This window comes from Paraburkholderia aspalathi (assembly GCF_900116445.1).
Lineage (GTDB): Bacteria > Pseudomonadota > Gammaproteobacteria > Burkholderiales > Burkholderiaceae > Paraburkholderia > Paraburkholderia aspalathi.
On record NZ_FPBH01000024.1, the window covers coordinates 56,879 to 114,093 of the forward strand.

Genomic DNA, 57,215 nt, shown 5'->3' on the forward strand with positions numbered 1-57,215 from the left:
CTTTTCAGGTCGTCGCGGCCAGCGTCGTTATTGGCTTGACCCTGCTTCGACCGGTCTGACTCATCCGTCATTCGCTACTCCGTGGATACCGTACTGTTCTCGCCTTGCAGCGCGGCACGCAGCGTATGCCACGCCAGCGTCGCGCATTTCACCCGCACGGGAAATTCACGCACGCCGCCCAGCGCCGCGAGCTTGCCCAGATCCGGCGCCAGCACCGATACCGGACCGGACGCCGTCACCATCTCGTGAAAACGTCCGAACAGCGTCTGCACTTCAGCTTCCGTTTTGCCTTTCAGTGCTTCAGTCATCAGCGAGGCCGATGCGATGGCAATCGCACATCCCGAGCCCTCAAAGCTCACCTCCCTGACGATACCGTCCTCGATCCTCAGGTACAGCGTCACCTTGTCGCCGCACAGCGGGTTGTAACCCTCGGCCTTGCGGTTCGCGCCAGATAGCGCACCGTGATTGCGCGGTCGCCTGTAGTGATCGAAAATGACTTCCTGGTACAGTTCACGCAGATCATTCATTGCCCGAACACCTCCTTCACACTGGCGAGGCCCGCCGTCAACGCGTCGACTTCGTCACGCGTGTTATAGAGCGCGAATGATGCGCGCACGGTAGCCGGAACACCGTAGCGCTCCATGACCGGCATCGCACAGTGATGACCCGCACGCACGGCAATGCCGTGACGGTCGAGAATCGTGCCGACGTCGTGGGCATGCACGCCATCAATGACGAACGACAGGATGCTCGTCTTGTCGTGAGCAGTGCCGATCAGGCGCACCTCGGGCATTTTCTGCAATGCATCCGTCGCATAGGCAAGCAGGTCGGCCTCGTGCCCGGCGATGATTTCCATGCCGATGCCACCGACATAATCGAGCGCCGCACCCAGCGCGATCGCGCCGGCAATATTGGGCGTACCCGCCTCGAACTTCCACGGAATCGCGTTGTATTCCGTTTTCTCGAAGGTCACCGTACGGATCATGTCGCCGCCACCCTGCCACGGCGGCATTGCTTCGAGTAACGCGGCTTTCGCGTACAGCACACCGATACCCGTCGGGCCGTAAATCTTGTGTCCGGAAAACGCATAGAAGTCGCAGTCAAGCGCGCGCACGTCGATGGGCAGATGCGAGATAGCCTGCGCGCCGTCCAGCAGCACGGGCACGCCCCGCGCGTGCGCTGCCGCAACGATGCGCGCGACCGGATTGATGCTGCCGAGCGCATTGGCCACATGCGTGATCGCGACGAGCCGCGTGCGCCTGCCCAGCAGGCGCTCGTACGCGTCGACTTCCAATGCGCCCGTATCGTCGATCGGCACGACCTTCAGCACCGCGCCGGTCTGCTCGCAGACCAGTTGCCAGGGCACGATGTTCGAGTGATGCTCCATCGCGCTGATCAGGATTTCGTCGCCAGGCTCGAGTCGCGGTCGCGCATGGCTTTGGGCAACGAGATTGATCGCTTCGGTCGTACCCCGTACGAACACGATTTCCTCGGGACGCTGCGCGTTGATGAAGCGCGAAATTTTCGCGCGTGCTGTTTCGTACGCGTCGGTCGCGCGCTGCGACAGCAGATGCACGCCGCGGTGCACATTGGCATTGTCATGCCGGTAGTAGGCGTTTTCCGCATCGATCACCGAAGCTGGCTTCTGCGTCGTGGCGCCGTTGTCGAGATAAACCAGCGGGCAGCCATGCACGCGCTCGCCCAGAATCGGGAAATCGGCTCGCCAGCAGGCGACACGATGAGGAACCGGTGCTGGCACGGATTCAATCGGCTTCATAGCAATTCCCTGATGCGCTCCCCTTCCCCCGTACGGCTAAGCAACAGACTTTCGAGCCGGCCGCGCAGCGAATCGACGCGCACACGTTCGACAATGTCACGCGCAAACGCGTAGGTCAGCAGTGCCCGCGCCATGTGTTCCTCGACGCCGCGCGCGCGCAGATAGAACAGTTGATCGTCGTCCAGTTGACCGACTGTCGCGCCGTGGGTGCATTTCACATCGTCGGCGTAGATCTCGAGTTGGGGCTTCGTGTCGATTTCCGCGTCGCGCGACAACAGCAGGTTGTGATTCGACTGATACGTGTCCGTCTGCTGCGCGTCGGGATGCACGATGACGCGCCCGTTGAACACGCCTCGGGCCGCGCCGTCGAGCACGCCGCGATAGTATTCGCGACTCGTGCCCTGTGCCTGCGTGTGATCGATGCGCGTGTGGTGATCGACGTGCTGTCGCCCGCCAACGAAATAGAGACCGGTCAACGTGGCCTGCGCGTTCGCAGCGTTCAGACTCGTGCCGATACCGGTCCGCGACAGCGCGCCGCCAAACGCAAATGCATGCGATACAAAACAGCTCGCGCGCTCCTGAACAGCGGCGAGCGACGCGATATGAAACGCCTTCGCGCTTTCCTGTTGCAACCGGTAATGCTGCACGTTGGCCTGTTCATCCTCGACGATATGGGTAACCGTATTGGTCCAGTACCTGTCGTCACCCAACCCGACGAACTGCTCGACGATCGCACAGCCCGATCGTGCGCCGGCGAGCACGGCATTGAAAGGCTGCACGGCGAGACCGGGCTCATCGTTCAGGAACAGCATGTGCAATGGCTGATCGATGACCGCGCCTGGTGGCAGCATCACGACGAATCCATCCGTCAGGAACGCCGTGTTTAGCGCGGCAAAACCGTCGGCATGCGTCCGGGAGGCGATCAGCGCTTCCAGGCGTTGCGGCATCTCTCTCAACGCCCGCGTGAGCGAGCCCACGAACACGCCCTGCGGCAAACCGTTCAGCCTTGACAGCCGCGACACATGGCGGCCATTGACGAATACCAGCCGATGACCGGTAGTGTCCAGCGCGAGTTCATCGACGATGCGGCGTACACCGCTCTCATCGAAGCGACTGGCGAGGTCCGTATGTTGGGGCGCGAAATGCCAGGAGCACTTGCCGATCGCCGACACGTTCGTGTATTTCCAGTCCTCCTGACGCGTGGTTGGCAAACCAAGCACACCGAACTGGTCGATCGCATTCCGGCGCGCGGCACGCAGCCACGGCAACTCGGCGCCGGGCAAGATCGACGAGAACTGCCTGAAGGCATGATGGAAGTGGTCAAGCGATTCGTCTTTCATGGATGTCCCACACTTGCCGCACCCGCTCCCGCCGGCCGTCCGGCTTCATCCTCGAGCCAGCCATAGCCCTTGCGCTCCAGTTCCTGGGCCAGTTCATGCGGTCCCGACCTGACGATCCGGCCGTTCACCAACACGTGCACGCGATCCGGTACGACGTAATCCAGCAACCGCTGATAATGCGTGACCAGCACGATCGCCCGTTCGGGACTGCGCATGCTGTTGATGCCTCCGGCGACAATCTGCAAGGCATCGATATCGAGTCCGGAATCCGTTTCATCGAGAATGGCGAGCCGGGGCTCGAGCACCGCCAACTGCAGGATCTCGTTGCGTTTCTTTTCTCCGCCGGAAAAACCTTCGTTCACCGCACGGTACAGAAGCGCCTCGTCCATTTGCATCAACGCCATGCTGTCCTTGATCCGCTGCAGAAATTCCATCGCATCGAGTTCCGGCTCGCCACGGTGCCGGCGCTGTGCGTTCAATGCCGCCTTCAGCAGATAGACATTGCTCACCCCGGGTATCTCAATCGGATACTGGAACGCGAGAAACAATCCTTCGTGCGCGCGCTCTTCAGGCGCAAGCGCGAGCAGATCGCGACCGAGAAACGAGACCTCGCCCGCGGTGACCTTGAAATCCTCGCGGCCAGCCAGCAGGTGGGCGAGCGTGCTCTTGCCCGAGCCGTTCGGCCCCATGATCGCGTGTACTTCGCCCGCTTTCACGCTCAGATCGACGCCGCGCAGAATCGGCTTTCCGTCGACTTCGACCTGCAGATTGCTGATGTCGAGCATGGTTCGTCTACCTCACGAATTGCCTTGGATAAATGAGTCAGGATTACCCCACGCTGCCTTCCAGGCTGACGCCGAGCAGTTTCTGCGCCTCGACCGCGAATTCCATCGGCAATTCCTTGAAGATTTCCTTGCAGAAACCGTTGACGATCATCGACACGGCGTCCTCCGCGGACAATCCACGCTGCCGGCAATAGAACAGCTGGTCCTCGCCAATGCGCGACGTCGACGCTTCGTGTTCAACCTTCGCAGTCGGGTTCTTGACCTCGATATACGGGAACGTATGCGCACTGCAACGGTCACCGAGCAACAGCGAATCGCATTGCGTGAAATTGCGCGCACCTTCCGCTGCACGGCCGATCTTCACGAGCCCACGATACGCATTCTTTCCGCGGCCGGCCGAAATGCCCTTCGACAGAATCGTGCTGCGCGTATTGCGCCCGAGGTGAACCATCTTCGTGCCGGTGTCCGCCTGTTGATAATGATTTGTCAGCGCGACCGAATGGAATTCACCCACCGCGTTATCGCCTTGCAGGATCACGCTCGGGTACTTCCATGTGATCGCCGAACCGGTTTCGACCTGCGTCCACGAAATCTTCGAATTCGCCTCGCGGCAATCGCCGCGCTTGGTCACGAAGTTGTAGATGCCGCCCTTGCCCGATGCGTCGCCCGGGTACCAGTTCTGTACGGTCGAATAGCGGATCTGCGCCCCCTCTAGCGCGATCAGCTCGACCACTGCAGCATGCAGCTGATTTTCGTCGCGCATCGGTGCGGTGCAGCCTTCCAGATAGCTCACGTACGAATCTTTATCCGCAATGATCAGCGTGCGTTCGAACTGTCCGGTGTTCTGCGCATTCATGCGGAAATAGGTCGACAGTTCCATCGGGCATCGTACGCCCGGCGGGATATAGCAGAATGAGCCATCGCTGAACACGGCGGAATTCAGCGTGGCGAAAAAATTGTCGGTGTACGGCACGACCGAGCCGAGATACTTCCGCACCAGGTCAGGATGGTGCTGCATGGCCTCCGAAACTGAGCAGAACACGATGCCGAGTTCCGCCAGTTTTTCGCGGAAGGTCGTGATCACGGACACGCTGTCGAACACGGCATCCACCGCGACGCCTGCCAGCAGTTCGCGCTCCTTCAGTGGCACGCCCAGTTTTTCGTAAGTGCGCAGCAATTCGGGATCGACGTCGTCGAGGCTCCTCGGACGATCTTTCTCCGCCCGAGGCGCACAGTAGTAGACGATGTCCTGATAGTTGATTCTCGGATGTTCGACAGTCGACCATTGCGGCTCTGTCATCGTCAACCAATGGCGATACGCGGCCAGCCGCCATTCGAGCATGAATGCGGGTTCGCCTTTCTTGGCGGAGATGAGCCGGATCACGTCCTCACTCAGCCCTCTGGGCAACGCGTCGGTGTCCAGCTCGGTCACGAAACCATGGCGGTATTCGCGACCGATCAGTTCGTCAAAATCGGTTGTGGGAGCGCTCATGCCTGGCCTCCTCAATTGGGCTAACGCGCCGGATACGTTTCCAGTGTAGACCGGTGTGTAAAACCCTGACGAAGGGCAGGTTTTGGCCATGCACACGACGACTTTTCGCTGGTGTCGTGGTGTCGGCCCGTGCCCTGCCTGCCGCAAAACAAACCGTGGCGTGTCCGGTCCAACAAATAAACGTTACGATAAAAGGGACCCGGGTTTCCCGAGGGGCTCAACCGTTGTTCGCCCGGTTGTTCGCGGGAATCCGATGATTTGCGGCGGCGATACAGATTCAGGGTCTGGAGGCGAGGTTGTCATGCAGTCAGGCATCAGGTTTGAAGTTAACGTCTGCGGTGGGGATTTCGCGCATGTGCAGGCAAGCTTTCAGGAGTGGCGCCGGCAGCCGGATTTTGACGGCCGGGGCCGCTGGATGTTCGAAGGAAAATCCGGGGTGAGAAGACTGGATCCAGCTGTCTTTGATAACACGAAGGCCGCTCGTCTGGCACTCGAGCGGCAGTGCGGGCCCCAGGACCCGTACGCCCTTGCCGCACACGTCAGCAAACCGGGGCGCACGCTATGGATCGTGATGGCCGCTTACGGAGCATAGCCGGGCCGCACTGCCATGCGGGAGGTGCGGGGCCGGATAGGACTGTGCCTCGCGTGCTCCTGGACCCGCCTGCTCGTGGCAGGCGTGGGCGCTGCTTGTGTTCCCAATGAGCAAATCCGGCGAAGGAGGCGATGATGCAACACGGAAATGCAGTCGAATACAGCGGATGGGTCATCCATCCGGTCGTGACTGAATCGAAGGGTGACCGGTTCGCGGCTGCCGCGACAATTGTCGATCGGGATGGAGAAGAACGCACCGTGGGGGTTGACGGCGATTTCGCGCGGTCGCAGGAAGCAATGGATCGGGCGGTCGAACTGGCAATCGCGTGGATTCATCGACGCCGCGTCGTTTCCGATCACTACGTGCGTAGCAGCCAGGCGACGGAAATTGACACGGGCGGGTGAACAGCATTCCGGTCTCGATGAATCTGCCCTCGAATCGGCCCTCTACTGATTGGCGCCTGAGGCAGTGCTTAGGCTGCCCGACGCCGGTCCGATCCCTGCAGTAGGGCCAACCGTCGCATTACTCGCGCCTGTGGGGCTTGCGCCAGCGGTTCCATTATCGTTCTGTCTGCAGCCGGTGGCACCGACAGCGAGCAGCGCAACTGACGCAATGACCGAGATACTGCGGACGATCCATTTCATCACTTACCTCCTCCGGTTTTCGTACGGTCTCTGTTCGTATCTGGACGGCGCAACCCGTGTACCCAAAGTCTGCCTGGCCCCGTCGGCCACGTGCGCTGCTACGGTTTTTTCGGGCGAGTCTCGACGGGGCGGCCATAACCGCTTATGCGTGCGGCGCGACTTTCGTGATTGCTGCCGATGCTCTCCGGTCCCTGGAATAGGTAATGCAACTCCGGTAGACGACAAGCTAGCGCGGCTGACACCCGCAGGGCGATCCGCGTCGATACTTGGAGGTCCCATGTCATCTGACCCGCCAATCCCTGATCAGCCTGTTATCCCCGACGCGCCCAATCCCGGCGCACCTGACGACGCTCCCGACGTCGGCACGCCCGAACCCGAACCGGATCAGATGCCCGGCTCGCCCAGCGATCTGGCACGGATGACGGGCTGACCGTTGTCGCGATGCATCACTTTGTCGCCAATGTATAACTTGCATTGCTTTGTAAAGATTAATTACGCGATTACCGGCCTTCACTCCACCGACCGCCAAAGGAAGCGTCATGGCTCTTTTTCAGAGGAAATCCGTAGCCGCGTTGCAGAGCGAAGCCGCGCGTACCGAAGAGGAACTCCAGCAACACGGCGAGCATGCGCTCAAACGCACACTCTCCGGCCTCGATCTGACGCTGCTTGGCATCGGCTGTATCATCGGTGCCGGAATCTTCGTTCTCACCGGACATGCAGCCGCAGCCAATGCCGGGCCCGCAGTTGTCATCTCCTTCGTCCTGGGTGCAATTGTGTGCGCGCTGGCAGGTCTCTGCTACGCCGAGATGGCGTCGACCGTACCCGTAGCCGGCAGTGCTTACACGTACGCCTACGCGACAATGGGCGAACTGATCGCGTGGATCATTGGCTGGGACCTGATTCTCGAATACTGCATCGGTGCCACCACCGTCGCGATCGGCTGGTCCGGCTACGTCGTCAGTCTCCTGCGCAGTTTTGGCATGACCATTCCGGACCAGTTCGCGCGAGCCCCGCTCGCCTTCGCCCCGGGGACAGGCTGGAGCCATACCGGCGCGATCCTGAATCTGCCGGCCATATTCATCGTCGCGCTCATCACGATCCTGCTCATTACCGGCATCCGCGAATCGGCACGTGTCAATAGCATCATCGTTGTGCTCAAGGTGCTGATCGTGATTGCTTTCATCGCTGCCGGTGTCAGCCATGTGAACACCACCCATTGGGCGACAGGCACAAATCCGCAGGGCGCGTTCATTCCGCCCAATACAGGCGAAACCGGCTCGTTCGGCATGAGTGGCGTGTTGCGCGGCGCGGCGGTCGTGTTCTTCGCCTATATCGGATTCGACTCCGTATCGTGTGTCGCGCAGGAGACCGTGAACCCGCGGCGCAACGTGCCAGTTGGCCTCTTCAGCTCGCTCGGCATCTGCGCGCTGCTGTATGTGCTCACCGGGATCGTGCCGTATGACCGGCTCAACGTCGCGGACCCGATTGCAGTTGGCGTGGATTCGATCGGTCTGACGTGGCTGTCGCCAATCATCAAGCTGGGCGCGATTTTCGGACTGACGTCGGTGATTCTCGTACTGCTGCTCAGCCAGTCGCGGATCTTCTACACGATGGCGAAAGACGGTCTGCTGCCGCCAGTCGCATCAAAAATCCATCCGCGCTTTCGCACCCCATGGATCACGACCGCGATCATGGGCATCGTGGTCATGGTGCTGGCGGGCCTGCTGCCGATAGGCCTCGTGGGCGAACCGGTCAGCATTGGCACACTGTTCGCCTTCGCGATCGTCTGCATCGGGGTGCTGATGCTCCGGCGAACGCAGCCCGATCTCGAACGCGCATTCAGAACGCCCGCAGTCTACGCCGTTGCGCCGCTGGGCGCGCTCGCGGCGGTGGGGCTGATGCTCGGGTTGCCGGGCGACACCTGGCTGCGCCTCGTCATCTGGATGGCAATCGGCATCGTCATCTATTTTTCCTACGGCATTTGCCATAGCACCCTGCGCGGCGAATCAGCGCGGATGTCCCGGGCATTGCCGCGCACGCGAACAAGCATGGGTCTGGACAGGCGCACCGTACCGCCCTCTTCAGGGCCAGTTGCGAGTTGAATCCGGAGTTGAATCATGACCCTGAATGTCGCGCAGAAGCTGATCAGGTCTCACCTGGTTCACGGTGACATGAAACCGGGCGAGGAGATTGGCATTTCGATTGATCAGACGCTGACCCAGGATGCCACCGGTACGCTGATGATGCTGGAGCTGGAGGCCATGGGACTCGATCGGGCAAGGACAGAGGTGAACGTGCAGTACATCGACCACAATCTGATTCAGGAGGACTACAGAAATCCCGATGATCACCTCTTTCTGCGCAGTGCGGCCCAGCGCTTCGGCCTGTGGTATTCGCGACCTGGCAACGGGGTGAGCCATCCGTGTCATCAGGAGAACTTTGGCAAGCCGGGCAAGACGCTGCTCGGCTCCGACAGTCACACGCCCGCCGGCGGCGCCATGGGTATGCTGGCGATTGGTGCGGGTGGTCTCGAGGTGGCTCTGGCCATTGCGGGCGAACCGTTCTTCACGCGCATGCCGCAGATCTGGGGCGTAAAGCTCACCGGCCATCTGCCTGACTGGGTCAGCGCCAAGGACGTGATCCTCGAGATGTTGCGCCGCCACGGCGTGGACGGTGGTGTTGGCCGGATCATCGAATACTATGGTCCCGGGCTGGATACGCTCAGTGCAATGGACCGGCATGTGATCGCCAACATGGGAGGCGAACTCGGTGCGACCACCACGGTGTTTCCGTCGGACCAGGAGGTTCGGCGCTTCCTGCGCGCGTGGAACCGGGAAGCAGACTGGGCTGAACTGGTCGCGGATACCGGCGCGGCCTACGACGTGCAGGACGAGATCGATCTCGCCGGCCTTGAACCGCTGATCGCCATGCCGTGCAGCCCGGACAATGTACGCCCGGTACGGGAAGTCACGGGCGAGACGATCTACCAAGCCTACCTTGGTTCGTCGGCCAACCCCGGTTACCGCGACTTCGCCGTTACGGCAATGATGGTTCGCAGCCGGCCTGTGCACGAGCGGGTATCGTTCGACGTCAATCCCACCTCCCGTGCGCAACTCGAAACGCTCGTGCGCGACGGGCACATTGCGAGCCTTCTTCATGCCGGCGCACGACTGCATCAGGCCGGCTGCAACGGGTGTATCGGCATGGGCCAGGCCCCGGCCACGAACGGACTGTCACTGCGCACCGTGCCGCGTAATTTCCCCGGACGCTCCGGCAACCGCGAGGACAGGGTGTGTCTGGTCAGTCCCGAGACGGCAACCGCTTCCGCAATCACCGGTGTCATCACCGATCCACGTACGCTCGGCATGCCCTTCCCGCACATCGCGGACCCCGACGACCCGATTGTCCGCCAGGACATGTTCGTGCCGCCATTGCCGCCCGAAATGGCATCTGGCGTGGCCCTTGAAAAAGGGCCGAATATCGCATCGTTACCCGCTCTCGAGCCGCTGCCGGACGTGATCGAAGCGCCGGTCCTGCTCAAGGTCGGAGACAACGTGTCGACTGACGAAATCATGCCGGCCGGCGCGCGCGTACGGCCGTTTCGCAGCAACATTCCAGAAATTGCCGGATTTGCCTTTGAACGGATCGATCCGACCTACGCCGCCCGCGCGAAGCAGGTGGCTGGCCACATCGTTGTCGGCGGGTCCAATTACGGGCAGGGATCGAGCCGTGAACATGCTGCACTGGCGCCCCGCTTTCTCGAATTGCGTGCCGTCGTAGTGAAGAGCCTGGCCCGCATCCACGCGCAGAATCTGGTCAATTTCGGTGTGCTGCCCCTTGTCTTCAGTCATCCCGAGGATTATGACGATATCCGCGCAGCGGACATCCTGCGGCTGGACAATGCTCACCAGGCGCTCGCCGAAGGTGACCACCTGACGATCGTGAACGTGACCCGGGGCAGGACGCTTGAAGTGCATCACTTCATGTCGCCGCGACAGATTGAATACGTATTGCGCGGTGGACTGGTGAACTGGATGATAGAACGACTGTCCCGCTCTGCCGGGCCCCAGGACGCATGATGGCCTCACCCACTCCGGAGTTCAGAATGTGTGCACTACCGAACGACACGCAGATCCAGCTCCCGGCGGATGATCCCGCCGTACAGGCCGTGTCGGCACGGTACGGCGCTTCTGACGCTGGACCTTACCGCCTCAAGGTGCGGGCGGCGTCGCGCGGTCTGAGAGTCGTCGCGGTCTGGCAGGTCCTCGGCTGCGAGGCGCGACACGTCACCCACATTCGCATCCGCCTCGATCACCGTCACGGCTTCGAGGAGATGACCCTTTGGTACGCGGCGGCGTCCGCCGACGTACTCGCGCAAACCGTGACCCGGCTGATCGCATTGCCATGGGTTCTGGATGCGTGCTTTTATCCGTGACAGCAACTTCGTGAAAGGCGTAAAAGGAAAACTGTGGTCGCGCCAAGCAGGTCATCATGGTAGCGAATGCAATACTCGATATTCGCGGCGTGTCACGAAAAAGGAGTCTCCCATGCAAACCTCCCGTCGTCGTTTCATGCTACTCACCGCGTCGCTCGCCTCGGCTGCGATGCTTCACAACGAGTCACACGCAGATGCCCCCGTGCTCTCCGAAAGCGATCCCACCGCCCTGGGCCTCGGTTACAAAACGGATGCCGCCCGCGTCGACAAGGCGAAATTTCCGAAATACCAGGCGGGTCAGGCGTGCGCCAACTGTCAGCTTTTCCAGGGCAAGCCGGGTGATGCCATGGGTCCCTGCACGACCTATGGCGGCAAGCTCGTCAACGCAAAGGGGTGGTGTGGCGCATATGTGAAAAAAGCCTGAGTCGGTATCGTTCGTCACGCAATGCAGCCTGATAGACCATCTGCGCATAACTGTGGCTATTGATTGCCCGCTGAGCCAGGTACGGTCCTGTTGCGCCAACGCAATGGAATCTTACCCGGCCAAGGCGAATCGGGCATTCCAGAAGGAAGCCGGCGCGCTGTCGTTGTGCGCCGGTCGAAAGTCCAGCCGGACACCCGGTCGGCACCTCGAGCAAGTCAAGACACGGTCCGATCGATGCAGTAATTGCCGGAACGATGCCCGTCGAAACCACCTGGAACAACGTCGGTCACTATACGCATCACAACGGCCGAACGTGACCTCAAGGCTGGACGTCACGTCGACGCGACAGGAACTGTTCTTCCGGCGAGACGCGCAACGCCCGCGTAGACGCGAGTGCTATTACTCAATCGCAGCACCATCAGATCAGTACGCCCAGATCGCGGCAAAAACCGCATTGATACGTCGCGCAAATGAACCATCCAGACGAGGACATTGACATGCTCTAACTTCCAACCCGCGATCCTCGTATTCCACGATGCGCCTTCGCCCGCTCGCAATCGCGTGGCGCAGCACATCGTACCGGATCACAGGTCAGCAACCACTCCACCGTAGTTTGCCATCGACTTAAGGTCGTCCCCTGAGTCTCTGACTCGCGCTAAACGTAACAATGCGTCGCGCCGCAACGAGGACCATTTCACCCGTTTTCGGGTTGCGCCCGGGACGTTGTCGTTTGTCGCGTAACTGAAATTTGCCGAAACCGGACAACCGTACGTTTTCGCCGCTTTCCAGCGCGCCGCACATCACCTCGAAAAAGGCTTCGACCAGTTCCTTCGCTTCCCGGGCGCTGAACCCCACACGGTCATGTACCAGTTGGGCAAGTTCGTTTTTCGTGACTGCCGGTTCGCCGGTAAGTGCAGAACCATGTGACGTCGGGATCTCGCGCATGACAGGTCGATACAGAAGCTGATCGCTTTAACTCAGGGATCGTCATCAATGACTGGAATCGATTTTATCTCATCCGGCGCGGGCAGTTGCACACGATCGACCGCGACGCGGGACGAAGCCGGACAGTCTGCGCTTACGTAGGAGCGCCCGATCAGAGACCCTGCCATCGCGGCAGGCATAAGCGGGTTGCACGCGGTCATAGCCATCAAGTTACCCCCTGGGACGCGAAAAAGGGTCCGCTTAAGTGCCAGTGAAGGTTCTTGGCTCTGGTAAATGGCGAATGTATCCGCCGGGGATCAATCGGCATTGCGCATGCGAAATGAGACTGGCCTATGGACGATACAAAGGTAAAAACTGCGGCTGAACGTTATGAAGCCTTTCGGATGATCGATGAAGGATGCTCACTTGCCATGACGCGTGCGTCGACAGGATCGACGCTGTCTCGGCCATCGGCGTAGTAAACGAGCTGCACGCTGTTCGCTACGCATTGCAGCGCCGCCACGCTGCCGCTACGACCACACATGACGAGGCGGCCAGGACCAGAATGAACTGGTCAGTTACGCCGTCTTGTAAGCAGCTCTGCCACACCGGCACGGGTGGCAATTTCCCAGATATATCCCCGCGAATAATCGACACCAACCCGCCGATGAAGCACGGTGCGCAAACGGCCGTTCGTCCAGTGATCAGCGTCTACGCCGTGCACTCGCGGCGACTCCTTAACTGTTGCGGCAATCCACGCTAGCGTTTCATCATTGATCGTCAGGCGCTTCTTCTCCGTGCGCTGCTTCGGTGGTCGCATCCTGTGTTCCAGTCCGAGCTTCCCGACGAGCGTTCTCACATGTCCGCTGGAGTGGTAGATGCCGACTCTCTCCTTGATCAGCTTTTGAACATCCCCGTTTCTCCAGAGTTCGGTTTCATAGCCGTGAGCCATGGGGCTGTCCTCCAAAGCCGCCCGTAACCACCTAAGGGCTTCCGGGCCAAGTGTGGCTTTGCGCCCGGATGATTTGAGCTGTTCAACAGCGTCAATCCCATCAGCAATTACCATTGATCTGTATTTTGTAATGGTGCGCACGCTGATGTTGAGCGCTTTCGAGACGCACTCGACACTGCCCCCGGCCAGCAGCATTTTCGCAGCAATCTTCCGGCGTGCGGTATAGACGTCGCCATGTGATTTCTGAGCCGTAGCAGGCGACGCCTTTTCCGAAATTGAATAGGTGAGTCGGTATGCAAGGCCATAACTCCGAGCAAGGTAGCCAACGTGGGAGGCTGAAAACTGGACTCCGAAACGCCGCGCGATCAATTCGCGCAGTTGGCCTATAGTCCAGGTCGGCCCTGGGTAGCCGTGAAGTCCAGGTGAGTGCTTGATCGCGCTAACGAGCCAGCTTTGCGAAGCATCATCCAGTCGCGGGACATTCCCGTGAATACGAAGATGCGCGAGGGCTTCAGGTCCTCCCCTTTCAACCAGGTCCTTGTACTTGCTCACGGTCGGAAGACTCAGTCCAGCCTTTCTGGACACCTCGCTAACGCCCTCACCATTCAACAGCAGTCTGGTGGCAAGAGCCCTACGTTGTGCAAGAGGTATATCGTCTTTCTGTTTGCCCATCGTCGCGCGCGCAAATGGATTGGTTGTAATGTCGCATTGCGGTCTCCATATTTATACACGATTCGAGTCGAATTCGGGGCGGCCACGCTAAGGCGGCTCGCAACCAGATATGAGCGCTTGCTCATTAAAAGTTTGGCATTGGGCCAACTGAGCGGCGCGATCGCCACCTCACCGGGCTTTTCGAAAGTAGCTCGTGCAATCGATCCCACACGCCTGCCTCTTGCTAGTCGCGTAAGCGGCGCCAACGGATCTGATACGAGGCGAACCCACAGATCGAGGGCGAGCCGCCCGAAGAGCGTAAGTCGGCGCCCGATCTTCGGACCGAAGCGGTCATATCGATGCGCGCCGCGCGGACGTGCGTTGTTGACTGCCCGCAAGAAACGTGGTGGTATCATCGATAGTACTCCGGTTTGCCCGACCATCATCTTTTAGTACAAAACAACCCGGACATGCGCGCGTCTGACAGCGACGTGAATGCGGTTCTGCACACAGATTCAACCACTACAAAATACGTATCGTTCGCTACGTTTTTTCACGTTAATAAGTGTGCATATGCACAGAATACGCACTTGAACGACCTGACTGCTCATTGAGCGCGCGCAGCCGTGAAACAACCCAACGGAAACGCGCGAAATTGGCCGCAAAGCCTTACCGCCATTGCTTCTTCGGTTACTGAAGTAGAACAACCCTCTGTTTCACGGGCATGCCGGCCCGGAAGTACCAGGGCATGTGACATTTCAGACATTCGCTTCATCACGCGCAGAAGCAAAAGTTATTCGGCACAAACAGCAGCCTTGCAGGCCGACCGGGTGCTGCAACTTTTCCTTCAACCGACGCCATTCTCGCGATTAAAACGCTGTGTGCCAATAACAATTAGCAGACAAAGGCAGTGGCGACAGAACGGCCCCGCCGCCCCTGCCCCGCTCGTGTCATCCTGCGGCCCGGCGCGTCTCCGCCCGCGGCCGCGCAAGGATCTGCCGGATCGCCACCAGATGACGGTCGCCGACCTCGATATGTGCGGCGGCACCGGCGACCGCCGCCCGGACCGGCCACGGCGGCCGCAGCCCGAGTTGCCGGCACAGCTGCGAGACGTACGGCTGGCCCGGCCCGATGCCGGCCTCGCGGCCGTCCACTGAAGCAATAGTGATAGTGCCGAACAAACGGAATCTCCCTGCGTCATATCCTGGACGAACTTGCCGTGACCGAGCCCGCCCTGCGCGTTCTCTTCGAGAAGGACGCGCGAGTTCGATGAGGTCGTCCAGATTCGGATCGAGCTTGCGCGGGCGCTCGTCGGGGCCCTGCCCGCTGCCTAGATGGGCAGGGAAATTCCGCGCGTGCGGCCAGCAGTTGCGCCCAGACCCAACTGCCACGATGCGGTCGACGCGTGGGTGGCCACGCATCCGGAAACGCCGGCCGTGCGGGGCTGGCTCGCTTTGGTCACCGACGGGCCGCAGTTGCTCCTCTGCGCGCACTCGGTTGTCCGCCTTGCGGATGGAGGGCTCATCGACGTCACTTTCAGCGAGCACGAACCGGCGCTGCCGTTCGTCCCGCACCCGCGCGCGGCAGCTGGCTTTTATCGTTCCTGTGCGCGGCGCCGTCGGCGTACGAGCTGCGCATCAACATGGGCCTTGGGGAGGCTGCGCCGTGAGCGAGCTCGCCGCTAAACTGCTCCCAATCTTGACGCCCCCCCCACTGCGTTGCAAGGCCTTACGGCCCCGCGCAAGCGGGCCTGCGCGTGGGGGCGACGCGCAGGCCGTTAGTTGCGTTGCTCACGTCAACCCGGTTCGTCCCGAAGCACCTCGATGAGCACGATTGACCGTTTTGAACCGGACCTAGCCCTCACGGCCGCGAGCGCCTAGCCGCAACCACGCTCGCACAGTACCGCATCGAGGCCGAGCGCCTGTTCTGGTATGCACGGAAGGTGAATACACCGATTTCGGCGTGGGGGCTGGATGAGTTTTCCGCATACATCGACTTCCTGCAGGCGCCAGCGCCGTGGTCGATCCGCATGCGCGGGGTGCGGCGCGGCGGACTGGCGGCCGTTGCTCGGGCCACTGACCGAGCGCTCGGGGGCCAGACCCAGAAAATCGTCACGTCGCTATTCGACGGGCTGCGCGACGTCGGCTACCTGCAGCTGAATCCGGCCACCGGGCTGCCGACGGTGGGCTGACGCGAGCCGGAAAAGCAGGGGCGTTTCCTGTCACCGGACGACACGGCGCTCCTGCGTGAGGCGATTGCCGCCCGCCCGGGCGCGGAGTCCGGCCGCGAGGCGCGCCTGGCGAATGCGCGCGACCAGTTCGCGGTGAACCTGTTTGAACGGACCGGCCTGCGCACCACCGAGGTGATGCAGTGCCGGATGGGCCATGTGTGCATCGAACCGGTGCCGCATGCTCTCCGCCGTGAGTTTCCGGACGCACCGCCCTTCCAGTGGCTGCTGCGCGTTGAGCGCGACAGCCACTGGAAGGGCGGCAGGGCCCGCTGGGTGCCGTGTGACGAGATTGCGTTGTCGCGGCAGGCCCACCGAATCGCGTTTGGCCTGCCGCCGGTGCCGCTGCCGGACGAAGACCTGCCGCTGCTGTTGTCGGTGCGACGCTCCCGCTGCAGTGAACGCAAGGGCATCCGCAGCCGCACGGCGATTTGGAAACTGGTCACCGGACTGTGCAGTGAGGCGTTTGCCTACGTCCGCGCCCACGCCCGGCTCGTCGATGCCGACCGGTTTGAACGCGCGTCCACGCACTGGCTGCGTCACACGTACGCCAAAGGGCTCGCTCAGGCGGTCCGCGACGGCCTGGACGCCTCTGCGGCGCTCGAAAACACGGACCATAGCGATCTGCGGACCTTCCGCCAGTACGTCGACGACGAACCGCTGAAGCGCGCGCTGGAGACGCAGCGGGCCCGTTCGCGCGTGACACGGTAACAGTCGGCGTCCCACGACTCCCGGGTGGCGCCGCACAATTAAGGTCTCCTCGTCGCTATGATCGGCGCAGCGAGCATTTTCGATACGGAGGACCTTCACGAAGGCCGCTTGCCGTGCTACGCCGCAACGCGCGGCGTAGCTTCAAGCCCGTCATGAACTGTCATTGACGCGGCGTCCCTCGCCGATCACGATCCGGCGCTCGCCGCAAACGCTAGAGAAATTGTCGCCTGCGCAACTGGCCAGTGCGTTACAAACCGCGGAGGCCTTGCGCCGCTGACGACCGGCCTATTGGACAGCCGCCTGTCCGGCCCGAGCCTGATGACTGAAGTCGTCGGTGCTACGAGAGAGAGGTGATCGGTGTGTGGACCGGTCTGAATTGCTGTCAGGTAGCATCGACGGCGAACTGGAGGAGGGAAGTTCTAGTGCGGCGCTACTTGAGCACGCAGAAATATAGACACGTCGCTATACGGACATGCCTGCTTGATCCACAAAGGTATGGACACAGTTGCAAGAGGAAATACCACGAGCTGAAACAACATCAAGGAGATGGCCGTGCCCACATTCGAACATTGCTGACCACTGTAGTCTGATTCGTCGCGATCGTAGGGGTTGCTGCGGGGGCGGGGCTTTGTCCTTCAAAGGGTACCAGAGCACCGCAAGTGAATGTCGCGGTGGATGCTCGTCAGGCATCTTCTCGAATCCGAAGCCGGTTGCGAGAGCGAGTTTTGCTCAACAATCAGCAACTTTCAGGACGAATGTATGATGAACAGGTACGCTTACTTGCCCGCCGCGGATGAATGCTTGTCGCAAGTTTGGGTCTACCACGAAGGGCTCCTAGGGCCGCACGCTTTTCGCATTCAACTTGATCAGGCTACTGCGCCGGCGCTGATTTGCTGACTCTCGTGCCTAGCTTCTCAATAGCAGCCTAGCTCCTGTATAGCTGTTGCCATTGAAGTGGCGCGTCTAGAGTCTAGACATGCTCAAGCCTCGTCCGCAACCATCGCCGCTTACGGGAACCGTGAATTGCTGAGATGCAGACCGCGCAGCTCGGAACCGACAGCTGTCCTCGTGCGTGTCTAGGCTCTAGACACGCCGAGGGGGCCGCAGCCCTTCATTGATCCTCGCGTAGCCCCATGGTGTCCGCTCACCGCTACCTAATCTCGTGTCTAGAGTCTAGACACGCATGCTCTGGCCCGGACAGCAACGCAGCCGGCGGTGTGTCTAGACTCTAGACACTTTCAGAGCGGCTGGACGAAAAAAAGCCCGCGCAAGGCGGGCTTAGTTAACGTTGAAGCGTTCCTCAGTTTGCTTTCGGCTGAGCGTGGAACATCTGGCTGATAAGCTCCCGAATCTGCGTCTCCTGCGCGTCCGTGAGCACGCCGGCCTTAATTTTCACCGTGATACCGCTGATGTCCTTGGTAATGGAGCCCGCGTGTTCCTTGCCAGAGAAAAACTTGTCGATGCTCCGCTCGCTTGCTGAATTCGTCGTCGTCGTTCGACGAGTTGCCAACGCCTTAATCGCCGCTGCCACCTTCCCCTGGTCCATGTCGCCCTTCACCACGAGCGGCCAGAGTTCCATTGCTGCGTTCACACCGTCTTCGCCGTGTTTCTTGATGGCCGCAACAATCGCTTGGGCAGCAGTCCCGCCAAGCAACCGCGGCTGAATGTCGAGGTCCTTCCTGATGAAGTCCGGTAGATTTTCAAACGAGAGGAACTGGTAGAGCCCGCTGCGGGACATACCCAGTGCCTCGGCCATCCGCTTACGGTCAGGGAACTCCTTCTCCGTCTGCCTCATGGACATGGCAACTTCATAGTCGGACAAGTCGTCACGACTAACATTTTCCACGAGGGCTAGCACAGCCATGTCTTCGTCGGAGCACTCCACAACGACAGCCTTGATGGCTTCGAGTCCCACCATCTTATGTGCGCGCCACCGACGTTCGCCCGCCACAATCTGATAGTTATCGTCGGCGCGGCGGACCACGATGGGCTGCATAAGCCCGACTTCACGAATGGACTCGGCCAGCTCCGACAGCTTCGCCTCGTTGAATACTCTCCGCGGCTGCCAAGGGTTCGGTACGATGTCGGACACAGACAATTGCGACGCGGCGCCAGTGGACTCCAGCTCTTGGACACGTAGTTGCGCTACCGCAAGCGCACCCGCGAGGCCAGGCGCCGTCTGCGTTCGGTTGCTACGCTTGACCTCATCTTCCTTGATAGATGAGGTCGTCCGGATACCGGACGTCTTGGCCAGCAGCTGCTCTCGCATGTTGCTCATTGCGCGTTCCTCCATTTTTCTGCATAGATTTCGTCCACCCAACGGCAGTAATCGACAAGGGGCTGTCGTACACGCTGCAACGACTTAGCTGCACTATGGGTACTGCTTACGTCGAATACCGTTGAAAATGCCAACGCTCCTGTGCTCATCACCGAACTGGCCGGCACTTCAATCGAATGCAGCCAGCTCTCGTATGCGCTCTGTGCCCATGCACGCACGATAGGTGCGGACGACGTGCGCCCGTAATCGACCCTCGAAAGCATCAGCGAAATAAAGTCGTATTTCTTGTCCTGCTCGTACTTGATGAAACTCTTGGATACATCTGAAAACAGTCGCCAGAACGAAAGCGAGCTGATGAAGTCCAGATTTTCGGGAACCATCGGCATGACCATGGCATCCGCCGCCAGCAGTGCATTCAGGTTGAGGTACGACAACGAAGGCGACGTGTCCATGAGGATGTAGTCGTAGCGCCTGCGTAGTGGCTCGAGACCTTGCCGAAGCACCGTCCAGAACCGGAAGCCGGGCCTCATCTTCTGCATCGCCGGCAAATGGAACTCCGCACCAATCAATTCGGTGTGAGCCGGAATCACGTCAAGCCCATCCCAGTAAGTCGACTGGACCCTTGTTTCTAGGCCACCCTCGACGTCCTGGTCGTAGATATACGGCAACACGGTGTCATCCGGCGTCACATCCTTTTCCGCGTACAAGCCGCATAGTTCGGAAAGCGAGGCCTGAGGGTCAAGGTCGATGACAAGCACCTTGCGCCCGCGCAACGTCAGTCCTTGTGCGAGACACATAGTTGTGGTTGTCTTTGCCGAGCCGCCCTTCAATTGGGCCGTTATGACGATTTTCCCTTCCGGTTCACGTGTTCCCGTAACGAGTGGAGTCTGATAGATGTCGGAGACTTTCTGGACCCAAAGGCGCGCTTCCTCCAGAGTGAATGTGCGGGTCCGCCCGGTACCGGCAGCGGTGCCTGGCGGCAACTCTCCGTCGCTCTTGGTTGCGAGGTATTGGACCTGGGAATGAGAGATGTTGCACATCTCAGCAATTTCCCCTGTTTTGAAAACAGGAGCAGCTTTTCGCGGTCGGGGTGCAAGAATGGTGTTACGCAGCTCATCCGTGAAAATTGAGACCTTTTCAGCGAACTGGCTAATCTGCTCAAGAGGAACCGTTCGGTCTACGGCAGGAAGTTGGCTCGTTTTCACCATTCTGAGGTTTATCCGTAAATTTCGATGAACCTCAGAATACAGGAAACACATGAAAATAGCTCTATAAACGGCTGTTTTTTATGAAGACTTTCTGAAAAACCACGCGTCATTGCGCATTTCTGGTCGACTGGAGTGCGGCCGACAAGCATAGAAGAGACACTTCCTGCTCTTCCAGACCGCTGCCATTCGGCAGAATTGTCGCCGATAGGCACTGTAGTTCGCGCGCCGGTCGCCAGATGGTCGTTCAAGGTGAGGTCGCTTGTGCTAATTCTGAAAACAGTATCGTCGCGCACATCGACCTTTGCACAAAAATACGGCACATGGTGAGGTTCATTGTGCTGCGAACATATCGGCGCGCTTCGAGTTGTCTCACCCAGCACAATTGACCTCACCTTCCTCTCTGATTTTCACGGCCTCGCACGCGCGGAGGTTTTTATACCGGTGTCTGTGCACACGCCTGCACAATGAACCTCACTTTCAATCGGGTGCTTTACGAATCGAAAACGTGTTTCTGTTGAAACGGAGCAGGAGCTGGACCGAAACTGCTGCTCCGCACAATCAACCTCACCATCAGGGCGGCTCGCCAAGTTGCTTCCTGGTAACCGGTTGGTTTGTTTTTTTAAAAATCAAACAATCCAACAAACCAACAGAGGCACGTGACTTTGTTTAATTTCAAAGTCTTAACCTCCAAAAGGTGAGGTCCGTTGTGTCAAAGGTGAGGTCAGATGTGCACCAAGGTGAGTTTCGTTGTGTGGGCAAGGTGAGGCCGGTTCCACACGAAGGTGAGGTCAGATGTGCGGGATTCGCTGGCGCGTACCACGGTGAGGTTGGCTGTGCATAGCGGCGCAGGAGCTAATTCCAATCACACGGGATAAGGGTTTGACGGGAGATACGGGTTCATCGTGGTGAGGTTGATTGTGTGCTGCGGTGAGGTTCATTGTGCACGGCGGAAGAGCGTAGGCCGCAGACAGCCAGTGCGACCGGCTGATGGTGAGGTTGTATGTGTTGACAGCTCACCCACGAATGCTACATTCCCGAAAGCGAAAATGAAGAACGGATGAGAATATGGCGGCGGAGGACAATCCGGAAGAAGGCAAGTCGAAAGCGACACCGCGACAGATGGCGCTCGCGCTGTTCGAGGACATGTTCGACTTGGGTTTGCCCATCAGCGAGGCCAATCGTGAAATCGGATACCAGCGCAACAACTTCTTCACTCAAGTCGTCAACATGGGGTTGCCGGCGCGGCGCTTTCTTGACGCCGCGTATTTCATTGTCGCCCAGGAGCAGGAAGCACGGGACCAGTACGACGTTGAACTGAACTACTTCAAGTGGTTGATGCGCTATGACAGCCGCAATCTCAAGCACTTGCGCACTATCGCGGAAGAAGCTCAGGACGCGAAAATCCAGGTTACCGATACACCAATCGATCGGGACCCCAACGAAAACGATCTGTGGGTATCGGTCCAGTTGATGGGCATGGTCGGCTTCCACAGGGGGCGCATTCGATTCGACGTGCACCCTCGCCTAGTCCCGCAAATCCGGGACCCAAAAAAATCCCACTGGTTGAGCCTGCGTATATCGACGGCTTTTACACGCAGCCTAGCGCGCGCGATCTATGACCAGGTCCTTCCCAGTGTCCCAAATGGCAGAACGGAATGGATACCGCTGGAAGACATGCGAAACTGGCCCGGCAGAATGGGAGCGAACGCCGCCATCTTCAAATACTTCAAGCGTGACTGGCTAGAACCGGCTGTGCGTGAAATCAATGAGGTGTCGGACATCGAGCTGTCCTATGAGACCAGGACCGAGTCCAGCACGTCGAAGAAAATCGACCGCATAAGGTTCCTGCTCAAGCGCAAGGATACGGCCGACGCTGCGCTGGCCAGCTTGGCTGACGCCAGCCACCTGTACAAAATTCTCAAAGAAGAATTCAACCTGTCTACCACGCAGTTCAGCGAGATTTCCGAGAACCGCGAAGTCTGGACCGATGCGCACATCCAGCAGGCTGTCGAATACACGCGATTCAAGCTCAATCGTGGACAGATAAAAAGGAGTCCCGCCGGCTACCTGATGCGAGCCCTACGCGATAACTGGAAGATGTCTGAAGCCGAGCGGAAGATGGTCGAGGTTCAGGCGAAGCTACTTACCGAAGAGACTGAAGCGGATGTCGTAAAAACCGAGATCCAGAGTTCGGTCGCACGCAGCATCGCTTCGCGCGAAGAAGAAGTCCGTGCACGCATGAACGAGGAGTCGCGTAAGGGCCGCGAACACTTCAACGCGGCGGACGCTAAAACCCGCAAAGAACTGGTCCGCGCATGGGTTGCGTCGAGGGAGGGCAAGCTCATGCTGCGTCGTATGAAGCTCGAGGCCGCAACTGTAGCGGAGGAGGACATCGTCGCGAATACGGAACTGGTTTGGTACTTGGGGCAATTCGTATTCGGGCGCATGAATTCGTCTCGCGCATCGGCGTGAGTGTCCGCATGAGCACCTGCGCGTTTCCAAGCAGATCGCTGTCGCTACCTTTTTGAATCACCGGCGGCCCTAGGAATATCTGGAGTCAAAGGATGCGGTCAGGTTTGCGCGGATGCGCCGACGAGCGAAGGGTGGCGTTACCGGCGGCCGCGGTTCGCACGAACGGTCTCATGAACGCTCGACAGGGATAGACGATGAATAAGCAGGAACTGGTTGATACGGTCGCCGCCGCGAAGTGTGGAAGCGCGATGGCTACCGGCGAGGCGATCGACGCGGTGACCACGGCGGTGGCAGGGCGCGAAACCGTGCAACTTATCGGATTCGGTTCATTCTCGAGTGGTGAGCGCCCCCCACGCGTGGGCCGTAGCCCGGCAACCGGCAAAGCAATACAGCTTCCAGCTGCGAAGACGGCCAAGTTCACGGCCGGCAAGGTGTTCAGGGAGGCGGTGAACGCGTCATGACGAAGTCCGACATCGCGGCAGCCGTTTATGCGGGCCTACAACGCGAAATTGCTGACGTGGTGGAGTCCACGCGCGAAGCGACGGCCCGCGATATCAACGCGTTGATGACGGCAACCTATTGGGAAATTGGCCGCCGTCGCACAGGCGTTTCCCTTGCCTTGGTCGGCCTATGTGCGCCTGCTGTCGCTCAGGAATCCCGCGGCCCGCAGCTTCTACGAAGCCGAAGCGCTGCGCTGCGGCTGGTCAGTGCGGCAGCTTGACAGGGAGATCGGCAGTCAGTTCTACGAGCGCGTCGCCCTCTCGCACAACAAGGCGGCGATGCTGCGAAAGGCAGGGCAGCCCGATGCTGACGACGCTCCTACGCCTGAACAGGCCATTCGGGATCCGTTCGTGCTGGAGTTTCTGGACCTGAAGGACGAGCACTCGGAATCCGACCTCGAAGACGGCCTGATCTGTCATCTGACTGACTGTTTGCATCCGGGTTCACATGGCGGTGTAATGACAACGTCATTGCGTTTTGCTATGCTAGGACTTTCGACGGAGGCCTGCCATGACCACTGCCCACCCCGCGGCGCCAAAACGCGAAACGCTGAACATCCGGATCCGCCCCGAGGAGCGCGGCCTGATTGACCGGGCCGCCCGGACGCGCGGCAAGAACCGCACTGATTTCATTCTCGAGGCCGCGCGCGCGGCGGCCGAAGAGACCCTGCTTGACCAAGTGGTGATGACGGCCAGCCCCGAGGCCTATGCGGCGTTTCTGGCGCGGCTCGATTTGCCGCCCCGTCCCAATGAGCGGCTGCGCAAAACGATGCAGACACCGGCACCCTGGGACGCCGCATGACGGTGCGCGCGCCCGAGCCGCTCAACGCTCAGCATAACCTCGAGGCGTTCGCCTCGGGGGGCGACAGTCTCGACCAGTGGCTCAGGCGCCGCGCCCTGAAAAATCAGGCGGGTGGGGCGTCTCGCACCTTCGTTGCCTGTGACGGGCAGAGGGTGCTGGCGTACTACGCGCTCGCGTCGGGTGCCGTGGCCGTGGATGCGGCGCCGGGCCGCTTTCGCCGCAATATGCCTGACCCCATTCCCGTTGTGGTGCTGGGCCGCCTCGCGGTGGACCGGTCGCTGCAGGGCAGGGGAGTCGGCCGGGCCCTGATGCGCGATGCCGGTCAGCGCGTCCTGCAGGCGGCCGATGCCATCGGCATACGTGGTCTGATCGTGCATGCGCTGTCAACGGAAGCACAGACCTTTTACGAACGGATCGGGTTTGAGCCTTCGCCAATCGATCCGATGATGCTGATGGTCACGCTGACCGATCTGCAGGCGGCGCTCTAACGATGGCGAGCAGTTTCCAGCTGCTCACGCAGCCATCACAGCGTACCTTGACGCGTACCGATTTTGCGACCCTGCGCGGGTTCGCTCGCTGCGCACGGCCGCTTGATAACCCTAATCAGGACCGGTTGTGGAAATTTGTGAGGAGGGCACAATGACCAGTGCAGACTTGGGTCAGCAACTGGAAGGCTACGTTGCCAGGCTGGTCGAGACCGGCCGCTACCGCTCGTTGTGCATCGCCCGCCTCAGCCTTCCTCCGCTCCCATACGCCAAGGTCTCCGGATTCCTGGCATACGAGCGCACCTTTTCGTCGGAGCGGTGCCTGGGCGTGTCGTCGATCTCCTCCCAAGGGTATTAGGCGCGATCTTTCGCTGAAAGTACCCGACAGTCCGGCCTGCGCCGGCAATGCCTTGGCTGCAACTACTTTTTCTGCCATTTTGGTATAAAATAGATGCCAAATGGCAGGAGGTGAAACGAATGAACGTCATCGAGAAGGTATCAGCCGATTCATTACTGGGAGGGCGGTCGGTATTTCCGCGTTCTCCCCGATCCGGCCTTGAATGGGTGGAGGTCGTCCGCCACGGCATTTCGTCGCGGGCGCTGGACGCGATGCTCAAATCCATCGGACTTTCGCAAGCTGAACTGGCGCAGGCGCTCGATATCCCGGAGCGTACTTTGGCGCGTCGCAAGCGGGAAGGGGTGTTGAGCCGTGAGGAGTCGGCCAAGCTGCTGCGACTCGCGCGTGTCGCCGCGCGCGCTGCCGAGGTGTTTGATGATCTCGACCTGGCACTCGCCTGGCTTAAGATGCCGGTTGCTGCCCTGGAAGACGCCACGCCGCTGAGTCTTGTCGATACCGACATTGGCACCGATAGCGTGATGGATACGCTAGGACGCATCGAGCATGGCGTGTTTGCGTGATGTTCACGGCATGGCGGGTGGTGACTGAACAATATGCGGATACTGCTTTTTCTGGGGAAGGAGCGCGATTGTACGGTGGCCGGTGGAACCCCAAAGGCGTCGCGATGGTGTATACGGCGCAGACGCAATCGCTCGCGCTGCTCGAGATGTTGGTCCAGGATTCACCGCTGCGCGCCCGCTATGTGATGATTCCGGCCAGTATCCCGGAGAAAATCGTCGAACGTATCGATCCCGCCAGTTTGCCCCGCGACTGGCGGGACATTTCAGCGCGGGCCGAACTGCAGCAACTTGGATCGGCGTGGGAGCGGAAGCGAACCAGCGCCGTGCTGGCTGTTCCCAGTGCGGTCGTTCCTGCAGAATCCAATTATTTGCTCAATCCCAATCATCCGGACTTCGCGCTCGTTCTGGTTGGAGCGCGTGATGAGTGGTTGACCGACCCTCGGTTATTGCGGCGCGCTGCTGCGAAGGGATCGTGACGAGCATTTCGTGTGGCAGTGGCAAGCGGACGATGGCGTGTGATCAACCAACCCGCCGGCCATGCTTCGTGGGGTGCCGCCATTTAAGGTGCCTGTGTGTTGTCAAAACCGGTTACATCATGCGTTCAGGGACGTCGCCAGAAGGAACACCACTGGCGGAACCGGTCCTGCAGGTTCTTGAACTGGCTCGTGCCGATCCTGTCAGTGGGTGGATTATTTTTCGTTACGGTCACGGTCGACGTAACGGTTAAATGCGGCTTCGTCGTCGTAAAGTGACCTCGAAAACGTGTCGTCGGCCCAGTCGATCAGGCGCTCGATCACCGCGCGCCGGGACAGGCCGAAGTGCGCGACCAGCCGCTCCAGCGCGAAAAACTGGGTGCCAGTCATCGTCAGGTTCAGACGCCGCTCGCCAGAATCGGCGGCTTCCTGACGCGGAAGCCGTCCGAGGACTGTCGCCACGTCAGAAGGAGCTTGGGCAGACGGCTTCGCCCGTGACACAGTCTCAAGCTCGCGCCGCGCCTGTACCAGTTCCCCACGCAGCTGCTCGCACTCCCGCACCAGGGCGTCATGGGCGTCGGCAGGCGGAGGGGTATTTTTCGTTACCGTAACGGATTTTGCGCGCGCGCCATGTCGGGCTCGCCACGCTGCCTGACGCTCGGCGTTCGACATCGCATCCGGTTTCCGTGGCCGGCCACGGCCACGCTTTTCCGTGGTGCCGGTTACCTTGTCGTTTGCCGGTGAAGGCATGATCCATCCTGGTGCGGTTGACCACATCTATTTTACGTTATTCATAACGATAAATGCAGTATTTCGTTACGCGTAACGTAAATGTGCACAAGCTGCCTTGCACGGCATTAGGAGAGCGCGTCATTCCGGGGGCTGAAACTTCTATGCCGCCTCCTTTAGCGCCGCAGGTTCTTCCGGTCTCATTCCGGGAAACCAGCGAGCGGACGAAGGTTTTCCGCAGATCGTCGTTCAGGACCTGCACACGGGTTTGCAGCAGCAAATGCGCGCCGCGCTGGGTCCAACGCATCTGCTGCTTTTTCACAAAGCGCTTGCTGACCACATAGTTCACGGTCGACTCGACAAACGTCGTGGAAATCGTCTCATCATGCCGGTAGCGGTCCCCGTAGTTCGGAATGAACGCCTGGTTGGCCCCGATATAGGTGCGGAATTCCCGTGCTGCCTTCTCCAGTTTCTTCCTGTTTGGCGGGTTCTCTTCCAGCATCTCCAGATCGTCGTCCAGGTCATCAATCCGTTGCAGGGCGTGCGGAACATTGCCATGCCAGAGATTCCATTTGACGCTTTCCAGATGTTTCTCCAGATCGACCAGCCCTGTTGCAGTTTCCGAACATTTATCACCGGCCTTCAGTTCCGCCGTCATCCCTTTGATCATCTGCCTCATGACGGTCAAGCGCATGGTGATGTGGAACCAGTCGAGCAGATGCTCGGATTCCGGGCTGAGATAGTGCTGCAGATCACGCACGGTGTCGCCGCCATCCGACAGAAACACGACTTGCTGATTCATTTGAAGACCCTGCGATTTCAGTACCTCGTAAAGCCGGCGCTTGGGCTTGGTGTCGTACTTGTTGACGAATGCAAACACCTTGGCGCCGCCCTCGGTCTGGACACCCTTGCCGGCGATGACCTCGAACCAACCTTCGGTTTTCGACTTCTGGTCCGAGGCATGCACATAGCCGCCGTCCAGGCCGACCGTCAAAGGTGGCCCCGGTGGCGGTTGTTTCGCCCAATCGCCGGGACAACCTTCAATGAACTGGACCTGCTCCTCGCCCAACTCACCTTCGATCCGTTCGGCAACGCGTTGCAGGTGGCGCCGCACGGACGTGGGGCTGATCTCTTCGGCAATCGGCAGGACTTCCGTCAGCAACTCAACGCTCAGCCCATAGGACATCAGCGAAGCGAGCCTGGTCTCCAGATACAGTAGTTCCGGCGCGCAATGCGTGCCCAGCAGCTCTACCAGAGGGCTTGAACTATGGCGGCCGTGGCTTTGGCAGGGGCAGTCGTAAAGACGAGGGCTGACGAGGTTGAATTTCCCGAACAGGGTCCGATAAACGAGGGGATGGTGCCCTTTCCGGGTCCGATGCGCACCGCAGTCCGGACAGGTCTTGAATTGCTCGAGGTATTCCGCGATCTGCTCAGTGACCACGGCCTGCTGCATGCCGTGTAGCAACACTTTCGCCTCCGCGAGTGTCAGACCAAGGTCCTCCGGACGCAGCGTACCGCGCTCCAGCCGCGCGATTTCCTCGACCTTCTCCGGTTCGCCGTTTTCGGCTTCAACGACTACCTGTATTCTCACTTTCATCGCCGGCTCCTGGCAATTGCCACATCCAGGACTCATCGTGGGTCGCGTACTGCTTGAGCCGGCGGTTGACCCCGCGCCGGTCGAACTCATCCAGCGTCAGCCATTCGCGCAACGCTTCGATATCCTCGCGTCGATTCCGGACGGCCTCGATGTCGTTCGCATCCAGGTCGGCCTGGATGTCCTCGAGTAAATCTTCAACGTGCGATGGGACCGCGTCCCGTCGTGCCATGAAGGCCAAAGTGCCACCGCAGCCTTCCGGTGGCGCCCGTCGCTTCACGGATAGGTGCATTTTTCGTCCTGCGCCAGGCTCGCTTCAACGCGCACTTCGTGTTGCCAGCCGTCGCCGAAGTCGTACTCGTAGCGGAAGCGCTCGTTGATACGGAATTTAAAATCGCACAGTCGAACCTGGTCCGGATCAGTCGAGAAGCTCGTGCCGCCGTCGTGGTACACGCCATAGTCCTGGCCATGGATGTGAAACAGATTCAAATGCGCGTCGTTCCAGCCGAAGGCGATCTGCAGCGCGTAATGCAAGTCGGCGATCGTGCTGTCACTGCGTACGAGTAATCGGCGCCAGATCATCGGACTGATCTGGCGAATCCATACGTGGAGCCGGTAAACCGTGGCGCTGGTTGCGTTTGGCATAGTCACCTAAGCTTAGTAAACGACCGTCAGAATCACCTGATTTTGACGATAAAAAACGATGCTCTGCAAGGCTCGCCAGGACTGGGGCCTGGGCACGAGAATCGGAGGGGTTTTTGACCATGCGTGCAGCGGTCTATACCCGCGTGTCCACCCCGGACCAATCCACCGACCGGCAGCGACGGGAATTGCGCAATTACGCGAAAGCCCGCTGCTGGAAGATCGTGCGGGAGATGCAGGAAACCGTCAGCGGCGCGTCACAGAAGCGGTCATGCAACTGGCGCGCACCCGCGCCGTCGATGTGATCCTGGTCCAGGCCCTGGACCGTTGGGGACGCAGCGTGCAGGACCTGATCCTGACAATGGCGGAACTGGAAGCGCTTGGAGTGGCTTTCGTGGTACCTGGTCAGATCGACATGAGCACACCAGTGGGCCGGATGCAGGCGCATTTGCTCTCGGCGGTCGCGGAATTCGAAAGGGAGCTTATTCGGGAGCGTGTCCGCTCTGGCCTGGCCCATGCGCGCGCTAGGGGCAAGCGCCTCGGCCGGCCCAACGCGACACCGCGCCTGGTGAACAAGGGTTTGTCTCTGATCAGGCAGGGAGTGACCTACCTGCAGGCCGCCGAGCAATCGGGGGTGAGCATTTCCACGCTACTGCGCGCCCGCAGGAAAGGCAACGCCGCCTGACAGTCGAAAAGGTCGGTCGGCGACGCCCGCCCCAAGAATGGCGCGCTCTCCTAGCAGGTCATCACGGCCCGACATATCCTTTCCCTCACGTTCCGGCATCGATGCGCGCCTTTGCCTCCGTCGCCATCTGGCGAACCTGCGCGGCCAGCTCGGGCGGTAGCCACACCTCCACCTGTTCCCAATCTGCCGGGATTTCCCGTGCCGCCGCCAACACAGCCTTAACGAGCGCGCCAACCCGCTGCTTGGTCAACCCGCTTTCGTTCGCGGCGTCCACCTGTGAGATACCGTCAACCAGCACGCGCCGCGCGATGTCGACGCTTCCGACCGTCATTCGCTTTAGACGCGGCATAACCGCCTTGAAGTCCTTCGCCGTCATCTTGTCTGCTGCCATGATCGTTCGCATTTGGTGGAGTGTGAAAGTTTGAATTATCCGCCTGCGGTCAATACCGATCAACGGCACGGCGCGCGCTGGTTCCTCAATGGTGCTTGATCTTCTGCACAATGAAGGCGTGGGGGAGGGTGGCAACCCCACGGAACCGCCAGAAACGATGCCCCTTGCGCGCGTACACCGTCGTCACATTGCCCGCGATATATTCGCTGCCCTTGAACGATTCGATATCGTCGCCCAACTGCCACACAAGCGGGTTAGGCATCGCGAGCGCCGCGTAATATTCGGCCTCCGTGATTTCCTCGGGCGTCGAGCCTAGCGCGCGCTCCTGCTGCTGGATGAATGTATCTTCGTCACCCAGCACAACGCCGGGGTAACGCTCGGCAAGCTGTTCCAGCGTCTCGCGCGTCAAGTTCGTCACTACCAGGCCGTTCCCAAGTTCGAGCGCGTAATCAATCGCGGTCGGCGAGCCGGGAATATAGAAAACCTTTTCCATGTTCGTTTGCTCCGTCTGTCCGATAGATCTACCGGGCGGGTTGCCTCACCCGGTAGCCTTCCGTTAGCCGATGATCTTGCGCATTTCGTCGGCCAGAACCCACAACGCGCGATTGAGTTTCACGTTCTGGTCAATGCCGCTTACCTCGCGCGTCGTCGTCGCGCGACCGTTCGCGGCGCGGCCACGAAGCCCGCCCTTGGTCATGTTTTCCTGCACGCGGTTAAAGGTCGTCCAGAGGTCTGAGCCGCCGTCCTCCATGCGGCGCGGGCGCAAAATCTGGCGTTCGGTGACGGGTGCCGGTGCGTCCTCCGTGTCCCACTTCAATTCAAGCGCGGCACGGGCAAACGCGGTTTGTGCGCCTTCGGAAAGCGTGAGGGATTGCATACCCTCGCGTTGCTCGTCGGCTACCTCGAAGTTGTTCAGCAGACGGAATGCGCCGTCGATCACTTCGCCGACTACATCGCCTTTATGCGGCACGCGAACCTCGCCGACGTTCGTACCGCACACCATGCCGTTGCAGCACACGAACCGGAGCACGCCCGCAAGCATCTGAAAGCTCGATGTTCCATCGTGGCTGTTCAAAAGAATGATTTCGTTCGCCACCTTGCCGGTGATCTGGTTGGCGTGGCGTAGCCGGATCAGGTGCTTCGTGTGCTCGCGCTTGCCTTCGTCGCGCACGCGGGTTTGCGCGACCATGAAGGGCTGGAAGCCTTCGCGGCGCAGGCCGTTCAAAACGTCGATAGTCGGAATGTAGGTGTAACGCGCCGAGCGGCTGTCGTGTGCCTGTGCGGCAAAGATCGACGGGGCCACGGCTTGGATTTGGTCATCCGCGAGGGGAACCGGCGAACGGAGAACCGGGGCGGTGCGGCCAAACTTGGAAGCGAGTTGCATGTTTCGTACTCCTGCGTAGTTGAGGTAAAGCCGGGAGCGGTTGCCGCCGCTTGTTTCCCGGCTATCGGTGCGCCGTATTGTTTAGCGCCTCGATGTATGTATTATCGGCGATGGTCCCTTAAAAGTCAATAGCAGTAAATAGAAAGCACAAAAATATTTACTCGGCCACCGGCATCAAGGTTGCTGCTCCGAGTGGTGAGCGTTGGGAGTAGAGCGCCCGAGGGCGCCTGGTGGTTCTGCTCGTCGGGGTCGGTCGGTCGCGGTAAGCCCGGTCTGCTGCACGAACCGGCGCGGTCAAGGGGTCGTGGAATACCGCAGTCCGCGCAGCGGGCGAGGATATGCCGCGAAAGCCCCTTGACCGGGAAAGCCGGGGCGTGTGGCAGATTCAAGGTCGATAGCGACTGACCGACCCCGACGAGCTGCCACGATCACGCGGAACGACCAGCAAGCCCCGCAAGGGGCGCGCAGCACCGGCACGGCGCGGAGTAGGGTTAGGTGTGGCCTTGATGCCGTCGAGCCGGTATAATCGGCTTCTCGTTGGACCCGTCTTACTCCTGCATTGTTTGACGGTAGAGGCCCGAAGCGTTGCCGCGCTTCGGGCCTTTGTTTTTCTGGCTACGGAAAGAGAATCGCGGCAAAGTCCCGCGCACCGTGCAGAACATGAATAATGTCGATCCGCTCGGCGGGCAGGCCGACGACGCGATAGAAAATCTGATAGTTGCCGTGAACCCGGTGCCGCACGCCGCGATCCTCGTAGCGAGGCACAAGCGGAAACGCGGGTGCCATATCTGCCAGACTCAAACACTTGTCGCGCAGCTCACGCACGAAGCTCACGGCGCGGCGGGGATTGTCTTGGGCGATGTAATCGCCGATGGCTTCGAGTTCGGCCTCAGCGGCGGGCAAAATCCGAACGATCATGGCTTGCCGTTCGCCATCGCCAGATACTTCGCTTCGAGACGGTCGAACACTTCCTCGGCGGGCTTGCCCCGGCCTGCATCGGAATCGGCAATGCCGCGCTCGATCACGGTATCCAGCGCGACAAGCTGCGTCTCACGGTCCTGAATGAGCCTCACGCCTTCGCGCAAGACTTCGCTTTTCGAGCCATAGCGGCCCGTCTCGACCAGCTTGGTGATGTACCCCTCAAGTTGCTGCCCAAGGTCTGCGCTAATCATGGCTGTGCCCTCAAAATGTCCTAGTCCGATACTAAGCCACTTATCAACTATTATCAAATATCCTCGACGGGTAGGCTGGCATATACTGTATAAACATACAGGTTTTTCCACGCTATGTCGGCTCACCTGAAAAACGTTGAGGCAATACAAGGCAATACACCCAGGCCTGTGGCGCGCGTCACAGCTTGGGCGTGCGCTCGGCGTCACTGTCGATACCGGCTACCCTGCGCTGCTGCAACAGGACGTGGACGTGATGTCGAACCTGTTTGCATTCTGCGTGGCCGCGACGGGAGACAGCATCAGTCCCGTTGACCGGGCGCACCCGGTCAACGAAGTGGCGAACACGCTGGAACTGAACCTCACGCACTACTGGAAGCCAACGCGTGCAGGGTATTTCGAGCACGTCCCGAAAGATCGTATTGTGACCGTTGTAGGCGAGACAGTTTCGCCGCAGGCCGCAGGCGAACTGCGCGGGATGAGAAAGGGAGATGCCGCTGCTGCCGCCGAGCTTCGCATGACGGACTCGGGCTGGTTGCCGGAAGTGCTGCGCAACCGTGAGTTGCCGAAACACGTCACGTACGGCCATTGGGAGGATGACGGGGAAAGCGACGCCGACAGCAAGCAGGATGAGTGCAACGACGGCGATGCGGAGGAAGCCGAAGCCGCCTGAGCCGTGATGCACTTTGCGTAAGTGCAGGCATGTCACATGCCGCCGTCCGGGCGAAAGTCCGGGCGGTTTTTTGCATTACGAGTACTGCACAGGAAAAAAGAAGCCGGTACGCAGATCGACTTTCCGAGGCTCCTGCCGCGTGCCTTTTGGGACCAGGCAGCTGCACGACGATTATGCCGCGCGCCCGTATCGAGGGTCATGGGGAGAGACCCGACCCGTCGCAGCGCGGCGGGGCGATGCGGTTCAGGGTTTCGTGTGCTGAGGATATTTTTTCTTGAGCGCGTCAATATCTGCATTGCTCACGCGAGGTTCGCCGTACTGTTCGGCGTAGAGGCGGTTCAACTGCATGCTTGAAAGGTGGGGATTTTCGGATTGCAATTGTTCGAAGGTTTTGATGCGAGTCTGGGCCGGTGCATTGGTCGTGGGAGGCGCAGGCTTGTGCGCTTCGAGAGGGGCTGTCGCCAGGGAGGCTGTGACGGGGGGCGGGGCGCCGGGGCGGGCGGCCGCAGCGCCCGATTTGCTTCCCGAACCGGGCGGAGAGGCGATCTTTCGAAGCCTGTACAGGGTTCCGTGAAACGTCCGAAGGGAGATATCGAGTCCCTGTTCGCGCAAGGTATTCAGGATATCAGCGGCGGGAACGCGAGCGGCGAGCGCCGCCTCGATGTCCGGAAGGAGGGTCTTGAGATGCGAAGCCTTGCTGCGTTTCGGGCTTGTGCTGGCAAGGCGGCGCAGCGCGGAAGCAAGCTGTTCGTGATCCATTGGGGAAATGGTGAATAAATGTAGTATGGGCGTAGTATGAATGACGACAGCATGTAGGGGCAAGGTTGTATCGGGTAGTACTCCCATGCAATGCGTGATGTACTGGTGTAGTAGCGCCGTAGAATATGCGTAGGAAATAATGTGTGGCGAGAGCGCGGGGAGGCACGTCGAATATGTTTACGCAACGCTACGCGTTCCGTAAAATATTTCGTGCCAAAGGGGCGAGCCCCTTTGAAACCCCGACGCGATCTACTGCCGCGTCAGCCCGGTCGGTAGCTCCGCCGCCGACATTCAGCACTGCCTGGTATGCGTAATGAATACGGAGGTGCAGTCATGATTCCGCGCAGCGAATGGGTGATCCAGCTTGTAGTGGGGCCGCGTGCCGATGAGCGCGGCAGCGAGCCGCGTTATTTGCCGTGGGCAGGCTATACGCGGCCAATGACGGGTGACCAGGCGATGCGCGCGCTGCGCGAGTGCGAGTTGCGGTGGCCGGAATACGAGTTTCGCGCGCATCCGATCGATGACGACGGCAGGCCGTTCGCAATGGTCCGCGCTGAGATCGACGGTGGTCGCTCGACGGGGCTCTGGTGATGCCAAAGCAAAAAAGCAATGGCGGGGCAGGGCTGGGCAAACCGATCGCGTTCCGTCTGTCGGATGCGGATCGCGAGGCGTACCTTGCCAAGGTGGCGCAAAGCGGGATGACGCAGTCGGAGTTTTTCCGGCATGCAGTGCTGACCAACCGTACGCAGGTGATCGCGCGGCCGGTGGCGAGCGGGGATCGCAAGCGGTTGCTGTACATCTTCAACAAGACCAGCAACAACCTGAATCAGATCGCGCACCGTGCGAATTCAGAGCACGTTCGCGGGAAGCTTTCGGAGGCGACTTACGAGCAACTGCTCACGCAAATGCAACTGATCGGGCAGTACCTCAAGGCAACCCTGAACAAGGTCGACTGATAGCGATGGGAATGGATCCGAAACAGGCAGCCATCATGGCGGTGATCGAACTTGAGACGAAGCTGCACTTCGATGGCGACCACGACGGTGCGCACACGCTGACGCAGACAGACTGCGACAGTGCCCGGGCGTCGGTCTTTGCGGCTGGCCATCTGCTGCCGTCGATCGCGCACAGCACGCTGCTTTTCCACATCGAAAGGGCGGGGCGCTGGCTCGCCGGGCGCGGGACGCAGGGGTAGGACGATGCTCATACGCGTGCGCGGCTATCACGACGGGATCAAGGCGTATCTGGAAAAAGGCCAGAAGCAGGGTCGCGAGATGGAGCGCGACGAGATGGACGAGCGCGTGATCCTCGCCGGGGATCTCGATCTGACGAACGACATCATCCAGTCGATCGACACAGACGCTGAACGCTACCTGCATGTCACGCTGTCGTTCAAGGAAGACGAGGTCGACCGCGAGCTGCTGGGTGAGATCGTGCGCGAGTTCGAGGCGTTTGCGTTTGCCGCGTACCGTCGGGACGAATACAACTTCTACGCCGAAGCGCATGTGCCGCGTATCAAGAGCTATGCGGACCGCAAGACGGGCGAGGCTGTCGAGCGCAAAGTTCACGTGCATGTCGTGATCCCGGAAATGAATCTCGTAACGGGCCGACGGCTTGATCCGTTCGGGAAGGTTGACCATAACGAGCGGTATCTGGAGGCCTTTCAGGAGCACATCAACGCGAAGTACGGACTCGCGAGCCCAAAGGACAACCGGCGTGTACAGTTCACGGACGCGTCCGAAATGATCAGCCGGTACAAGGGCGATGTCTTCGAGGGCGCCAATCGCGAGCTGAAGGCCTCGATTCTTGAGGCAGTGATGACACGTGATGTGACCCGGTATGACGACTTCAGGGCCTTGATCACTGAGTACGGCGCGACACGCACACGCAATACCGGCAGGGAGTCGGAGTACGAGAACGTCAAACCTGCCGGTGCCGCGAAGGGTGTGAACCTGAAGGAGTTCGTGTTCTCGCGCGAGTTCATCGAGCTGGATGCTACGGCCAAGCGTGAGGCGCTCGAATCGAATGTGCATGCGCAGTACGTCGCGCCAGGCGTATCGCGCGATACGCCGCGGATCTATCTCGATTCGCTGGAGACGTGGCACGACACGCGCGCGCGAGAGATCAAGTATCTGAACAGCGGTAGCAGTTTTTACAGGACGTATCAGGCCGCGTCGCCGGCGGAGCAGCGGCGCATTCTCGATCACCGCGAACAGCGGTTCTACGATGCAACAGGAGGGCTCAATGAGCGCACACGAGAGCGAACGGAACAGCGCCACGATCGATCCGGATACTGGCGAGATTGGCAGCGAACTGGAGCCGCCGGAGCGGGAGGGCGGGCGCGAGAGCGCGGCGCCGGGCGGGAGCCGGAAAGGGCAGGGCAGTCGCAGCAATGGTGGAACGAGCTCGAACGCGCGCACCGCGAAATCACCGAGCGATGGCGAACCGGAGCGGATCACGACCTTGACGCTCGCTTCGATCGATCCGGCGCGCCGTCCCAATCCGCCCACCGTGTGCATGGCATGCCCGGCCGCGGTGTGGATGGCGACGCCGCGCGACGTCAAGTGCTTCTGCCGCCTGATGCATTACTGGAGCTGGGAAACGAGCAAGCCGAACGAATTGACGCATTGCGATGGTCTGGCGATCGCGAGCGAGCGGGAAGAGAACAGCTAGAAACATCGCTCCCCCGGCGGCGATCGCGCGAAGGTGCCGACGGCGACGTCGATGTGGGCCGCAGTGACGGCGAGATCGGGGATCACTGGCAATGGCCGGGCGGGCCCGATGTCGTTGACAGGTCCGCCGGCGAGCCTGAATGGAAAGCGATCGTCGATCGCATGTTTGTCGCGTGGGACCAGGCGGACGAGGCAGGGCGGACGCGTCTCACGCGCACCGCGGCCGGGAAGTTCATGCGGGCCGGAGGACCGGTCGGCTCACGCGAGCCTTTTGGTCTGAGCGGCCGCCGCCTGCCTGCAGGGTTTGGACCGGGTGAGGAAATCCGCAGCCTTGCGGATGTGCAATCGTTCGATGCGATCGAATCGCTGCCTTTCGAGGCTCAAGCAGAGATCCGGCCAACTGATACGCCGTTGCCGACGGACGCGGCGGCGGTCGATTTCAATGCCGGTGCGCGCGCGTCGACGGGCCGGGCCGCCGATACCGTTCGCGACCAGTTTGCGCGTGACCTGTCCGAGGCTCGCACGGCGCTACGTGCCCGGGAGCGGGATGAGTTCACCGAGATTCGTGCGACGCTCGACGCAGGCCGGTTGCTGGCCGTGCTCGCGCATACGCACGGACTGTTCGTCGAAAAGTATTCGATCGGTAAAGGCGCGGACGGCGGTGACAGAGTCCAGGCCGGCTCGCGCAATCTGAATGTCTCTGACTTCCTCACCAAAGAGATGAACCTGTCATGGGAGGAGGCGGCGCAGCTGCTGCGCGAGACCTATCGTGCGCAGACAGGACGTGATCCGGAGCATGCACCGAGGCATACGCCTGAACGGGACCTATGGGGCGAGTTCCAGCAATGGCGATCGGCATTCCGGAACGAGCTACATCGCGCGTGGAATGCGCAGGCCGATCATGAGAGTGAGCGGCGAAAGGCGGTCAAATCTGAGTTCTACAGTGCCCGCAGCGCGCTCATTGAACGCCCGCGCATGGACCTGTCAGGCGTGCAGCGCCGCGAGCAGCTGTCCGCAGCACGTGTTGCACGCCTTGAGGCAGAGGCCGCGCTGCGTGTGCAGATCGCGAAAGAGCGGGATGCGCTGAAGGGTGCCGCAAGCCGGCCGTTGACCGAGCAGTATCGTGACTTCCTGCAGGAGCGCGCTCAGAAAGGCGACGAAAGGTCGCTGCGTGAGTTGCGCCGGATGCAGCAGATCCGCCTGCGGACGAAACGTGCAGACGACGAACGCGCGGTCATTTTCAGTACGCCTTCCCGTGCTGTGGAGCGACCGGCAGCGCACGATCGCAACGAGATCATCTACGCCGGCCCGTCGATCACGTACGAGGTGCGGGCCAGTGGTGAGGTCGACTACCGGAAGGACGGCGTGGTGTTCCTCGTCGACGAGGGTCGCACGCTACGGCTGTGGGATAGCGAGCGCGAGGCGGTCGAGATTGCGCTGCGCTTCGCGCAGCAGAAGTTCGGCAGCACGCTGTCACTGTCCGGACCTGATGACTTCCAGGCGGCCGCGGCGCGTGTGGCGGCCGACACACGCATGCGCATCGTGTTTGAGCAGCCGGAACTGGAGAGTATCCGACAGGTCCGTGTAGCAGAACTCGATGCCAAGGCGCTGGAGCGTCGGGCGGCGCAGCGTGAGCGCGAGACATGGGAGCGCGAAGAGTTGCGCGATGCCGTGCGCCATCCGTTGCCACCCACTCCGGAAGGTCCGTCCAATCCAGACCAGGATGCGGCATCGCCTGCTGATCCCGACGCACCCGGCAATGGACCAGATACTGGCCGATGAATCATCAAACTGATTCTCGAGCGGTCCCCGTCGATTGGTCGAATTCGCAAACGGAGGGGCGCTTAGTCCGAGCTATCTACCCCTTCATTTGCGGACACGGACCCCTTGAGGAGCGGATGACGCTCTGATGGCCTCCCGGCGTGACGCCGCGAGGCGGCCCGGTGGCCGGACAGCATGCCAGGCGCAGATACCACAGGCGCGGACCGGGAGCGGGTTGTGCCCGCGGGTGCATCAAGCCTATGCCGCGGACGCGGGTGATCGCAGCTGATCGCAGCACCAGGATGCGACCCGATGCACAGGCCCGGTTTAACGGCGCGTCATGCACCACTCACGCCTGGGAGCTGCGTGCCGTGCCTGTGATCGCGCATCAGTCCGGCTGCGGGCCAATTGGGCAAAGGCGCGCGGATCGGGTAGGGTGGCGTGATTCACAACCACAAGGAGGAAAAAGCAATGAACAAGCAGGAACTGGTAGACGCGGTCGCCGCGAAGACGGGTGACAGCAAGGCGGCAACCGGCGAGGCGATCGATGCGGTGATCGCGGCGATCACCGGCGAAGTGACGAAGGGCGGCACGGTACAACTGGTCGGGTTCGGTTCGTTTTCGACGGGCGCACGCGCCGCGCGGGTCGGTCGCAATCCGTCGACCGGCGCCGAAATCCAGATTCCGGCCGCGAAGACCGTCAAGTTCACGGCGGGCAAGGCGTTCAAGGACGCGGTGAACGGCGTCTGGGACCGGACGCAGGCCATCGGCCGGATTTCCGCCGATGGCGCGGCGGCCGGCAGGGTAACCGCGCTAGGTGATGGCGGCAGCAACGGTACCGCGTGATCGGGCAACGCCTGGACCCCGGCCAGTTGGCCTGGTAGCATCAGTGCGAGATGCCGCGACGTACTGCGGCCCCTGCAATTCGCTGCATGTCTGGATAGATAGCCGTATGGAAAAGAAACAGTCGCGGCCCGGGCGCGAAATCGCGTGCCCAACGATCGGTGCGTTACTGCGCTACCGGACGCGCATCGTGCGCGTCATTGCGGAAGCCCGCGGGCAACGCGCGATGATCGAATCGCTCGATACCACCGGCAGGACCTTTGTGAGCACGGTGAAGTGGGTCAGCCTGCGTGAACTGGGTAATCAGCTTTTCTGAAGCTGGATCGCTTCGCGCGCGATCGCCGGTCATTCCGCGACGCCTGCGGATCAGATATATCGACTCTCCAGCTTCGATATGACGGCCGCCGTCGCCCGAACGTGACGGGTGCGTGCTCATTCCATCGCACTGGATGCGGAAATTTTTTTGCCGCTCGTATACTGCGCTGACATCGGGAAAGGAAAAAGTATGCGGCGCGTGATTGTCCGGCGGTCTCCAGTTCACGGCAAAGGCGTGTTCGCCATGCACGCGCTCGCGGCGGGCGAGCGCGTGCTTGAGTACAAGGGTGAAATCACCTCGTGGCGAAATGCGGTACGCCGTCACCAGCGTGAAGGCATCGAAGGCCACACGTTTCTTTTCGGGCTGTCGGATGGGCGGGTGATCGATGGCAGCCGTGGCGGCAATAGCGCGCGCTGGCTCAATCACGCCTGTGAGCCGAACTGCGAGACCATCGAGGATGAGGGACGGATTTTCATCCACACGCTGCGGCCGATCGAGCCGGACGAAGAACTGTTCATTGAATATCTGCTTGCCACAGAGGATCCGCTGGATGAAGACGTCCGGGCGCAGTACGCGTGCCGGTGCGCCGCGGCGGACTGTCGTCACTCGATGCTGGCCGAAGCGGCGTGAACAGAGGGGTGGGAGAGTCATTTGGCAGCCTCACGATCCCGAAAAGCGCCGTGAGTCCCCGGCGGGAGAATGAGGGATTTGTCCGGATTGGTGTGGACGTGATTTTCCATCGCTATGTGCTGAAGCCAACGTTGCCAAAGAACCATGCATCCGACGCCGCCACTGGCACAGTCACGAAGAAACAGATATCGCTGGAGCTTGATGATGGCTGGTGATGTCCATGCCAGCGTGTATGTCGACAGCTATAGGGGAGCAGACTTATGCAGAAGCGGGAGTTTGTACGAAAGAGATCAGGGGAAGTGAATCTCCCAGAACTGCTGGACCAGCTTGAACTGGCATTGGCGGGGACGCCCGCGCGCAAGTCCGTCTGTCGGGCGCTATCGGATCTGAACCGGCGGCTCGGTTCGGCTAGCGGGAAAACCGCTGCACGGGCGTGTAAATGGTTTTCGCAATGACTTGCCCGTGGCGCGACGGGATGACGAACGGGCATGGTAAGGCGATTGAACATGAGGAACCTGTATCGCCGGGCCTTGCTGGCGGCAATGACTCCGTCAACCTCTCCAAGTGAAGTGCTGACGCTAGAGCACCGTGAACGGCCTCATTTTGCGATCGTAACCCTCTCGTTTGGGGTGACCCATGCCAAATCGTATAGGACTCTAGCCAGCCAGTTTTCAACGGGTGCGCATGGCCCCGGATAGCGGACGGAGGGGCATTTGTGGCGTGTCTACATCGGCAGTGATAATCACAGACTGTTAGTTATCCTCCGTTAATGGAACAATTTTTCTCAGTAGTGGACCGAAGGTCAGCCCCTGAACCAGGATCGAAAAGATCACAACGATATATGTGGTCGTCAGGATCAATTCGCGCTGGTGGCCTTGAGGCAGCAGAAAGGCCAGCGCGATTGAAAGAGCGCCCCTCAGGCCACCCCATGTCAGCAGTGTAATGGTGCCCCTCGGAAATGACACAACGAAGCTCATGATCCTGATCGGGATCAGGACACTGATGCCACGCCCGATCAATACGCAGGCAATACCGACCAGCCCAAGGATGAGATAGGTTCCCGTTTCCTTGATCGCGAGAATTTCAAGGCCGATCAGCAGGAACAGTAAGCTGTTCAGAATCTCGTCGATAAGTTGCCAGAACGTCCCCAGATAGTCCTGCGTCGGTACGGACAACGCTGGCTTCCGTCCGCTATTGCCCAGGAACAGTCCGGCGACGACCACGGCAATTGGTCCTGACATACGAATCGCGTCGGCAAGCGCATATGATCCCATGCAAAGCGCAATGGAAAGCAGAACCTCAACCTGATAATCGTCAATCTTGCGAAACAGCTGAAACACAACCCAGCCGAGAAACCAGCCGAGTGCGATACCGCCAAGCGCTTCCTGGACAAAAAACCACAACACACTCGCAATACTCGGTTCACTCCGGCCAGTAGCAATATCCAGGATGGTCAGAAAGATTACAGCACCGACACCGTCGTTGAACAGGCTTTCTCCTGTAATACGGGTTTCCTGATCCTTCGGCGCTCCCGCTTTCTTGATAATGCCAAGAACCGCAATGGGGTCGGTCGGCGAGATCAGCGCTCCGAACAGCAAAGCATAAATAAAGCGCAGATCATAGCCAAACGAATGTGCCGCGCACCAGAACAAGGCTCCTATCACGAACGTCGATATGATGGTGCCGAGCGTGGAAAGGATCGTGACGGTCCATTTGACCTTGTACAGATCGGCCAGGTCCACGTGTAGCGCTCCCGCGAACAGCAGAAAAGCAAGAAAGCCGTGAAATACCAGATCGCCGAAATCGATGCTGGGGACGAAGCGAGCATACTTGTGAACTTCGACGACGCCGGTCTCGCCCAAGGCGACCAGGGTGAGGGAGGACACAAGCGCGATTGCCATCAGGCCGATTGTCGGTGGCAGATGGAGAAGACGGTGGTTCAGATAGCCGCCCAGCGCAGTCAGGACGATCAGGATTGTCACGGTTTGAAACAAGGTCATAACGGATGGCGCCGGTTAGGGTGTTCGCTGCGACCGTCCTGGTTGAGGTCGGCACTATCCATTCTACCGAGTGCTCGTAATCCCCTACTGTGCAATCGCCACACGAGAGTTCCGTTTGCACGGCGTAATTCAAGACAAGCAGATTAGTTGCCGATACTGCATTGGCGGACCGGGAGAATCTTGAGCGCTATGCGGGAACGAATCTTGAAAGCTCCCCTGGCGTCTGAGGATCCATACACGACTTCCGGCCCCGGCCGGCGTTGCGCAAGGATAGGGGGTGTTTCCCAAAAGGTATTGGGGGAAGAGTGGGGACAGTCAGGAAAAAGTACAGGGCACTTTCGTTCTTCGCCGACGCTCTGTGGCGCGGCCAGTTAGCGCCACAGATGATGATCATTGGGGTATTTTCGTCGCGCTTGTCATGGTCGGGTTGTGTGTGACAGTCCTGTACGAGGGACGTCTTGACGCAATGGACCGCGCTCGTGAGACGTCCCGCAATCTGGCGTTGATCGCCGAGCGTGACATTGAGCGGAATTTCGAACTCTACGCGCTGTCCCTGCAAGCCGTCGTCGACGGCATGGATGATCCTGCCGTGTTGTCCCTGCCACCGAATCTGCGCCGCCAGATGCTGTTCGATCGGGCCTCGACCGCGAAGTATCTCGGGTCGATGCTGGTGCTGAACGCATCGGGAAACATCGTTGTTGATTCCGTCGGCGACGTGCCACGCCACGGGAACTTCTCGGATCGCAGGTATTTCACCATCCAGCGGGACAATCCGAATGCGGGCCTATACATCAGCGATCCTTTCAGATCACGGTTACGGGGTGGCTCGCCCAGCGTCGCGCTGAGCCGGCGCCTTTCGCATCCGGACGGATCATTCGCAGGGATCGTACTGATCGCGATCAACCTCGAGTATTTCCGCCAGCTCTTCGCCGCACTGTCACTCGGACCACACGGCGCCGTGTCCCTGATCGGCCGGAACGGCATCATGTTCATGCGCCAGCCATACGACCTGCGCACGATTGGCCGCGATATCAGCAAGGCCAGCACGTTCCGGCATTTCAGGTCGACACCGGAAGGCAGTTTCACTGACACCGCCTCGATTGACGGGGTGCGCCGACTGTACTTCTTCCGGAACTTTCCCGATCTCCCGCTGATGATCATGGTGGCCGAGGCCCAGCAGGATATCTATGCGGCCTGGCGACGGCGCGCGATGACGATCGGCTCGCTCATGCTCGCGTTCAGTCTGGCCTTCGTCGCGTTGTCGTTCATGCTGGGCGCACAGTTGCGGCGCCGGATGCGCGCCGAATCGGAACTGCAACTGCTCGCGAGAACCGACGGCCTGACCGGCCTTCACAACCGCCGCACGCTGGGAGAGATTCTCGATCAGGAGTGGCGCCGGGCCCGACGCACGCGCAGCATGTTTTCGCTGCTATTCGTCGATATCGACCGGTTCAAGGCCTACAACGACACCTACGGACACCTTGCGGGCGACGATGCGCTCGCCGCGGTGGCACGCTGCATCGGGGATAACATCCGGCGTTCCACGGACAGTGCGGCGCGCTACGGTGGGGAGGAGTTTGTCGTGGTGCTACCGGACACCCCGCCCGCAGGCGCCGCGCGGATTGCCGAACAGATCCGCACGGCTATCAGCGAACTGGCCATTGAACATGCAGGCAGCGAATACGGCCACGTGACCGCCAGCATCGGCATGGCCAGCTGGGCCCCGGAACAGGACGGCGATGTCGCCGCAGTGATCAGGGCTGCTGATGAAGCGCTATACAATGCCAAGGCCGCCGGCCGGAATAGGGTTTGGCCGTTCTCCCCTGCGTGAGCTTGCTACGGTCGTCACCTGCGAGCGCCCGATTCAGTTATCACTGTAGGGGACCCTCAAGATTGAGAGGTTCGCTGGCAGCAACCGTCGCGGAACACATGCGATTCGAATGTTACTGATCGACCTGAGGTATGCACCGGCGAGAGCTGTTGACGTTCAGCCGGCGTTGCCACACCGGAGCCAGCAATCTGGACTGAATCCCTGCGGCGAGATTGCGGTGTTTCCGGAGAACTCAACCACCACAATCCTCACATCAAAGATGTACCTGGAAGCTTGACTGAGTCCGGCGCTATCCTGAAGGCAATGGCATCAGATCGTGCATGAATGCGGGAGATGTAGATGGAGCACGCGTATTTCCACATGTTGCATCTGCTTGCTGGGCATCCGGTGTGGACGCTCACGGTAATCTTCCTCGCCGCGTTCCTCGAAGCCATCGCCGTTGTAGGTACCTTCATCCCTGGTAGCACGGCGATTTTCGTGGCTGGTGCGCTTGTGGGAACTGGGGCCTTGGGTCTTGGTTGGGTGCTCGCATGCACAATTACTGGCGCGATAGCGGGTGATGGCATTAGCTACTGGCTTGGTCGCCGTTACAGGAGCGGAATCTCCCGCCTGTCACCTTTCCGGACTCACCCGCAGTTGCTCGACGCAGGACACAGGTTTTTTGCCAGCCATGGCGCCAAGAGTGTGGTGTTAGCAAGGTTCATCGGGCCGGTGCGCGCGATTGTCCCGGTAATTGCGGGAATGGTGGGGATGACTCCAGCGCGTTTTTATGGGATGAACGTCCTGTCGGCGTTGCTCTGGGCACCCGCTTACATCCTTTTGGGCATGGTGTTCGGCGCGTCGGTTCAACTGGCGAGTGCAGTATCCTTCCGTCTTGTTGCGACAATCGCGCTCGCGGTCTCAATAGTATGGCTGAGCTTTCGTGGTGCTCGCTTCTTTCTGGCGCACATCAACGCCTGGGGCGCTGCAATGCGCCGCGACCTGCTGAATTGGGCCAGTGTTCACACAGCACAACCGGGCCGCTTCGTCCTGCGAGCGTTGGACCCCGAGCATTCGGTCGCCGGCTTTATGGTGGCGACATCGGTTGTGGTTCTTGTCTCCACCTGGGTTTTCTTCGGCGTTCTCGACCAGGCCATTCATGGCAATCCGAAGGTGGGGATTGACGTGTCGGTCTACCATTTTCTTCAAGCGATGCGCACGTCTTGGGGCGATAGCGCGCTGTCGGCTTTAGCAACGCTGGGTAGCATTGCCACGCTGGCGGCGCTCGCTGCAACCGTGGCACTTTGGATGATATGGGAGCGCCGCTGGCAGACCTTGACGTACTGGCTTGGTGCCGTTGCATTTTCCCAGCTATTGATATTTGCCATTCATCACGCGATACGGCGAACCCCACCGGGCTCGCTCCACTCCGACGTACATGTGTTCCCAAGTACTCATGTCGCCGCTGCGGTGATCATTTATGGTTTTCTCGCGTTTTTGCTGACGCGCCGGGTCGGTTCACTGGCCGGAGTTTTCGTTGCAACAGTGAGTGCTGTTGTTGTCCTCTTCATTGCGTTCGCGGGGCTTTACTTCGGTCAGTTCTGGTTTTCTGATGCAATCGGTGGGGCTGCGCTTGCGGTAGTGTGGGTTTCTGTCGTAGCACTGACAGCCGTGTGGCGGCACCCCAGAGTGCCACCATCGCGCAAGCTCATGCCGGCCCTCATGCTCGGCGTTGTGTGTGTCAGCGTTGCGGTGCAGCTCGACTTAGCCCGTCTAGTACCGAGGTTGGACGGCAAGCCGATCCAAACGCTCATGCTGACGACTGAGTCACAATGGATCAATTCGCTATCGAAAAAGTTGCCGTGTTATCGCGCAGACATGTCAGGGGATCGGAGAGAGCCCATGACCTTTCAGTGGTCTGCAAATGCAGACGATATTCGGACCGGGCTTCGAAGCAGAACCTGGATCGAAGGTAACGCCGTTTCTGCACGTAGCCTGCTTTCCGTCCTCTCACCTGAGGCAGCGGCCGTAGCACTTCCGGTACTGCCGAAACTGAACGATGGGGTACCGTCACCACTCGTCTTCATTCGTCCTGGCAACGCGCGCGATGAACGTGATGTCCTGCGCTTCTGGCAAAGTGGCTATGCTTTGCGAAATGACAGCGGCGCCGCACCCGTGCCCATCTGGGTGGGCTCGTTCCAACACGAACGCCTGGATCGCCAGTCGTGGCCAATTAATATCTTGCGCGCCGAGAATACGGCGCCACCCCAGTTGGATGTTGGAGACGAGTGGCCGGAAAGCCATGGGGCTGAGGTACTGGCAAGACTGGACTGTCGTGGAACTCCCGTGTTTCTCCTGACTTCACGAGGGAACTGAACGTCAGTTTGGACGCAACGTTGGCCGGCGGCCAGTGCCGGTGCGGCTTCCCAAAGTCAGTTCCCGATCCCAGTCCCGCTTGACGCAATGGAATGGGAGAACTGGTTATACCAAGTGCGTCCAATCTCTTGACCCGTCAATCCGTGTCTCATACCTGCCGGACAGGGGACGAGTTTGAAGTAACCCTATCCCCCTACGTGAAGCGCGGCATATGGCACGTCCCGACCAACTTCTGCGAGAGCACGACGCGGTCCCTCGCCTCGGGAATGATGATTGTTCGTAGATGCTTTTGCCGATGCTCGTTTTGGCGACCAAGCTGCGCTCTAAAGCGCTTGGATCGCGAAGCGCTGCAAGCGAAGCGGCAACAGCAAGAGTTCCTTTCGCAAGAGCCTGCGGCTCGCTGACTGACGAGCTCGTTAGCGAGCGCAAACGCAAGTCGGTTCAACGGACGTCTTACGGGATTCCCTCCGCGTAGCGTTGAAGGCATCAATCACACGAGCTGGTCCATGTTATCAGTGGTGCTCGTACAGCGGGCCCGGAGCGCTAGATGCGGAAGTGCGTTGGCCCCACTCCGTTGCGCCGCTTGTAATTCCGCCCATTCCGTGGGTCGCGTCTTGCATTGAGGGATTTTCGTTCGCGGCGCGGGCCTCGGCGGCCTGAATGTCGGCGGGATAGGCGGCGGTGTCACGTTTGGCCGGATTGTATCCGGCTCTCTCCAGCTGCACGAGTTCGGCGCGCACCTCTGCTCGGGTAACCGGTGCATTCGACTGCTGAGCAATAGAAGCGAACGGTGTCGCCAGCACGGCGGTCACAACGACGGCTTGAAGTGATTTCATGATTCGTACCTCCACAGTTTCTTCCGTCGCGAACAGCCCTGTTCGCAAGCGGTGACTACAGGGTAAGGTACGTATGCTTAAGCCCAGATGATGCGATTTCCGGAAGCCTTTGACCGTGCCACTTTTAACCGGCCACGCCATTTCGTGCTTTTACCGGCGCAGCGGCGATCCCGGTCTGCCCACTACACGCCCGAGAAAAAGCTACGTCGCATGCGCACGGAGGTAACGCTGGCCAGGATGTTCCGGGCGCAGGGCGCGTCCGACCGTCACACGCCTCGCTGAGCGGAAAGCAGGCGAGCGAGTATGCTGAGCGATTTCGTCCTGCCGAGCCCCACCGGAACCCAAACGTCGGTACGAGGCGGACCCAAAGGTTGGAATCCTGCTTGATTGGTGTTTCCGCATTCTTGTCGACCGGAGTCGTTGCGGGAGCGACTGCATGCCACGTACGCAATTGAAACGAATGCTGCGCACGTCCAATGTCGACTGGTCGCCCCGTCACACCTTGGGCGGTTTGGGTGGACGTATTTCGGGCGACGAACTACAGGTGTTTGATAATTTTGAACTGGTCGGGACGCGGTCAAGCAGGCGCTGTAGCCGCTCCTGTTGTGTTGGCGAGAGTCCCGGCGTGGCATAAGCCTGAAGAGCACGACCGCGCCAGTAAGCCTGAACAGAAATGGTGTCGGCGCCTTCTGCGCATAAGACCTGCTCAATCTTAGCGATTGCTGCGTCGACGTTCTGGAGGGTGTACGGATTCACGCTCGAAGGAGCTCGTGTATTGGGGGCTTTCATGGCGTTCTCTCAGTAGCAACTGCTTTCCTGTATGAGGGGCATGCGTCATCGCTGCGATCGCCGTGCGGACAACCTGGCTTCCGTCACTGACGCGCAAATTTCGACGATTGCAAATGAGCGACCGTCTCAGGCCGCTTGCCAACAATGAAGGACTGTAGCGGCGCCGACTGGTACCGACGTCAGTGCCGGATGACGTTGAATTGCCGCTCACGAGACGCCATCACCCACCTCCGAGTGTTTCGGTAGACCGGATACTCACCCTCCTTCCTGTCCATGCAGCCGAAAGTAAAAATGGACCCGGCGGGAACCGGGTCCCAACTGCCGGCACCTTGTCGGTCGGCAAGGTTCGACTCCCCCAACTTCGGACATAGTCTCCCGTTTGGGCGGACGGCTGACCACGCCTGACTGCGTGCACTTTCAACTTGAATGCATGCGCTGCAATCACACGTGTATTCACCAGGTGGCGCCCGCGGAATGTGACCAGGTCCAACCCCGTAGCATTACCGTGCTACGCCGTATATCGCGATTTTCGTCAGGTTATGTGCAATCTATGAGAGGTGGCTTAAAGCAGGCTTAAATCGGGAATCGGTGTAAACGTGGGGAGGCGCGCTCTGCGCAGAAGGAAGTGCTACGGCACCTGGCGCTCAGGCGAGTCGTGTCTGCTGCCGCGAGGGGCGCTGGTCCGGCAGTGGACGGGCCGCGGTATCTGAATGTCTTCTTTAAGCGGCCTTGCGAATGCACTCGCGGGCGGCGTGCAAGCAATACGAAACGTTGCCGCACCGGTCCATTCGCCAGCGAGTCGATTGGCTATGCTTCAGCCGGCAATCTGTCTTCAAACAACGTGCAGCCGATTATGCCGAGCGCTGCGAGCATCAGGTACATGATATGTAGATGCCGACGCGACGCGAATTCGTATGTGCCATACACCAGGACGACGATGCTAAGCAAGCAAGGAATCACGCTGACGCCATCTGAATCTTTGGAACTCATCGCATATCCAGCCATAAACCAACGGCCTTCCTGGTTAGGCGGCAGCAAGTCAAGGTGACGGTTGACCTGTCGCAGCGGGTAGCGGAAGCATCGTCCGGCATGCCACTCGTCGGGCACGAGTCCGAATCCCCGGCCCAGCACACTTCGTCATGCGCGCGGTGGTCAGTATTTGAGTCTACCCAGCGATAAACGCTACCTCAGCCTTAGCCATTCAAGAACCGACATTGTTGCGCCGTCCGGGTTACGATAGCCAGCAAGACTCGCGGTACCCTGTTAACTGCGTCGCGCGTTGCACTGCCTGGCTCTGCACGTGGTCGTATCGGCAGTGGGATATGTTGACGGCACGGCTGACACTGCGACCGGCTCGGTGCGGATAACATGCAGGGTGCTGTGGCCTTATTGCGCCGGTAATGGACGCGCGTAAATTGACGTCAGGATTGCTGGCGCGCCTATTTTCTCTTTGACACATTGCGGCGCCGCCTGCTGCTCTGGGATGTCCGCTGTGCGAATGACACTGATTCCTCGACAAGCTCCGCGAGAGTATGGTACGCCGGGCTGCTCACGCCAAATACCAACCAATGCCGCATGGGCGCTCGGCCATATGGTTTGAATTGGGAGCAGCCATGGGTCTCCAGTAGCGCGGTAACTCGATTCTCTGGCAGCCTGAGCACTATCTGGTTGTCGTAAACCCCGGCAACCATCGTTGTGCCTATAAAAAAGCCCGGACACCAAAACATCGGGCCCTCCTGCACGTCGTCGTATCGACTGGCTATTATTGCTCGCAACGAGGCGAGCGGGTCACCGGTGTCCTGATTCGGCTTGTGCATCGCATGTCCTCATCGAATCCGGCAGCGCGATTACCCGTGTCGCTCCGCATCCGGGACACGCACCTTCAATGAGCTGCAAACGTGCATGCCCGATGATTGCAGCGAGGCATACCAACAGACCAGTAGTCTTACTGTGTCATATAATTAGTTGCGCAGTCTATTGCCGTACAGGAACAGTGCCAACGTTGCGTGAGCCGTAGTCCAAGCAGGATACGCAACGTGGTAATGGAATCAGGAACGTGGCGTTGAGCGCGCTGGACTGCCCCGTGGGATGTAATCCGGGGGAAGAGCAGGCAGCGTGCGTTCGAGGAAGTTTTTTTTATCGCGCACATCTGATTGCATCCTGAGTCGCTGAGCCATCAGAAACCCATATGCAGCGATACTCAGTGTGGCGTGGTGGTGAAAGCCACGCCAGCCTCGCCCTTCGTAGTGACCGAGCCCGAACTCCTGTTTCAGGTCCTGATAGTCGCGCTCGATGCGCCAGCGCATCTTGGTCACGAACACAAGCTGCTCAAGTGTCGCCTCCTCGGGGGCGGTAGTGAGAAAGTATTTGAGCGGTTCTGTATCTCCATCAGGCCATTCAATGAGCAGCCATTCTTCGTCGCGAACGGTACTTCGCCAATAGTCGCGATGTGCGGGACGAACCCGTACTGCGGCAAAGCGAGAGGAAAGTGCTGCGTTGCTGCCTTCACGCCAGGTGACAGTTTGCCAGGCGTTCACGGGTAACTGCATGGCCAGCTCCTTCACCGCGAGCGGTTCGTGACCGGGCGCACGGCGCAACAATGTCGGTGGCTTGCCGCGCCCGCTCCGGGGCTTGGGCGGAAGCGGCGTCGTACCGGGTGCCCACACAGAGGTCCCCGGCCGGATCCCTACCGCATACAACAAACCCAGTTCAGTTACGCCATCCCGAAACGCGGTTTCGTCGCCGTACCCGGCATCGGCTAGCACGATGCCCGGTGCAACGCCGGACGCTATAGCCTCGCGAAGTTGGGTCAATGCAATCTGGGGCTTGGTCTCGAAGGTCAGACCGTCAGGAATACCCGCACGACCGGCACGCTCCCTGTCGTCAATCCATTCCTTGGGGACATACAGCTGCCAGGCAATCGGCAGGCTGCCGCGTTGCGTCGCGATCGACAGGCTCACGGCGACCTGACAGTTGTCCTGTTTGCCGAGCTGCCCACAGTACTGACGTGCCACCCCGACCGAATGACGCCCCTTCTTTGGAAAACCGGTGTCGTCAATGATCCAGTAGTAGCCGGTTTCTTCAGCAGCGTGCGCGCCTAACGCGGGCATCACCCATTCGCGTACCCGCTGCAAGACCGCCCGGTCAGACCATTCTGCCTTGGCCACGAAGTGGTGGAGTGACTGGTGCTTCGCACTCGCGTGAAGTGGGTCGATATGCGCGGCCATCGGCTCGACGCTCTTGCGCGACAACGGCAATACCAGCCCCGAACAGTAGCCCTTGAGACCAGCATGGCGATCGGCGTGCCCTAACGCCTGCGCCAGATGGTTCAGATACGCGTCAAACTCGTCGACATCTTCTCTCATCGCGATCGCCAGGAATCTGTATTATTCAATAGTACCAGGTATCGCTTTGCCGCGAATAGTTTTGTGACACAGTAAGAGTAGAGCCCTGTCGATTGTGACGTGTATCAGTTAGCGTTGAAGTCGGCCGTTGAGCTGGCACCATGATGGTAGGAGCCTCCAACGAAGTCCCCGGAATGTGCGCAGTCGCGGTGGTCCTCCTGCGGGCGCCCGTATCCGCGCACCATTTTCGAAACGCCTGTCACGTGAGGAAATCTCAAGCTCTGCCGCCACGAATTGGCTGTTCATGGACGATAGGCAAGTGGTCGAAACGGGCAACCAGTAGCCCAACCTTGATTATCCTCAGCTCGCCGACGGCCGTTGCGGATATGGCTGGCCACGCATGCACGGTTTTAGACGCGCGAACATTGGACGACAGCGTCGGGGCCGAAAGCTTGAGATTGCTGTGCTCTATTGCAGACAGGTACGCATAGCATCTACAGGCCGTATCGGCACTCTCCGTCCTGCATCAAAAAAACGTCGCCGGTAGGTACTCTAGCGGCTCAACAGGGGGATATTTTTGGATGCTCGCAGAGCAAAATTAAGCCAGCCTTAAAACGGACCCTGCGTTGAGCATGTTTTTCAGATTTTCGGATTTCTATATGGTATTCGGATTGCGGCAGAGGGCCTCGATGCGGACAGGACGAATGACGTCATGCCGCGCTATAGTGGGCAAGACCTGCCACAAATCGATAGAGCGCGCCGTGCCGCGTGCGATTAAGCAATGCGGACACTCCCTTGCTGCAATGGGTGCGTTTTTGTGGCGAACGTCGAGCGCGCAGTCACCCGCAGGTTAGTGATGAGAATACAGCGAAGGTCTCAAAGCCATCGCCGGACTGACTGTTTGCGACGAACCGCTGGCAGTTGGGCCGTACCCCGAGATGTCGAATGCCGTTGCGGGTTTTGACGACGCAGGAGCCGTTTTTGGATATTGCGAGTTTGATTGATGTACCAGGCCTTCCTGCTCGGCGGTGACGAGCTGGGCGCGTACTTCTGCACGCGTCAAGGGGCCGTTTGTTTGCTGAGCGAATGACATTGCCGGAATGGCCAGAGCGGACGCAATGATGATGGCAGACACGAGCGTTTTCATTGATGGTTCTCCAAAAATATTTGGTCGATCGATCGGTCGGCAGGCTGGGGCGCATGTCGTTGTCTGGACGACAAACCTGGTGGGAGAGCTTCTCCCAAAGCCCCCGAGTGACCAGTTCTCATACGGACCGATGCACTATGTTCCGCGATGGTCCCTGGGACGGAACCATCGCCTCTTGAAACGTTTGCCCATCCGTCAGTCTTGACGGCAGCGAGTGGCACCAATTGCAACGTGATGCTTGTTTGTAGTGGGCGCTGACGTTTCGTCTGGTGCCTGCATTCAGAATAGGCAGATATCCTTAACTCCTCCTTAACGCAACTTGAGCGTTGAAGAGGCGCTAACGTATCGAGCGCTGTCGAGTGTTAAGTATCCCTTAAGCCAAATGCATGCAGCATTCTGTCGGCGAGACCTCATGCCAGTGGAAAGGGCGGATGGCGTTGCGTGTGCTCGATGCTGTGCGAACAATTAGCGGATCGGTTATCACAAGCTCTGGTGGCTAAGTTTCCAGGCGGTTCGGCGAGGCGCATTTCCCATTCGCCGTGCCGTGGCCATTCTGTCGTGTGTTCGTGCGAGAAGAATCTGCTGTTCGAACGTCGGACGCGGCGCCTTCCTTTTCCGGCTCTGATTCAGTCAAAAATGAATACTCAAAACACAGTAAGCTTCCGCGACACGCCGGCCCGCTATGACGCGGTTTCGCGAGTACTTCATTGGCTCAGCCTGCTGCTTCTGGTGACGCAGTTCAGCCTGGGATGGTTGATGCCGGACGCTGATTCAGTGAAGACCCCGGCTGGTCTGGTCGCATGGCACGTTGGCATTGGGACGTCGCTACTGGCCGTATTCGCCGCAAGGTTTGTATGGGTTGCAATTCGCCGCTCTCCAGATCCGGTCGACCAGCATGGCGTGTTGCGGTTTCTGGCGGCGGCGTTTCACGTTTCCATGTACGCGCTTCTGTTGCTCGTTCCCCTGCTCGGATGGCTGAACGCAAGCGGCCGAGGCTGGGTTGTCAGGTTGGCCGGCGTATGGGATATGCCACAGCTTGCGACGCCAGACTCGTTGGGGGCGTCCATCGGCGAGTGGCACAGCACAAGCGCCACGGTTCTTCTAATACTGATTGGGTTGCACGTGTTCGCTGTTCTCGTGCATCAAATCGGATTCAAGGACCGCCTGCTTCGACGAATGCTGTAGGTGCCGCGGGAAATTGCCTCGAAGTCTGACAATGTTCCCGTCTTTCGCTGACGTTGCTCGCCGTTGTATCTGACGGAGTGGTGCGATTCTGAGCCTGTGCGTCCTATGGCAGAGTTGCTGTCGCATCCCCGACAATTTCTGCGTTCGGAAATGTTTGTTAGACAGCCTGCGTGCGTCCTCCGACGTCCGCATAAGAAATCCTTAAGCTTGCGTGATGCACACTCTTCAGTCGAGGAGACCACGCATGCGCTTACTATTAGTCGAAGACGACGCCATGATTGCCGAGAGCGTTCTGGACGCATTGAGGGGTCTCGGTCATGCAGTCGATTGGGCAGAAGATGGGCGGGCAGGGGAACTGGCGCTCGGAAACGACGTGTACGACCTTGTCCTGCTGGACTTGGGACTGCCGAAGCTCGACGGTCTGACCGTGTTGAGAGGGTATCGCGCGAGCGGCGGTGGTGCCGCGGTCATCATCATGACGGCGCAGGATGCTGTGACGGACCGAATTTCGGGGCTGGACGCCGGCGCAGATGACTATCTCATCAAGCCATTCGATTTGAATGAGCTGGCTGCTCGGGTACGCGCGCTACTTCGGCGACGCGTTGGGCAATCCCGGCCTGTGTATTCTCACGGCGCACTCGTCCTGGACGAGGTATCGTGCGAAGTCACGCTCCGCGGCGTTCCTGTTCATCTCGTCGCACGCGAGTTCAGCCTGCTGCGCGCGCTTATCGATGAACCCGGCAAGGTGTTCAGCAAAACAGAGCTGGAAGAGAAGCTCTACGGCTGGAACGAGGAGATAGGGAGCAATACTATCGAGGTACACGTTCACAACCTCAGAAAGAAGCTGGGTGCCGAACAGATTATGACCATTCGAGGCATCGGCTATCGACTGGCGGGGGCCGAATGAGGTCGGTACGCACACAACTCCTGGTGGGCCTGATTCTGGGGCTCGGCGCAATGAGCGCTCTTGCGGGATACGGCATCTTCCGAAGCGCGCTGGAAGAGGCGAACGAGCTTTTTGATTATGAACTGCGTACCGTCGCCATCTCTTTGCCGCAGTCGGTGGCCGATACAAAATTGGCGAATAAAGAGTCTGGCGACTTCGAGGGATTACAGGACGACCGCGTCGTCATCCAGATTTGGGATACATCTAACCTTCTGACCTATGAATCCCTCCCAAGCGTAAAGCTGCCACGCCAGCACGCGGGGTTTCAGTCCACCGAAGTGGGCGAGCGTCATTATCGGGTTTTCGGTCTACAGCAGGCATCGCGTTTTGTTCAGGTTGGACAACCTATGTCCGTCCGTGACGATTCGGCCTTGACACAGGCGTCAAGGACGCTTTGGCCATTATTGGCGATTCTGCCGCTCGAAATCGCCCTGGTCTTGCTGGTTGTGAAGCGGGCGTTGCGGCCAGTCACTGTTATCTCCAGGTCTTTGGCAGCTCGTTCGATTGAAACGTTGGCACCCATCGATATGGCCAATGCCATACCGACGGAAGTCGAGCCACTGGTTGAGGCATTGAATGACCTGCTGGTACGTCTCGACAGGGCATTGCAAGCGCAGCGCGTGTTTGTTGCGGACGCGGCACATGAACTTCGAACTCCGTTGACGGCGCTGAAGCTCCAGATTCAGGTTGCACGACGGGACCACGCGAAACTGAGCGATGAGGACCTGCTGCGCAAACTGGAGGATAGGGTGAATCGCGCAATCCATCTCGTCCAGCAGTTGCTGACCCTTGCCCGTGAAGATGCCGAGGCCAGCGCGCGTGCAGGAAATGCCGACCTTCGCCGTGTTGCCACCCAGGTAGTCGGCGAACTTTCCGTGCTGGCAGAACACAAGGGAATTGACATAGGTCTGGAATGTACCGGTCCAGCGGCGATGGAAAGCCGAATCGTCGTGAAAGGGGACGAGACCTCACTGACAACGATGGTCACGAATCTCGTCGACAATGCCATTCGGTACACCCCACCTGGCGGGCGGGTCGATGTTCGACTTTACACGAACGATGCCGAAGTAACGCTGGAGGTTGTCGACGACGGACCTGGCATACCGGCGGCCGACCTTGAACGCGTGTTGGACCGGTTCTATCGTGCAGGAAACACAACTGGACAGGGCAGTGGGCTCGGATTAGCCATCGCAGCAAAGGTGGCGGCGAAGCATCACGCCGGGTTTTCTGTGGTGAATCGGACGAGTGGGCACGGGCTGAAGGTCTCTGTAAGTGGACTGCGCCGTGCTCCTGTAGACAATCCTGCTGTTGCAGCGCGGTCGTCGAGTGCGCGCCTTGAACCGGGCTGGCGCACGCACACGTGACGGATGCTATGCACCTGGTTTTCGCAGTTCCGGACGATGGCACGTTACCGGTAGCCAAAGGTCAATACCCCGAGCTACATGCGCCGCGCCTATTCCAGGCCAATAGCGAGAGGCGCAACCCTTCAGGGCGTTTCGTCGCTGCATAAGGTGCTCTTAAGGAGGGGCTGCTAATTTCCGTGCGAGCAGGGCGGTAGCTGAATTCCGTTTCTAACGTTCGAGACGCCCGCATGTCGCTCTGTTTCGTTTGTTCGTCCACGCAGGTGGTTAACGCCGCTGGCAGAGTTCGGCATAGTCTCGTTTTGCCGAAGGAGCTATGCCATGACCACCTTTTTCGTGCCCGGAAGCGATTCCGGGCCTTCTTTTTCGTGCCGGCGCGTAGGCGCTATTACCTTTATCGAGACGCAGGCACAGGCGGATTCGATATGTATGGTTGCGAGCGCCATCGTATGCGTCCAGCTTGATGACCAGGCATCCGTGATGTATCGGTGCGTTCGTGGAGTGTGGCTCGAGCGGGCAGATTTCTTGAACCCGATACGATACTGCAGATGACTGTGGACAAGGTCGCTGGCCGCCTCGGCCGAGGAACGAACATGTCGGAGAAACATATTTAGAGAAAATTGGATGTCGACCTCAACCTGCTTTCAAGCCGGTTGTTCGAAATGGGTGGCCTCGTGGAATCCCAGATTGCATTCGCAATGGAGGCATTGAACACGTTCGATTTGCCACTTGTTGAACAGGTCCTCGAGGGCGAACGCCGCCTCAATGCGATGGAAATAGAAACCGACGAAGAAGTTTGCAACATCATCGCTCGTCGACAACCGGCCGCACGTGACCTGCGACTTCTGATGGCCGCGTCGAAGTGCATCACAAATCTTGAGCGTGCAGGTGACGAGGCCCGGAAGATTGCGAAGCGGACGCGCCGCGTTGCACTGGAAACCAACGCACGGAGCATCAGCATCGCGGAAATCAAGATTTCCGGCGAAATGGCCTTACACATTCTTCGCAGAGCGCTGGATGCATTTGCGCGGATGGATACCGTTGCCACAGCGCAGATTATCAAGGATGACGAAGCCATCGACA

At 59.7% G+C, this 57,215-nt stretch carries 54 protein-coding genes and 5 pseudogenes (2 of these 59 running past the window's edge); 33 read left to right on the forward strand and 26 right to left on the reverse strand.

The window, feature by feature from the left end; translation table 11 throughout:
* The 6 genes in view from BM438_RS30270 to sufB are tightly spaced (at most 43 nt apart) and all read right to left on the reverse strand, a layout consistent with a single transcriptional unit that may run on beyond the window.
* A protein-coding gene (locus BM438_RS30270; protein ID WP_093642258.1) for an SUF system Fe-S cluster assembly protein crosses the window boundary here: on the reverse strand, positions 1–71 show its 5' portion. 292 nt of this gene lie to the left of the window's left edge; only the first 71 of its 363 coding nucleotides appear in the window; the start codon lies at positions 69–71; the stop codon falls past the left edge of the window.
* Positions 72–74: 3 nt separating this feature from the next.
* Entirely contained in the window at positions 75–527 is a 453-nt protein-coding gene (sufU, locus tag BM438_RS30275; RefSeq protein WP_093642261.1) for a Fe-S cluster assembly sulfur transfer protein SufU, read from the reverse strand.
* Entirely contained in the window at positions 524–1,777 is a 1,254-nt protein-coding gene (locus BM438_RS30280) for a cysteine desulfurase (RefSeq protein ID WP_093642264.1), read from the reverse strand. Before BM438_RS30280 ends, sufU begins: the two co-directional genes overlap by 4 nt.
* Entirely contained in the window at positions 1,774–3,117 is a 1,344-nt protein-coding gene (gene sufD / locus BM438_RS30285) for a Fe-S cluster assembly protein SufD (RefSeq protein WP_093642268.1), read from the reverse strand. Before sufD ends, BM438_RS30280 begins: the two co-directional genes overlap by 4 nt.
* The gene (gene sufC, locus BM438_RS30290; protein WP_093642271.1) at positions 3,114–3,902 is read right to left on the reverse strand and encodes a Fe-S cluster assembly ATPase SufC; all 789 of its coding nucleotides are present in this window, start codon (positions 3,900–3,902) and stop codon (positions 3,114–3,116) included. The genes sufD and sufC overlap by 4 nt, the downstream gene beginning before the upstream one ends.
* A 43-nt stretch (positions 3,903–3,945) precedes the next feature.
* A complete protein-coding gene (gene sufB / locus BM438_RS30295) occupies positions 3,946–5,394 on the reverse strand; it encodes a Fe-S cluster assembly protein SufB (RefSeq protein WP_093642274.1) in 1,449 nt (482 codons plus the stop codon).
* 301 nt (positions 5,395–5,695) lie between these two features.
* Between sufB and BM438_RS30300 the strand changes: the two genes are divergently transcribed.
* The 7 genes from BM438_RS30300 to BM438_RS30325 all read left to right on the forward strand — a co-directional run bounded on the left by BM438_RS30300 (position 5,696) and on the right by BM438_RS30325 (position 11,489).
* A complete protein-coding gene (locus BM438_RS30300; RefSeq protein WP_093642277.1) occupies positions 5,696–5,986 on the forward strand; it encodes a hypothetical protein in 291 nt (96 codons plus the stop codon).
* A 131-nt stretch (positions 5,987–6,117) separates the two neighbouring features.
* Positions 6,118–6,390, forward strand: coding sequence for a hypothetical protein (locus tag BM438_RS30305; RefSeq protein ID WP_425270751.1), 273 nt, complete (start codon positions 6,118–6,120; stop codon positions 6,388–6,390).
* A gap of 517 nt (positions 6,391–6,907) precedes the next feature.
* The gene (locus tag BM438_RS45670) at positions 6,908–7,060 is read left to right on the forward strand and encodes a hypothetical protein (protein ID WP_167378487.1); all 153 of its coding nucleotides are present in this window, start codon (positions 6,908–6,910) and stop codon (positions 7,058–7,060) included.
* A 109-nt stretch (positions 7,061–7,169) separates the two neighbouring features.
* Positions 7,170–8,732, forward strand: coding sequence for an amino acid permease (locus BM438_RS30310; protein ID WP_093642282.1), 1,563 nt, complete (start codon positions 7,170–7,172; stop codon positions 8,730–8,732).
* Between the two features lie 15 nt (positions 8,733–8,747).
* On the forward strand, positions 8,748–10,709 hold the full coding sequence (locus BM438_RS30315; protein ID WP_093642285.1) for an aconitate hydratase: 1,962 nt from the start codon (positions 8,748–8,750) through the stop codon (positions 10,707–10,709).
* Positions 10,710–10,735: 26 nt separating this feature from the next.
* Complete coding sequence (locus tag BM438_RS30320) at positions 10,736–11,065, forward strand: hypothetical protein (protein WP_093642287.1); 330 nt, start codon at positions 10,736–10,738, stop codon at positions 11,063–11,065.
* A gap of 112 nt (positions 11,066–11,177) precedes the next feature.
* Entirely contained in the window at positions 11,178–11,489 is a 312-nt protein-coding gene (locus tag BM438_RS30325; protein WP_093642290.1) for a high-potential iron-sulfur protein, read from the forward strand.
* A gap of 624 nt (positions 11,490–12,113) precedes the next feature.
* Here BM438_RS30325 and BM438_RS30330 read toward each other — a convergent pair.
* The 3 genes from BM438_RS30330 to BM438_RS30345 all read right to left on the reverse strand — a co-directional run bounded on the left by BM438_RS30330 (position 12,114) and on the right by BM438_RS30345 (position 15,197).
* The gene (locus tag BM438_RS30330; RefSeq protein WP_093642293.1) at positions 12,114–12,434 is read right to left on the reverse strand and encodes an integration host factor subunit alpha; all 321 of its coding nucleotides are present in this window, start codon (positions 12,432–12,434) and stop codon (positions 12,114–12,116) included.
* A gap of 553 nt (positions 12,435–12,987) precedes the next feature.
* Entirely contained in the window at positions 12,988–14,037 is a 1,050-nt protein-coding gene (locus BM438_RS45005) for a helix-turn-helix domain-containing protein (RefSeq protein ID WP_143131780.1), read from the reverse strand.
* 929 nt (positions 14,038–14,966) lie between these two features.
* A complete protein-coding gene (locus BM438_RS30345; protein WP_093642302.1) occupies positions 14,967–15,197 on the reverse strand; it encodes a CppA family protein in 231 nt (76 codons plus the stop codon).
* A 761-nt stretch (positions 15,198–15,958) separates the two neighbouring features.
* Between BM438_RS30345 and BM438_RS30350 the strand changes: the two genes are divergently transcribed.
* Both BM438_RS30350 and BM438_RS30355 read left to right on the forward strand, forming a co-directional pair.
* Positions 15,959–16,207: a hypothetical protein gene (locus BM438_RS30350; protein ID WP_093642305.1), complete on the forward strand. Its 249-nt coding sequence runs from the start codon at positions 15,959–15,961 to the stop codon at positions 16,205–16,207.
* A 132-nt stretch (positions 16,208–16,339) separates the two neighbouring features.
* Positions 16,340–16,954, forward strand: coding sequence for a hypothetical protein (locus BM438_RS30355; RefSeq protein ID WP_167378488.1), 615 nt, complete (start codon positions 16,340–16,342; stop codon positions 16,952–16,954).
* Positions 16,955–18,254: 1,300 nt separating this feature from the next.
* On the opposite strand, the gene BM438_RS30365 is transcribed toward BM438_RS30355, so the two are convergent.
* Positions 18,255–19,232: a ParB/RepB/Spo0J family partition protein gene (locus tag BM438_RS30365; RefSeq protein ID WP_093642315.1), complete on the reverse strand. Its 978-nt coding sequence runs from the start codon at positions 19,230–19,232 to the stop codon at positions 18,255–18,257.
* Positions 19,229–20,440, reverse strand: a complete 1,212-nt coding sequence (locus tag BM438_RS30370; protein WP_167378489.1) for a ParA family protein — start codon at positions 20,438–20,440, stop codon at positions 19,229–19,231. The genes BM438_RS30365 and BM438_RS30370 overlap by 4 nt, the downstream gene beginning before the upstream one ends.
* A 1,065-nt stretch (positions 20,441–21,505) precedes the next feature.
* Here BM438_RS30370 and BM438_RS30375 point away from each other — a divergent pair.
* From BM438_RS30375 to BM438_RS30410, 8 genes and pseudogenes are all read left to right on the forward strand, one after another.
* Positions 21,506–22,912 (forward strand): replication initiation protein, encoded by a 1,407-nt coding sequence (locus tag BM438_RS30375; RefSeq protein ID WP_093642318.1) that lies wholly within the window; start codon positions 21,506–21,508, stop codon positions 22,910–22,912.
* Positions 22,913–23,106: 194 nt separating this feature from the next.
* On the forward strand, positions 23,107–23,373 hold the full coding sequence (locus BM438_RS30380) for an HU family DNA-binding protein (protein WP_093642321.1): 267 nt from the start codon (positions 23,107–23,109) through the stop codon (positions 23,371–23,373).
* Between the two features lie 126 nt (positions 23,374–23,499).
* Positions 23,500–23,847: pseudogene (locus tag BM438_RS30385) on the forward strand (DUF1016 N-terminal domain-containing protein); the annotation flags it as partial.
* 76 nt (positions 23,848–23,923) lie between these two features.
* Entirely contained in the window at positions 23,924–24,214 is a 291-nt protein-coding gene (locus tag BM438_RS30390; protein ID WP_093642324.1) for a type II toxin-antitoxin system TacA family antitoxin, read from the forward strand.
* Positions 24,211–24,702: a GNAT family N-acetyltransferase gene (locus BM438_RS30395; RefSeq protein WP_093642327.1), complete on the forward strand. Its 492-nt coding sequence runs from the start codon at positions 24,211–24,213 to the stop codon at positions 24,700–24,702. Before BM438_RS30390 ends, BM438_RS30395 begins: the two co-directional genes overlap by 4 nt.
* A gap of 151 nt (positions 24,703–24,853) precedes the next feature.
* Entirely contained in the window at positions 24,854–25,057 is a 204-nt protein-coding gene (locus BM438_RS45900; RefSeq protein WP_093642330.1) for a hypothetical protein, read from the forward strand.
* A 119-nt stretch (positions 25,058–25,176) separates the two neighbouring features.
* The gene (gene parS / locus BM438_RS30405) at positions 25,177–25,617 is read left to right on the forward strand and encodes a type II RES/Xre toxin-antitoxin system antitoxin (RefSeq protein ID WP_007731380.1); all 441 of its coding nucleotides are present in this window, start codon (positions 25,177–25,179) and stop codon (positions 25,615–25,617) included.
* Entirely contained in the window at positions 25,617–26,093 is a 477-nt protein-coding gene (locus BM438_RS30410) for an RES family NAD+ phosphorylase (protein WP_093642332.1), read from the forward strand. The genes parS and BM438_RS30410 overlap by 1 nt, the downstream gene beginning before the upstream one ends.
* A 213-nt stretch (positions 26,094–26,306) precedes the next feature.
* On the opposite strand, the gene BM438_RS30415 is transcribed toward BM438_RS30410, so the two are convergent.
* Positions 26,307–26,762 carry a hypothetical protein gene (locus BM438_RS30415; RefSeq protein WP_244179492.1) on the reverse strand — a complete coding sequence of 152 codons (456 nt, stop codon included), beginning with the start codon at positions 26,760–26,762 and terminating at the stop codon, positions 26,307–26,309.
* Between the two features lie 219 nt (positions 26,763–26,981).
* Positions 26,982–28,416: pseudogene (locus BM438_RS30420) on the reverse strand (ISKra4 family transposase).
* 37 nt (positions 28,417–28,453) lie between these two features.
* On the opposite strand from BM438_RS30420, the gene BM438_RS45675 reads away from it, so the two are divergent.
* Positions 28,454–28,606, forward strand: coding sequence for a hypothetical protein (locus tag BM438_RS45675; RefSeq protein ID WP_166799427.1), 153 nt, complete (start codon positions 28,454–28,456; stop codon positions 28,604–28,606).
* Between the two features lie 83 nt (positions 28,607–28,689).
* Here BM438_RS45675 and BM438_RS30425 read toward each other — a convergent pair whose 3' ends face one another.
* Positions 28,690–29,058 (reverse strand): plasmid pRiA4b ORF-3 family protein, encoded by a 369-nt coding sequence (locus BM438_RS30425; protein ID WP_093642337.1) that lies wholly within the window; start codon positions 29,056–29,058, stop codon positions 28,690–28,692.
* A 119-nt stretch (positions 29,059–29,177) separates the two neighbouring features.
* Between BM438_RS30425 and BM438_RS30435 the strand changes: the two are divergent.
* Positions 29,178–29,740, forward strand: a pseudogene (locus BM438_RS30435) (recombinase family protein).
* Between the two features lie 85 nt (positions 29,741–29,825).
* Here BM438_RS30435 and BM438_RS30440 read toward each other — a convergent pair.
* From BM438_RS30440 to BM438_RS30460, 5 genes are all read right to left on the reverse strand, one after another.
* Complete coding sequence (locus tag BM438_RS30440; RefSeq protein WP_167378490.1) at positions 29,826–30,116, reverse strand: TrfB-related DNA-binding protein; 291 nt, start codon at positions 30,114–30,116, stop codon at positions 29,826–29,828.
* 100 nt (positions 30,117–30,216) lie between these two features.
* On the reverse strand, positions 30,217–30,624 hold the full coding sequence (locus BM438_RS30445; RefSeq protein ID WP_093642349.1) for a hypothetical protein: 408 nt from the start codon (positions 30,622–30,624) through the stop codon (positions 30,217–30,219).
* A 63-nt stretch (positions 30,625–30,687) separates the two neighbouring features.
* Complete coding sequence (locus tag BM438_RS30450) at positions 30,688–31,515, reverse strand: DUF932 domain-containing protein (RefSeq protein WP_093642352.1); 828 nt, start codon at positions 31,513–31,515, stop codon at positions 30,688–30,690.
* A gap of 615 nt (positions 31,516–32,130) precedes the next feature.
* Positions 32,131–32,433, reverse strand: a complete 303-nt coding sequence (locus BM438_RS30455) for a type II toxin-antitoxin system RelE/ParE family toxin (RefSeq protein WP_093642355.1) — start codon at positions 32,431–32,433, stop codon at positions 32,131–32,133.
* Positions 32,430–32,687 (reverse strand): type II toxin-antitoxin system ParD family antitoxin, encoded by a 258-nt coding sequence (locus BM438_RS30460; protein ID WP_093642358.1) that lies wholly within the window; start codon positions 32,685–32,687, stop codon positions 32,430–32,432. The genes BM438_RS30455 and BM438_RS30460 overlap by 4 nt, the downstream gene beginning before the upstream one ends.
* 250 nt (positions 32,688–32,937) lie before the next feature.
* Here BM438_RS30460 and BM438_RS30465 point away from each other — a divergent pair, with 250 nt between their 5' ends.
* Entirely contained in the window at positions 32,938–33,357 is a 420-nt protein-coding gene (locus BM438_RS30465) for a hypothetical protein (RefSeq protein ID WP_167378491.1), read from the forward strand.
* Positions 33,358–33,600: 243 nt separating this feature from the next.
* Here BM438_RS30465 and BM438_RS30470 read toward each other — a convergent pair whose 3' ends face one another.
* Positions 33,601–34,116 (reverse strand): hypothetical protein, encoded by a 516-nt coding sequence (locus BM438_RS30470; protein ID WP_143131784.1) that lies wholly within the window; start codon positions 34,114–34,116, stop codon positions 33,601–33,603.
* Positions 34,117–34,449: 333 nt separating this feature from the next.
* On the opposite strand from BM438_RS30470, the gene BM438_RS30475 reads away from it, so the two are divergent.
* From BM438_RS30475 to BM438_RS30505, 7 genes and pseudogenes are all read left to right on the forward strand, one after another.
* Positions 34,450–34,707, forward strand: coding sequence for a hypothetical protein (locus BM438_RS30475; RefSeq protein WP_093642364.1), 258 nt, complete (start codon positions 34,450–34,452; stop codon positions 34,705–34,707).
* Positions 34,707–35,072 (forward strand): plasmid mobilization protein, encoded by a 366-nt coding sequence (locus BM438_RS30480; protein WP_093642367.1) that lies wholly within the window; start codon positions 34,707–34,709, stop codon positions 35,070–35,072. Before BM438_RS30475 ends, BM438_RS30480 begins: the two co-directional genes overlap by 1 nt.
* 11 nt (positions 35,073–35,083) lie before the next feature.
* Entirely contained in the window at positions 35,084–35,311 is a 228-nt protein-coding gene (locus BM438_RS30485) for a hypothetical protein (protein ID WP_093642369.1), read from the forward strand.
* Between the two features lie 4 nt (positions 35,312–35,315).
* A complete protein-coding gene (locus tag BM438_RS30490) occupies positions 35,316–38,570 on the forward strand; it encodes an LPD7 domain-containing protein (RefSeq protein ID WP_093642372.1) in 3,255 nt (1,084 codons plus the stop codon).
* Between the two features lie 450 nt (positions 38,571–39,020).
* A pseudogene (locus tag BM438_RS30495) lies at positions 39,021–39,290 on the forward strand (HU family DNA-binding protein); the annotation flags it as partial.
* A 211-nt stretch (positions 39,291–39,501) separates the two neighbouring features.
* Positions 39,502–39,708 carry a hypothetical protein gene (locus tag BM438_RS30500; protein WP_093642375.1) on the forward strand — a complete coding sequence of 69 codons (207 nt, stop codon included), beginning with the start codon at positions 39,502–39,504 and terminating at the stop codon, positions 39,706–39,708.
* A gap of 189 nt (positions 39,709–39,897) precedes the next feature.
* Positions 39,898–40,338, forward strand: coding sequence for an SET domain-containing protein (locus BM438_RS30505; protein WP_093642378.1), 441 nt, complete (start codon positions 39,898–39,900; stop codon positions 40,336–40,338).
* 752 nt (positions 40,339–41,090) lie between these two features.
* Here the strand turns inward: BM438_RS30505 and BM438_RS30510 are convergent.
* On the reverse strand, positions 41,091–42,338 hold the full coding sequence (locus tag BM438_RS30510; protein WP_093642381.1) for a cation:proton antiporter: 1,248 nt from the start codon (positions 42,336–42,338) through the stop codon (positions 41,091–41,093).
* Between the two features lie 358 nt (positions 42,339–42,696).
* Between BM438_RS30510 and BM438_RS30515 the strand changes: the two genes are divergently transcribed.
* Positions 42,697–44,169, forward strand: a complete 1,473-nt coding sequence (locus BM438_RS30515) for a sensor domain-containing diguanylate cyclase (protein ID WP_244179498.1) — start codon at positions 42,697–42,699, stop codon at positions 44,167–44,169.
* A 339-nt stretch (positions 44,170–44,508) separates the two neighbouring features.
* On the forward strand, positions 44,509–46,524 hold the full coding sequence (locus tag BM438_RS30520) for a bifunctional DedA family/phosphatase PAP2 family protein (RefSeq protein ID WP_093642387.1): 2,016 nt from the start codon (positions 44,509–44,511) through the stop codon (positions 46,522–46,524).
* Positions 46,525–47,036: 512 nt separating this feature from the next.
* Here BM438_RS30520 and BM438_RS30525 read toward each other — a convergent pair.
* From BM438_RS30525 to BM438_RS30550, 5 genes are all read right to left on the reverse strand, one after another.
* The gene (locus BM438_RS30525; RefSeq protein WP_093642557.1) at positions 47,037–47,360 is read right to left on the reverse strand and encodes a DUF4148 domain-containing protein; all 324 of its coding nucleotides are present in this window, start codon (positions 47,358–47,360) and stop codon (positions 47,037–47,039) included.
* Between the two features lie 1,596 nt (positions 47,361–48,956).
* Positions 48,957–49,256 (reverse strand): hypothetical protein, encoded by a 300-nt coding sequence (locus tag BM438_RS30535; RefSeq protein WP_143131785.1) that lies wholly within the window; start codon positions 49,254–49,256, stop codon positions 48,957–48,959.
* A 332-nt stretch (positions 49,257–49,588) separates the two neighbouring features.
* Positions 49,589–49,966, reverse strand: a complete 378-nt coding sequence (locus BM438_RS47070) for a TfoX/Sxy family protein (protein WP_093642393.1) — start codon at positions 49,964–49,966, stop codon at positions 49,589–49,591.
* Positions 49,967–50,197: 231 nt separating this feature from the next.
* Positions 50,198–51,514, reverse strand: a complete 1,317-nt coding sequence (locus BM438_RS30545) for an IS701 family transposase (protein ID WP_093642396.1) — start codon at positions 51,512–51,514, stop codon at positions 50,198–50,200.
* A gap of 829 nt (positions 51,515–52,343) precedes the next feature.
* Complete coding sequence (locus BM438_RS30550; RefSeq protein WP_093642399.1) at positions 52,344–52,640, reverse strand: DUF4148 domain-containing protein; 297 nt, start codon at positions 52,638–52,640, stop codon at positions 52,344–52,346.
* 450 nt (positions 52,641–53,090) lie between these two features.
* Between BM438_RS30550 and BM438_RS30555 the strand changes: the two genes are divergently transcribed.
* The 4 genes and pseudogenes from BM438_RS30555 to phoU all read left to right on the forward strand — a co-directional run.
* Positions 53,091–53,825, forward strand: a complete 735-nt coding sequence (locus BM438_RS30555; RefSeq protein ID WP_244179499.1) for a cytochrome b — start codon at positions 53,091–53,093, stop codon at positions 53,823–53,825.
* A 244-nt stretch (positions 53,826–54,069) separates the two neighbouring features.
* The gene (locus tag BM438_RS30560; protein WP_093642405.1) at positions 54,070–54,732 is read left to right on the forward strand and encodes a response regulator; all 663 of its coding nucleotides are present in this window, start codon (positions 54,070–54,072) and stop codon (positions 54,730–54,732) included.
* Between the two features lie 50 nt (positions 54,733–54,782).
* Entirely contained in the window at positions 54,783–56,135 is a 1,353-nt protein-coding gene (locus BM438_RS30565; RefSeq protein WP_341865793.1) for an ATP-binding protein, read from the forward strand.
* A gap of 659 nt (positions 56,136–56,794) precedes the next feature.
* A pseudogene (phoU, locus tag BM438_RS30575) lies at positions 56,795–57,215 on the forward strand (phosphate signaling complex protein PhoU); it runs 228 nt beyond the window's last position.

Bases quoted from the DNA above. Each gene is read 5' to 3' on its own strand.
- BM438_RS30520 (WP_093642387.1), top strand. From the start codon at position 44,509: ATGGAGCACGCGTATTTCCACATGTTGCATCTGCTTGCTGGGCATCCG.
- sufB (WP_093642274.1), bottom strand. From the start codon at position 5,394: ATGAGCGCTCCCACAACCGATTTTGACGAACTGATCGGTCGCGAATAC.
- BM438_RS30310 (WP_093642282.1), top strand. From the start codon at position 7,170: ATGGCTCTTTTTCAGAGGAAATCCGTAGCCGCGTTGCAGAGCGAAGCC.
- BM438_RS30280 (WP_093642264.1), bottom strand. From the start codon at position 1,777: ATGAAGCCGATTGAATCCGTGCCAGCACCGGTTCCTCATCGTGTCGCC.
- BM438_RS30320 (WP_093642287.1), top strand. From the start codon at position 10,736: ATGTGTGCACTACCGAACGACACGCAGATCCAGCTCCCGGCGGATGAT.
- BM438_RS30455 (WP_093642355.1), bottom strand. From the start codon at position 32,433: ATGATCGTTCGGATTTTGCCCGCCGCTGAGGCCGAACTCGAAGCCATC.
- BM438_RS30485 (WP_093642369.1), top strand. From the start codon at position 35,084: ATGGATCCGAAACAGGCAGCCATCATGGCGGTGATCGAACTTGAGACG.
- BM438_RS30410 (WP_093642332.1), top strand. From the start codon at position 25,617: ATGTTCACGGCATGGCGGGTGGTGACTGAACAATATGCGGATACTGCT.
- BM438_RS30565 (WP_341865793.1), top strand. From the start codon at position 54,783: ATGAGCGCTCTTGCGGGATACGGCATCTTCCGAAGCGCGCTGGAAGAG.
- BM438_RS30450 (WP_093642352.1), bottom strand. From the start codon at position 31,515: ATGCAACTCGCTTCCAAGTTTGGCCGCACCGCCCCGGTTCTCCGTTCG.
- BM438_RS30300 (WP_093642277.1), top strand. From the start codon at position 5,696: ATGCAGTCAGGCATCAGGTTTGAAGTTAACGTCTGCGGTGGGGATTTC.
- sufC (WP_093642271.1), bottom strand. From the start codon at position 3,902: ATGCTCGACATCAGCAATCTGCAGGTCGAAGTCGACGGAAAGCCGATT.
- BM438_RS30460 (WP_093642358.1), bottom strand. From the start codon at position 32,687: ATGATTAGCGCAGACCTTGGGCAGCAACTTGAGGGGTACATCACCAAG.
- BM438_RS30325 (WP_093642290.1), top strand. From the start codon at position 11,178: ATGCAAACCTCCCGTCGTCGTTTCATGCTACTCACCGCGTCGCTCGCC.
- BM438_RS30415 (WP_244179492.1), bottom strand. From the start codon at position 26,762: ATGTCGAACGCCGAGCGTCAGGCAGCGTGGCGAGCCCGACATGGCGCG.
- BM438_RS30375 (WP_093642318.1), top strand. From the start codon at position 21,506: ATGGCGGCGGAGGACAATCCGGAAGAAGGCAAGTCGAAAGCGACACCG.
- sufD (WP_093642268.1), bottom strand. From the start codon at position 3,117: ATGAAAGACGAATCGCTTGACCACTTCCATCATGCCTTCAGGCAGTTC.
- BM438_RS30470 (WP_143131784.1), bottom strand. From the start codon at position 34,116: ATGGATCACGAACAGCTTGCTTCCGCGCTGCGCCGCCTTGCCAGCACA.
- BM438_RS30330 (WP_093642293.1), bottom strand. From the start codon at position 12,434: ATGCGCGAGATCCCGACGTCACATGGTTCTGCACTTACCGGCGAACCG.
- BM438_RS30425 (WP_093642337.1), bottom strand. From the start codon at position 29,058: ATGCCAAACGCAACCAGCGCCACGGTTTACCGGCTCCACGTATGGATT.
- BM438_RS30560 (WP_093642405.1), top strand. From the start codon at position 54,070: ATGCGCTTACTATTAGTCGAAGACGACGCCATGATTGCCGAGAGCGTT.
- BM438_RS30490 (WP_093642372.1), top strand. From the start codon at position 35,316: ATGCTCATACGCGTGCGCGGCTATCACGACGGGATCAAGGCGTATCTG.
- BM438_RS30395 (WP_093642327.1), top strand. From the start codon at position 24,211: ATGACGGTGCGCGCGCCCGAGCCGCTCAACGCTCAGCATAACCTCGAG.
- BM438_RS30545 (WP_093642396.1), bottom strand. From the start codon at position 51,514: ATGAGAGAAGATGTCGACGAGTTTGACGCGTATCTGAACCATCTGGCG.
- BM438_RS30500 (WP_093642375.1), top strand. From the start codon at position 39,502: ATGGAAAAGAAACAGTCGCGGCCCGGGCGCGAAATCGCGTGCCCAACG.
- BM438_RS45900 (WP_093642330.1), top strand. From the start codon at position 24,854: ATGACCAGTGCAGACTTGGGTCAGCAACTGGAAGGCTACGTTGCCAGG.
- BM438_RS30440 (WP_167378490.1), bottom strand. From the start codon at position 30,116: ATGACGGCGAAGGACTTCAAGGCGGTTATGCCGCGTCTAAAGCGAATG.
- sufU (WP_093642261.1), bottom strand. From the start codon at position 527: ATGAATGATCTGCGTGAACTGTACCAGGAAGTCATTTTCGATCACTAC.
- parS (WP_007731380.1), top strand. From the start codon at position 25,177: ATGAACGTCATCGAGAAGGTATCAGCCGATTCATTACTGGGAGGGCGG.
- BM438_RS45670 (WP_167378487.1), top strand. From the start codon at position 6,908: ATGTCATCTGACCCGCCAATCCCTGATCAGCCTGTTATCCCCGACGCG.
- BM438_RS47070 (WP_093642393.1), bottom strand. From the start codon at position 49,966: ATGCACAAGCCGAATCAGGACACCGGTGACCCGCTCGCCTCGTTGCGA.
- BM438_RS30365 (WP_093642315.1), bottom strand. From the start codon at position 19,232: ATGAGCAACATGCGAGAGCAGCTGCTGGCCAAGACGTCCGGTATCCGG.
- BM438_RS30370 (WP_167378489.1), bottom strand. From the start codon at position 20,440: ATGGTGAAAACGAGCCAACTTCCTGCCGTAGACCGAACGGTTCCTCTT.
- BM438_RS30505 (WP_093642378.1), top strand. From the start codon at position 39,898: ATGCGGCGCGTGATTGTCCGGCGGTCTCCAGTTCACGGCAAAGGCGTG.
- BM438_RS30480 (WP_093642367.1), top strand. From the start codon at position 34,707: ATGCCAAAGCAAAAAAGCAATGGCGGGGCAGGGCTGGGCAAACCGATC.
- BM438_RS30555 (WP_244179499.1), top strand. From the start codon at position 53,091: ATGCTGTGCGAACAATTAGCGGATCGGTTATCACAAGCTCTGGTGGCT.
- BM438_RS30475 (WP_093642364.1), top strand. From the start codon at position 34,450: ATGATTCCGCGCAGCGAATGGGTGATCCAGCTTGTAGTGGGGCCGCGT.
- BM438_RS30550 (WP_093642399.1), bottom strand. From the start codon at position 52,640: ATGAAAACGCTCGTGTCTGCCATCATCATTGCGTCCGCTCTGGCCATT.
- BM438_RS30510 (WP_093642381.1), bottom strand. From the start codon at position 42,338: ATGACCTTGTTTCAAACCGTGACAATCCTGATCGTCCTGACTGCGCTG.
- BM438_RS30380 (WP_093642321.1), top strand. From the start codon at position 23,107: ATGAATAAGCAGGAACTGGTTGATACGGTCGCCGCCGCGAAGTGTGGA.
- BM438_RS30445 (WP_093642349.1), bottom strand. From the start codon at position 30,624: ATGGAAAAGGTTTTCTATATTCCCGGCTCGCCGACCGCGATTGATTAC.
- BM438_RS45005 (WP_143131780.1), bottom strand. From the start codon at position 14,037: ATGGGCAAACAGAAAGACGATATACCTCTTGCACAACGTAGGGCTCTT.
- BM438_RS30315 (WP_093642285.1), top strand. From the start codon at position 8,748: ATGACCCTGAATGTCGCGCAGAAGCTGATCAGGTCTCACCTGGTTCAC.
- BM438_RS30390 (WP_093642324.1), top strand. From the start codon at position 23,924: ATGACCACTGCCCACCCCGCGGCGCCAAAACGCGAAACGCTGAACATC.
- BM438_RS30525 (WP_093642557.1), bottom strand. From the start codon at position 47,360: ATGAAATCACTTCAAGCCGTCGTTGTGACCGCCGTGCTGGCGACACCG.
- BM438_RS30305 (WP_425270751.1), top strand. From the start codon at position 6,118: ATGATGCAACACGGAAATGCAGTCGAATACAGCGGATGGGTCATCCAT.